Origin of the sequence: Photobacterium sp. NCIMB 13483 (assembly GCF_003025475.1) — a bacterium.
In the GTDB taxonomy this organism is placed as follows: Bacteria; Pseudomonadota; Gammaproteobacteria; order Enterobacterales; family Vibrionaceae; genus Photobacterium; species Photobacterium piscicola.
In genome coordinates, this window is record NZ_PYLV01000010.1 from 1 (window position 1) to 57,671 (window position 57,671).

A 57,671-nucleotide genomic window follows, 5' to 3' on the forward strand; every position below is an offset into this window, starting at 1 on the left:
CTAAATTAGCAGCATCGTGCTTGAATGCGACTGAATAAGTTGTTCGAGCTTTTTTCATTATGTACACCATTTTGATATTAAGAGTATTTTATCCTATTTAGGTGTACAAGTTCATTAAGCCACAACATAGCATGGACAAAAGGGTTTGTGCCGTTAAACAGATAACTTTTTGTGGTGAGGGCAACGTCAGTTGTCCTACTAACATAAAAGCATATTGGATCAGTTGAAGTTGTTTCTTCTCATGTCCTCGTAATAAACCATAATCACGAACTCGCCTTAATCTTTTCGGTATTGTAATGAACGACAACCCAACCCCATCATTCCCTACAGTGAATGCCCGCGAGGGCGATAGGGAATCTACTTACAGTATTTGTTTAATGTGCCATGACATACTACTGTATTATTGAATGAAACAAGATGAGTAATGAAAGTTTAATTGGATTCAGTTCAGATATTTTATTTTTAATATCTATTTAGGCGTTAAAAATCATGTAGAAATGTAGATCGATGTAAAATTAGCTATTAGTCTAATTTCAAATACTATATTGAAGAAATAAACATGAATAAGTCAATCCCGATATTAACGCCTCTACGTGGTATTGCTGCTATCTGTGTGGCTTTTTTTCACGCTAGACTAGTTATCTTTCCACAATGGAAAGATACGTTAATTGAATATACTCATTTTTTAGAAAACAGTTACTTATGGGTTGATTTATTCTTCATCCTAAGTGGTTTCGTTATCATGCACGTTTATCAAAATACTTTTTTCAAAGGGATTAATTTCTATAATTGGAGCAAGTTTATAGGACTGCGTTTTTCTCGAATTTATCCTCTGTTCCTTGTTACATTATTGGTTTTAGTAGCTTGGGAGACCTTTAAATATATGGCAAATATTGGCTTCTATGGCGGAGCATTATTTGATGGTTGGGGGATGTCTGGTATTCCTGCTTTCCATGGGCCATTTAATCGTGGTGACGCTCTCATACCAAATATCATGATGCTACAAGGTGTTCTTGAAAAAGATCTTTCATGGAATATTTCATCATGGTCATTAAGTGTTGAATGGTTAAGTTATATGGTATTTCCTTTTCTTGTGCCTGTTTTGATGCAAAAGAAGGTTTCTTTAGCGATCCCCGTTTTATTTATCATATCTTTAGTTGCTATTAATTCTCACCATGGATCACTTGATATTACTGGTGGTGTACTAGCATATCTTAGAGCTTTATCAAGCTTTGCATTAGGTACTTGGATGTGCACCATTACCTTGTCGGAAAAAACGAAAGAACGTATTAATAGTGATATGTTACTGTTAGTAATCTTCTTAATGTGTATATATGCATTACATTTACCAGCACTACCCTTTAATGATGTGTTCATTATTATAGTATTTGCCTTACTTGTTTTTATCTCGGCGCAACAACAACAACGTAATTCCGTCATTTTTAAATTATTTGAGAACAAAGTTACTCAATTTTTAGGTGATATATCTTATTCACTTTATCTCTGGCATGCCGTTATTTTGCTCGTTGGTATTGAAATTATAAACCTCCTTTTACCGCAACAATTGGTATTGTGGCATCTCCAAATAAGCTGGATACCAGCCATAGTTGGTGGTTTTTTTTATATGGCAGTTGTTTTGGTAATATCAACATTTAGCTATTATTATTTAGAAAAACCAGCAATGAGGGGTTTACGTCAATTTTTTCAGCGTTCAGAGATGATAACTCAATAAATATTATTTGGGCTGATTACCGTCGGATGCCCACGAGGGCGATAGGGAATCTACTCACAGCGCATTGGGTTTTTAACGTAAATATATAGCAGTTCTATATTCTTTGTTGTTTTGGTTACTCTAAATATATTTTTGAGTAACATCACAAAACAGAACTGTGTTTATATACAGTATTTAATGTGTGATTATGATGACTGGATCTCTATTTTTCTCTATCCATTAACTAACGGTATTTTACTATGTCAGATTCAAAAGCAAGTTGCCTTTGTGGTGCGGTAAAAATTGTTGCAGCAGACGTTAATCCTAAGTTTTCAGTGTGCCATTGCCAATCATGCCGAACATGGGGTGGTGCGCCATTTTTTGCTGTTCAATGTGGTACTCAAGTAACCTTTGAAGGTGAAGAGAACATCAAAATATATCCCTCATCAGCTTGGGCTTCGCGCGGTTTTTGCACTGAATGTGGCACTCATTTATTCTATAAAGTAAAAGCCAGCGGTGAATATAATATGCCTGTCGGTCTGTTCCCTGATATAAAAGGGCTAACAATGGATATGCAGTATTTCAGCGATGCTCGCCCTAGTTATTATTGCTTTACTAATCAAACCAAAGAAATGACAACCGCTGAAATCATGGCGTACTTTGCCGATAAAATGTAATTGAGGTGGAGTGGAGCTAACTTGTTTATGGCCCTGACCTTGCTAAAGATTCGACGCATTCAGTTAGCTCTTGTTTATAAATAAAATGGTTGCAGATAAATGGCTGGGGCAGCCAATGCGTCTATTTAATTTATAGGAAAATTTTCAATCCATTCGAGTAATAAAAGTTTGCTCGTCATTCACAAAAGCCACAAAACCGCCGTGATAAATAAATACTCGACCACGTCCCTCAACTAGACAGGCAAGTTGTGGGTCTAAATCCGCTTCGTTATTCTGGCTTTGAAATGTTCCTGTGTCGGTGATTACACCGCTGAGTGTAGGCAAATATCCATAACTACGCTTGGCTTGATCAATCAGGCTTAATTCGCTGGTGGTAGAGAAGCAACCGGGGATCGCACCAGCTTCTTCGATAAATAAAGTTTTCAGTTCTTCAAAAGCTGTAATCACTAGCCAGTCGATATCGTTAACGTGATGGATAAACATAGAGTTTCTCGGTAATTTTGATACGGAGATTCTATCATTATCAGAGGTTGAATGTAGTAGGGACTTAGTTGAAAAACAAAGGATAGCCATAACCTTGCACATCAACCATGAGCTACTATATTAAAATATCTTTGATTTTGAAATAGGCTAGGGGGAGCTGGTGGCTATTCCCTGGGTGTTTATCAGTCGTTAATTCTGATGATAATAATGCCATAAAAATAGTGAGCCAACACTTCGCCACGGTGCCCAATGCGTTACCATCTCACGAGCTTCTTTTGGGGTTGGTTTTGATGCTAATCCTTTTAGTTTTTGCAAACCTAAAAGGATACCTAAGTCATCGGCAGGAAAAATATCATGTCGGTCTAAAGCAAACATTAAGTAGATCTCTGCGCTCCAGCGACCAAGGCCTCGCATGTTAATGATGGTTTTGATTGCACGTTCATCATCAAGGTGCTGCAATCCATCTATATCAAAATTGCCTTCTACTGCTGCGGTTGCAATACCTTGTGTATATTCAATTTTTCGGTGTGATAAGCCTGCATCTCTTAATGATTGCGTTGAAATTTGAATAAATTGTTCTGGAGTGCAAGCTGGCATTAACGCTAATACTCGATCAGTGATTGTGATCGCCACTTTAGTCGATAATTGTTGACTAATAATAGTAAAAAGGAAAGCTTCAAACCCTTGAGGGTAAGTGCGACCATCAGGCAAACCATATTGCTTAACGGCTTGTGCTATATCTTGATCGATAAGGCTTAATGCTTCTATTCCTTGGTGTATTAATTTCTTATCCATAATCGTTAATCTCAATCTAGAAATATAAATATTCAAAGGTTATCGTCCAAATTATGATGATTAGATGTTGTTGATGCAACTCATCGTTGATATATCTCTATGTGGATAAGGATAAAGCATATAACAAGGAGTAAACATGCATATGGAAACACAGCGCCTTATTCTTCGGCAATGGAAGCCGAATGACTATCGTGTTTATGCTCAGTTGAACGCAGATCCTCAAGTAATGCGCTATTTCCCTGCAATATTGTCCAATAATGAAAGCGATGCACAAGCTTCTAGAATAGAAGAACTTATAGCACAACGTGGATGGGGATTTTGGGCGGTGGAACTAAAATCAACCGGGAAGTTTATTGGGTTTGTGGGGCTACATAGTCAAGATGAAACTAGTGGCATTCCTAATGCTCCCTTTATCGAAATAGGTTGGCGATTATCAGCTGAATATTGGGGATTAGGTTATGCGTCTGAAGCGGCAACAAAAGCATTACAGTTTGCTTTTGAGGTTCTTAAAGCCCCGTCAGTTTTTGCTTTCACTGCTTTGCAGAATCAGCCGTTCGCAACGGGTTATGGCTAAAATCGGAATGAAAAATACACGGCAGGATTTTAATCATCCTAAATTGGATCAAGGACATCGGTTAGAGCGACACTGCTTATATACAATTACTCAGCAACAGTGGCTAGCGATTGTTAATCAGCCCGATTAATGAAACTTACACTGTGTTGTGGTAATGAGCGTCGTGATAACAAAGGAAAGAGCCCATGATTTTATACCAATCAACCCGTGATTTATCAGCGTCAGCGCAGATCACATATAACAATATGCGTACCTATTATGAGCATTATGCTGTTAATTGGGAGCAACCAACAATAGTAGAGCAAATCGCCGGGTTAGAAAATTGGGACATAGTGTGTGATGGTGAAGTGGTAGGTGCTATTCGATTAGCTGTTGGTGACGACGAATGCTATTTACGCGATCTTCAAGTTAGCGCTCAATATCAAAATCAAGGTATTGGTGCTCAAGCTATTACGGAGTCTGTTCGATTAGCACGTGAATATGGTGTAAATCAGTTGAGGTTAAGAGTGTTTAAAATCAGTCCTGCTTATCACTTATATACTCGATGTGGTTTTACCATTGCGAGCGAAGATGACCGCTTTTTTAATATGATTCAGAATATTACGTAATAGTCGACGGTATAATAGTTGTTAATCAGCTGTACATCATACAAATGTTAGTATTATAAAATGTGAGGGATTGAAGTGTTAATCCTCAAGCCGACTAAACTTAATACGAAAGTTCTTATCCTGAGGTTGTTATGAAAGTAATGTTATTGTTGATGTTGTCTATTTTATCTTTTCAAGCATCAGCACAAGAGGCTTATGTTTGTAAAAATGGTACAGCAGAGCGCACTGTTGAAGTCGTTTATAGTCAACCGGGTAACAAAGTACCTTGTGATGTGCAATATATAAAATCGAGCGGTAGCCAAGTGTTATGGAGTGCAAACCATGAGGTCGGTTATTGTGAAAGTAAAGCTCAAGCATTTGCCACCAAACTAGGTACGCTAGGTTGGACTTGCTCTAAAGTAAACAATGTTGCAGCAGAGCAGCCATTAACTGAATAAGGCTGTGAAATTGCTTAAACGGATTAAAATGCTAACCTTTTAATCCGTTTAGTTTTTTAGGTTTATTATTGTTGTTGGTTGTTGATATAACGCCGTTCTTAATCCATAGGTTTTCCCTATTAGCTTAATCAGTAAAAACAGCTTTTGTTTTGAGAATGATAAGGATAGATTAAATAGCAATAGTTTAGAATTAGATTCGGAAATTCATTATGACAACCATGACAACTCGCTGCCCACATTGTAAAGTATTGAACCGTTTACCCCTTGATCGTGTAAACGATGAAGCGACATGTGGAACTTGTAAAGAAAAATTACTTGATGGTATGCCAATTGAAGGTACTGCTGATAACTTTGCAAACCTAATTAATGGTGATAAACCTGTTGTTGTCGATTTTTGGGCCCCTTGGTGTAGTCCATGCGTAGGTTTTGCTCCTGTATTTGCTGATGTGGCGAATGAACGTAGTGGTGCTGCTCGTTTCGTTAAAATCGATACAGAAGCGCAACAAGCATTGGCTGGCCAATACCGCATTCGTAGTATTCCAACCATTATGGTGTTTAAAGGCGGTAAAATGGTCGACATGCTCAATGGTGCCATGCCTAAAACTGCATTTGATCAATGGCTAAACACCGCATTAACTAAATAATTACCAATGGCAGTATTTGCTGGTGGTATTTTTAATTCTTAAAGCCTAGTTATATCAAAGTAACTGGGCTTTTTTGTGCGCATTTTTTAAGGAAAAGGTTAAGGAAAGCAGTATTTAGCATATTATTTGTGCTAATTATGTATAAATGTAAAAAAACACTATACTAAATTTTTAATGTGACCAAGATCTCTATATACTCTCGCCTCGGCCAGAACAATTACGTTCAGCCACCTTATTACAAGCTGTCACTAGGATATGTGAACGACCCACGGAGTTGGACCGGCGTTAACTATAGCTTGTTAATTTAGGTGACTTGTATGTTGTACCATTGGACGAACACCCCTTTAGTTATTTACGCATATTGGCGTAATATCCATCTTTTGTTGATCCTTCAGCAAATGTTTTTCCGATGCCACAACACAATCAATACCTACATTATTCGCAACACAATAGGACGAAATAATGCAGTTGTTAATTAGTTTGGCCGGTATTGTCGTACTGGTTTTATTCGCAATTTTACTTTCAGATAACCGCAAAGCTATCAACTGGCGCACTGTGCTGGGTGCTTTAGTATTACAAGCGGGTTTTGCTGCATTGGTATTGTATGTGCCTCTTGGTCAAAAAATGCTTGGCGCTATGAGCCATGGTATTGCTGGCCTATTGAGCTTTGCTGATGTTGGTATTCAGTTTGTTTTCGGTGATTTGTCTAATATTGAAAAAAGCGGTTTTGTGTTTGCGATCCGTGTATTGCCATTGGTGATCTTTATTAGTGCCTTAATTTCACTGTTGTACTACTTCGGTATTATGCAATGGGTAATTAAAGTGTTGGGTGGCGGTATTCAAAAACTATTGGGTACTAGCCGTGCGGAATCATTAGTCGCGACGGGTAATATCTTTTTATCGCAGGGTGAATCACCATTATTGGTACGTCCATTCTTAGCTAAAATGACCCGCTCTGAACTTTTCGTTGTAATGACATGTGGCATGGCATCTGTTGCGGGTTCAGTTTTAGGTGGTTATGCAGGCTTAGGTGTTGATCTTAAATTTTTGATTGCAGCTAGCTTTATGGCCGCACCTGGTGGTTTGTTAATGGCTAAGATTTTAGTGCCTGAACAACAAGTACCAGAAGAACAAGTTGAAATCGAGATGGCGACCAGTGAGCACAGTAATGCGATTGATGCATTGGCTGCGGGCGCAATGAATGGTATGAAAGTCTCAGTTGCAATTGGTACGATGCTAATTGCGTTTGTGAGTGTGATTGCAATGGCGAATGCTGGCCTTGAGCAAGTGGGTTATGGTCTTGCGAGTTTAACGTCTGCAATTGGTATGGATACCGCATCACAATGGTTTGCAACTACGCCACTGAGCATGCAACTTATTCTGGGTTATATCTTTTCACCATTAGCGTTTGTTATTGGCGTGCCAACTCATGAAATGATGGCTGCGGGTACCTTCATTGGTGAAAAACTGATTCTTAATGAATTTGTTGCCTTTATGGATTTTGCATCGGTAAAAGAAACATTATCACAACATACTCAAGTTATTATTACCTTTGCATTATGTGGCTTTGCTAATATTGGCTCTATTGCGATTCAGATCGGTTCTATTGGTGTTATGGCACCAGAGCGTCGTAGTGATGTTGCTAAATTGGGCTTTAAAGCAGTAATGGCGGCAACGTTAGCAAACTTAATGAGTGCTACGCTAGCGGGTATTTTCGTTACGTTATAATCGAGATGTAACAAGTTAATCAAGCTAGAAATAGCGTAAGAACAAAGCCGTAGCAATGGTTGTTGCTACGGCTTTGTTGTATTTATTGATGGGGGTTTTCAGTCGCTACTTATCAAATTGCTTGATTAAGACTGAGGTATCAGCGCGATTAAATCCACGCTGTTGTAGCTTTTCATATTCGCTATCAACTTGTTTTGCTAATGGTAATGCCACGTTAAGTTTTTCTGCCGCATCAAAGCAGATAGCGAGATCTTTACGCATCCAATCAATAGCAAAGCCAAAATCAAACGAATCAGCCGCCATGGTTTGCGCTCGATTTTCTAATTGCCATGAGCCAGCAGCACCGTGCTTTAATACTTCGGTCATGGTGTGAATATCAAGCCCTGCTGCTTTCGCAAGTGTTACCGCTTCGGATAAGCCCTGTAATACACCTGCGATACATAACTGATTAGCCATTTTTGTTATTTGGCCATAACCTGTTTCGCCCATTAATGTTGTTGCTTTTGCATATTGTGAAATAGCATGTTTGGCTTTATTAAATACTGCTTCATTGCCGCCAACCATAACGGTTAAACAACCATTAATCGCACCAGCTTCACCGCCTGAGACGGGAGCATCTAAAAAGTCACAGCCAATAGCATGTGCGGCATCAGCAATTTCACGCGCCACATCGGCTGATGCCGTGGTATGGTCGACCAAAATAGCTCCCGGCTTTGCGGTGACTAAAATTCCCTGTTGACCTTTATAAATTTCACGGACGTCATCATCATTGCCTACACAAGTGAAAATAATGTCAGCATTTGTTACCGCGTCACAAGGTGTGAGGGCAATAGTGCCATTATATTCTTGAGTCCAAGCGTCGGCTTTTGCTTGAGTTCGATTATAAACAGTTACATGGTAACCCGCTTTGGCAAGGTGGCCGGCCATCGAATAGCCCATAGTTCCAAGCCCTAAAAAAGCAACGTTTGCTGTCATCGTTAATACTTCCTTGATTTTAATTGTGAGCAGTTTGTAACATCATAACAGACTGCATTATTGCGTAAATAGCTATACCTTGTATGTGTTTTATGTAAATAAGTGAGGTTTATCAATAGGATTAATTATTTGAAATTAATCGCTTGTAACAATTTGTGTTGGCAATTATCATAACACTCACTTTTATTTTATGGATTGGTTTAGTCAAACCTAATGTTGACAGGTGTGTTACGTATAATGTTATTGGTGTTATGTCTAGGAGCAAGTTCATTTGCTTCGGCATCGACACATACAAACATTATGCATTTCACCTCGACCAGTCCTGTATATACGGATGTTCTTGAAGCACCAGTACTTAACCTAAAGGTGGTTAATGCTACAAAGGTGACGATAGAGACTGCGAGTTATATTGATCGTGCTCTGCATCATGAGACGAATCAAACGCCGACACAAAAACATCCAACGGATCGCTATGTAAGTAATAATGGTTTACCCGTTTCTTTTTATAACACGCGATTAGTATGGAATTTTCCATCACCAACCAATCTTAAATTGCCACCTCATAGTGGTAAGCATCATCGTGTTGAAGTGATTAATTTACAAAATATGATTAATACTTCGACACGATCGTTGAATAGTTTTTATCATAGTGCTGATGAAATTGCGCCGACATTTGAATTAGCCTTTGAATTCCCCTTACTCCCTATACCTATGCTTGCCATTGGGTATGCCGAGCCCCTCAGCCCACAAAGTGATTGGATTTTAAATATAAAACCCTCATCATCACGCGTATCTGGCTGGAAAGACTCAAATTTACTCTATTCACATTACGGACATTCGTTCGTTACCGCATAAGACATTACGGGCACTTATGTCATTTATGGCATGGTGTGCTTTACTTAGTGATGTTGCTTTCATCGACACATAAAACGTTTTATTAATTTATGTATTAAATCTATCAATAGCTATTATTAATACTCAATATTATCGGCTGTGAATATGGTAATAACGGGTTGCTTTCTCAAATTCCATGAGAAAAGTTAATAATAATTATTGATGTGTTATCGGTCGCAACAATATGATTTGTTGCTAGAGATATGGCTTAAAATAATGAGAAAAAAGAATAATAAACAGATTCTGAATCATTACTCAGCATGGAAATATGTTGTGTTAATTGTGACGGTCTCGATTATGTTGCTTAGTGCTATTCCAACATGGTATGGCGAAAATGCAGCAGTACAAATCAGTGCGAAAGGCGGCGCAATGCCAACACCTTTTGAGATTCAACGTGTTCTAAAAGAAAAAGGCATTGAAGCCAAAACTATTGAACAGCAGCCAACTCGTACGATTGTGGTGGTTAATTCAACCAAAGAACAAACTAATACTAAAGAAGCGTTAAACAGCATTATTCATAATGAAGACCGCTTAACGTTAGCATTAGAACCTGCGGCACCAAAATGGCTATTAGGCCTAGGTTTTGAGCCTATTAAGTTAGGTCTTGATTTACGTGGTGGTGTTCAGTTCTTACTTGATGTCGATATGAAAGAAGTTTACAAGCAGCATGCACAGCAGCTGACTGACGATCTTCGTAGTGATTTCCGTAAGCAAGATATTCGTGCTGCACGTTCAGAAATGACCACTAACAACCAAGTTATTGTGCGTCTGCCAACTGAAGAAGCGAATGATAAGATTCGCACATACCTTCGTACCCAATACCCACAATGGCAAGCGAAGAATGGCGAAGGCAATAATTTAGTATTGTCTATGCGTGAAGATGAGCAAACTAACCTGCGTAACCTAACCGTACAGCAGAACTTGCAAACGATGCGTGGCCGTATTGAGCAGCTTGGTATTACTGAAGCGTCTGTACAGCGTCAAGGTGAAAACCGTATTCGTATCGAGCTTCCTGGTGTTCAAGATCCAGCTGCTGCGAAAAATGTTATCGGTGCAACGGCAAGTTTGGCTTTCTATGCTGTTAAGCAAGAGGGCACTGGTAGCACCATGATCATTGACGACAAAGATGGCCGTCCTGTACGTGTTAGCCGTAAGCCTGTATTAACGGGTGATCACATTATCGATGCTCGTGCGAGTATGGGTGAGATGGGTACGCCTGAGGTTAATATTACCTTAGACAGTGCTGGTGGCAGCATGATGTCAGACTTCTCTCGTAATAACGTAGGTCAGCCAATGGCGACTTCGTTTAGCGAATATACTCGTAACGCGAAAGGTCAAACAGTACAAACCAACAAGATCATCAGTGTTGCAACCATTCAAACTCAGTTAGGTAGTCGTTTCCGTATTACGGGTGCGGGTTCACTAGCTGATGCACAACAATTAGCATTACTACTACGTGCAGGTTCATTAACTGCGCCAGTAACTATCGTTGAAGAGCGCACAATTGGTCCAACATTGGGTGCTGAAAATATTAAAAATGGTTTCGCAGCGTTAGCGCTAGGTTTAGGTGTGACATTAGTCTTTATGGCATTGTGGTACCGTCGTCTAGGTTGGGTTGCAAATATTGCGTTGATCACGAACATGATCATGCTATTCGGTTTACTTGCTTTGATTCCTGGTGCGGTATTAACCTTACCGGGTATTGCTGGTCTGGTATTAACCGTGGGTATGGCGGTGGATACCAACGTGCTTATTTTTGAACGTATTCGCGATATGGTTCGAGATGGGCGCAGTTTTGCTCAAGCGATTGATCGTGGTTTCAGTAGTGCATTTGGTACTATTTTCGATGCCAACTTTACAACAATGATCACCGCAGTGGTTCTTTACTCTATTGGTAATGGTCCAATTCAAGGCTTTGCATTGACGTTAGGTCTAGGTCTTCTAACCAGTATGTTCACTGGTATATTTACTTCCCGCGCCATTATTAACTTGGTTTGGGGTCGTGATTCTCGTCGAGATGTAAGGGTTTAACGCAATGAAAAATTGGATTATTACAAACTTAACTAAATTGCGTTATATGACAGGTATTGTGTCAATTGCGCTAATGGTTATCTCGATCAGTTTCATCTGTATTCGTGGTTTAAACTGGGGTCTTGATTTTACTGGCGGTGTTGTTAGTGAAGTACAGATGAACAGCCAAATCACCAGCAGTGAAATTGAACCACTGATGGATGCGGGCTTTAAGCAAGATGTTGTAGTAATAGCCGCTGATGAACCTGGCCGTTGGATTCTACGTTATGCTGTTCCACCAAAAGGTGTAACGTACCCAGACATCACGCAAGTACTTGATCCGCTACATGCACAAGTACAAGTCTTAAATACCAGTATTGTTGGCCCGCAAGTGGGTGCTGAAATGGCATCTCAAGGTGGTTTAGCATTACTTGTAACAATGCTTTGTATTCTAGGTTATCTAAGCTACCGTTTTGAATGGCGTCTTGCTGCGGGTGCATTACTTGCCCTAATGCACGATGTTATTTTAGCTGTTGGTTTCTTTGCTATGACGCAAATGGAATTTAACTTAACCGTACTAGCCGCTATCTTAGCTATCTTGGGTTATTCATTGAATGACTCGATTGTTATTGCCGACCGTATTCGTGAACTTCTGATTGCGAAACCAAAGCAAGACATTGAAGCAACCAACAACGAAGCGATTATTGCAACGTTCTCACGTACGATGGTGACATCAGGTACAACGTTGATGACGATCAGCTCATTATGGTTATTGGGTGGTGCGTCGCTACAGGGCTTCTCAATTGCGATGTTTATTGGTGTGTTAACCGGTACATGGTCATCAATTTCAGTAGGTACATTACTTCCTGAATTTGTAGGTTTAAAACCTGAACACTACCTACCAAAACCTGAGTCACAAGATCCTTAATCGTTAACGATATTTTATTAACGATAAGTAATAAGCCAGCCGCCAGCAGTAATGTTGGCGGTTTTTTTTGCATTAGCTCAAAGAGATGGGTTTATTTTCAGTGATAAATATAATTTATTGCTACACTGAGAAGAGTTAAATAAGCATGGTAAAGGAGATAACATGCAACCTAAAATAATAGCTATTTGTAGCATGGCACTATTCGTTGTTGGCTGTACACATACTGATGACGGTGAAATGCGATTTTTACCCGACGAATATATAAGTGACGTTAAGTACAACAGCATTTATCACTATGGCTATAATCAAGGCTGTGAGTCGGCTCTTGCTAAGGCAAACGTTGCTGGATATAGCCACATTCAAGACATGACGTTAGAGAATAGATCGAAGCAGTTTACTGATGGCTGGCAGCAGGGATATTCTGCTTGTGAAGCAGGAAAAGAAATCATGCTATATAATTTATCGAAAACACAGTAAAGCTTTCGATGCACGTCACTTTTTTATAAATTAAGATTTGTTTTATAACTAAATAATGTTTATTATAACCAACAAGAAGCATATGTATTGTTGGTTTTAATTACGTTTAGTAATTAGACATTTCATAATGAAAGAAATTAAAAAAACAGACCATATGATCTGTTTTTATTATAAATGCAAACTAGCCTAAGTTTTCATTATTATTTTAATTGTTTATGCTGCAAGAGACGTTACTTTTTGATTATTAAACCCAATATGAGTCACAATATTAATTTCTGGCAATAATAAATAGTTGTCTAAATTATTATTGTTTAATTCAACGACAATTTGTAAATGGTATTCAGTAATCTCCTTAAGGTATGAATAACAATTTATAGTATTACTACACTTTAATTGTTTATAGCATCCTTCTTTTTCGTATACCCAAGCATTATATGTGCACTTATCACGTTCTATTTGTGCGATAAATTCCGCAATATTTTTCATACTTAATCCCTTAATGAACCAATCTATGCTATAGACATTATTAGTATGCAGTAAAGTAACCAAACTAAAACTACATATTGATAGTTAATATAGATAATGTGATGTAGATAAGTGTTTTGAAGTAATAATGATGCTTGCAAACAACTTCTATTAAAATAATTTAAGATTAAATGAATATAATCTTAGGTATACTTATTAATGTTTTTAAGTATTTTATAAAATTCAAAATAATATAATTTATAGGATTGAAATGGCAGAGTTACAAACACGTTGTTATTGGGCAAATCATTCAAATATAGAAAGCCAATATCATGATGAAGAATGGGGGAAAGTGCATAAAGATGACCGCTATTTATTTGAGTTTTTAACATTGGAAGGCGCTCAGGCTGGGCTTAATTGGTATACTATTTTAAAAAAACGCGCGAGTTATAATGAAGCTTTTGAGAATTATGATATTGATAAGCTTGCTGCCTATAGCGATCAAGAAATTGAATCACGCATAACGACAATCGTTGAGAGTTATGATGTTGTTCGGCACCGCAGTAAGTTACGCTCGGTGTTTACAAATGCACGTGCTGCACAAGCCTTACAACGTCAGTACGGCAATTTAGCAACGCCACTCTGGCAGTTTGTTCATAATGAGCCTCAAATCAACCAGTGGTTATCACAAGATCAGGTTCCCACGACGACCGCAACCTCACAGGCACTGAGTCAATTTCTAAAGCAGCATGGATTTAAATTTATTGGCAATATAACTTGTTATGCTTTTATGCAAGCGGTGGGAATGGTGAATGATCATACAATTGATTGTCATTGTTATCATGGTATTTCAAATGACACAATAAAGTCGCTATAAATATAAAAAAGATCACATTTAATGGGCTAAATTCGTTATCATAATCGAATCCATTCTTCCTTTTTTATGGGGCGTTATGTCTACAACGGCAGTGAAGTTAATTCAGAAAGTTACCTGGGTCGGATCTATTGCAAACATTGCTTTAGCATTTATAAAAATTACGATAGGTAAACTTACTGGCAGTCAGGCACTTATTGCCGATGGTGTACACAGTTTCTCTGATTTAGTAACAGATACGGCAATTTTGATTGGCTCTCGTTACTGGACGGCACCAGCAGATAAAGAACACCCTTATGGTCATGGTCGGTTTGAAACGTTAACTAATATTTTTATAGGTGTTATTTTAGCGCTTGTGGGACTTGGTATTGGCTGGGATTCCTTGCATTCAATAAATACTGAGTCACATTTACAGCCAGGAATATTAGCATTTAGTGCGGCTGTAGTGTCTATTGTTGTCAAAGAAGTACTGTATCGTTGGACTGTTATTCAAGCTAAAAAAATTAATAGTCGCGCTCTATATGCAAATGCTTGGCACCATCGTTCAGATGCATTGAGTTCATTGCCTGTTGCGATTGCTGTTATTGCTAATTACTTTTTCCCAACATTTCATTATTTAGATCAAATTGCGGCATTAATCGTTACAGCAATGATATTAAAAGCCTCGTTTGATATATTATGGCCTGCAATTTTAGAGTTGACTGAAGCTAAAGCAGATTCTGATATTGAAAAACAAATTCAAGCATATGCAGCTGAAGACAAAGATATTAAAGAAGTTCATGAGATAAGAAGTCGTCGTACAGGTAGTATTATTTTGTTAGATTTTCATTTACTGGTTGATCCTGAAATGACCGTTGATCGTGCACATAATATTACTGAGAACTTTAAAACACATTTATTAAATGAATTAGATGAAGTTGCCGATATTATTATTCATATTGAGCCATACAATTGTCAGGAGAGAAAGCTAAATCCGTGTTGTGATGATTGTGATCAGTTGAAGAAATAAAATCAGTAACAAGACCGTGATTAAAGCGGTCTTGTTATTATTTTTCATGATAATAATTATATTAATTAATGGTATTTTGTAGCCAATAAGCAATATCCATTAATACGTCATTATATTGTGGATATTCTATAGCAAGGTTATCTATGGCCGTATTTATTGCTGTCGCATTATAAGGTAAATTAAGCAATCGTTGTTCTAGCAACTCCAATGGCATAAGCTCTAAACTGTCGGTGAAGAGTTTCACTTCTGTAATCACACCTTTATTTACATCAAGGTGCAATTCGATACCACCCCAAGTAAAACGTTCATCAATAGTGTGTGTGAATTGGGGCGTATTACCAAAATTCCAATCCCAGCGACTAAATTTCGCGAAGGTTTCAGTAAAGCCCGTTAATTCTGGCACGGCTTGTGGTGAAATATGTTCAATTTTAGCCTGTTCATGATAGTAATCACAAAAGGTCTCAATAATAGCGTCACAAACCATTTGATGATCAATATTTGCGACAATTTGGTTGAGATTAGTGACTCGTGAACGAACGGAAGTGATCCCTTTTGCTGCTAGTTTCTTTTTATCGGGATTGAGGTAATTTGCTAGTCGAGTTAGATCAGCACTGAGCAGTAAGGTACCATGGTGAAAGCCTCTATCCATCGTCTCACGGTAGGCTGAACCTGAAAACTTACGTTCGCCTTCAGTATCCTCAACAACTAAATCATTACGGCCTGTGGCTTTACCGTGTATACCTAGTTTTTTTAATGCGGTCAGTACAATGTCGGTTGAAATCGTTTTATTGTAATCGGGTTTACCAGCCATAAAAGTGAAGTTGGTATTACCAAGATCATGAAAAACAGCACCACCACCACTTTGACGACGAGCTAGCGTAATGCCATCTTGTTCCATTTTTAGAGTGTTACATTCTTTCCATGGATTTTGTGCTCGGCCAATCACAACGGTATTGTCATTACGCCATAAGAATAAGACTTGTTGATGGGGAGACATTGTACGGAAAATAGCATCTTCAACAGCAAGGTTGAACCATGGATTGGTTGAGTCTGAAATCAGCACTCTAATTTTTGAAGACATCACGCATACCTAACTAAATGTGGATGTCATGAATTTACCTTGTCATTTGAAAGAGGTAAAGCAGTCAATACAGAATAGGAAATTTTGTTGGCGAGGAATGTAAAAAAAACCAAATCACACTCATAAACTGGAACAAATGTGATTTGGTAAAATGATTTTAATTATGGTATGTCTAGAGAATCTTGTTGTTTTCTAGATTATGTAATGAGGATAGCATCACATTTTTGATATGCAAATACCGATAATTGCAAGGTAAGGTTACTATTTGTTGTGGCTTAACACTATAACTGTAACGGATAGGTGAGTTTTAATGGTGAATTTTGTAACGAGATGTGGAGTGAGGGTTGGGCGCGGTGTAAAAAAGAGTCGTCAGTAAGAGCATGGACAGATTACCATGCTACCTCTAATCTATTGGTACTATAAAAATATTATTAGGACTAGATTAGTTACTGATTGTTCGTTGTTTGTTCTGTTGGTGTCGATTGACTTGCTTGGTTAAAAACATCATAAGTGATGAAATAGCCAATCAATAAAATGAGGGGAATAAATTTTATCCACTTGTTCATGATGATACCCAGCCAAAAAATGTTCGGCTACCATACCAGTCTTCTTCTGTAGGTAAATAACCATTAATGAAAAGTTAGGTTTTAAGTTGTAAGCCTATGTAGCTCAGAATAGCTAAGGTTATGAAAGTGGTGTTTTTTTGCTTTTGTTCTTGAATAAATCGTAAATAAAGAAAAAGCCGACATCGCGGCTTTTTCAAATAAATGTTATGTATTAGCCTTAAAAACTAAAAATAAAGACGCATAACGGATTCTGCAACACAAGCAGGGCGACGGCAGCCTTCGATTTCAACAGTAATTTCTTGCACTATTTCTAAGCCACGTTTTATCGGTGTTACAGATTGAATTTTTGTTCTAGCACGAATATTTACGCCAGATTTAACGGGATAAGGGAATCGAACTTGGTTTAAGCCATAATTCACGGTCATTTTTGCAGATGGAAATTTTGGACTAGCAGGATCAACACTGTCTGTTAATACAGAGAGGAGTGAAAGCGTTAAAAAACCATGAGCAATGGTTGTTTTAAAAGGAGATTCTGCTGCTGCTTTTTCTGGATCTGTGTGAATCCATTGATGATCGTCTGTGACATTGGCAAAATTATTAATACGTAATTGATCAACGGTCAACCATTCGCCAACATGAATCTCTTCACCCAATGATGCAGTGAGTTCATTCATGACTTTGGTTGCTTCCGGATGCATTTCAATCTCAATGGGATCAGATACCGTTTCACCATTAGATATTGACACGAGGTTATGATCTTTTACCCAAGTTGCAAAGTGACTGCTGTTGGCTTTATTGAGAAATTCGATCCAGTAATCGCGAATTGATGGTGATAGCCAGTCTTTAAATTCAAACTGGTGATGTGATAACACTTCACGCTTACGTTTGATAAAATCGACTACTTTTACTTTCATAGAGCATAACCTTAGTTTGAAATGCCACGCTTTGGTTTGGGGCTGGGCATTGTAGCTATTATTTACAGTAGTACAACTGGTAATTGCTATAATAAATATTTATAAGACTCATCGGATGAGTTAATTTTAGGGATGTTGATGCTATTACGCAATAATTAAATGGCGTTTTTTTCGATTTTTATAAAACACTGAGCAGAATTACACCGATTCCAGTCCGACCTTAGTTTTGAGCATGATAAACCATGGGTCTTAACTGAGGCTGAAATTAATTAAATAGGCACAAGCTATAATAATAATACATGTCTTATATTCGTCATGGAGGAAGTGAATGATGGCGCATGAAGCTAATTTTGATGGGTTAGTCGGACCGACGCATAATTATAGTGGTTTATCGACAGGTAATATTGCATCTTTGACCAATAGTCATCAAGTTTCAAATCCTAAAATGGCGGCTTTACAAGGTTTAAAAAAAATGCGATTTCTCGCTAATTTAGGCTTGATACAGGGGGTGATAGCACCTCAGATGCGACCAGATATAAAGATGTTACGTCGATTAGGCTTTAGTGGCAGTGATCGTAGAGTATTACAACAAGCGGCACAACATGCACCTAAGCTATTAACCAGTTGTTATTCGGCATCAAGTATGTGGGCCGCTAATGCAGCAACAGTATCGCCGTCAGCAGATACGCAAGATCAACGTATACATTTTACGCCCGCAAATCTAGCGAGTCATTTTCATCGGTCCATTGAACCGCAAACAACGGCACGTATTTTAGCTGCGATGTTCAATGACGATAATCATTTTTGCCATCATTCACCATTACCAACCTCGGCACAATTAGGTGATGAAGGTGCTGCTAACCACACTCGTTTCTGTGCTCAACATCAAGATCAAGGTGTAGAAATGTTTGTTTTTGGGCGTTATGGCTTTGATCATAGCCAACTATCCCCATCTTGTTATCCAGCAAGACAAACTTATGAAGCCAGTGCTGCTATTGCACGATTACATCAGCTAGATCCTCAGCAAGTTATTATGGTTCAACAAAATCCATTATTGATAGATCAAGGTGTATTTCATAATGATGTTATTGCGGTTGGAAATCAGCAAACCTTATTTTGTCATCAATATGCTTTTTTAAATCAAGCGGATGTCTATTTACAACTTCAACAAAAAATGGGTGGCAAATTAACAATTATTGAAGTACCAGATAATAAGGTGAGTGTGAATGATGCGATAAGTAGTTACTTGTTTAATTCGCAATTAGTTACTTTACCTAATGGTGATATTAGTTTGATTTTACCGCAGCAATGTCGAGATAACCCTCATGTATGGCAGTATATTCAACAGTTATTACAAGTAAAACAAGGAATTAATCGGGTTGATTTATTTGATTTGAATCAGAGTATGCAAAATGGTGGTGGGCCTGCGTGTTTACGGCTAAGAGTCGTATTAACGGAAGCCGAACATCAAGCAATGAACCCTGCGGTCTTATTAACTGATAGCTTGTTTAGACGTTTACAACAATGGATCGATTTACATTATCGGGATCGTTTAGTTGAAAATGACTTCACCGATCCTGCATTATTGTTAGCATCGCAAACGGCATTAGATGAATTGACCCATATTTTAAAATTGGGTTCGGTGTATGATTTTCAACGAGTATAAAAGCCGCAGCGTCATTTAGATGCTGCGGCTTATAAATAGAGCTAACACATCATTTTTTATTAAAAATAGTTGAGGCGAAATTTTTAAGATTATTGATATCCATTAAATCATCAATACTATTAATTTCTCCTGTGGGTTGAACAAGTAAAGTATGGTCAATATCACCACCAGGGCTGGCTTGATCTATCATAGTCGGCAATGCATCTTGTAGGCCAATAATGAGATCTGGCTCTTCCATATGCAGTTGTGAGGCTAATGTAGTCAGCTTTTGTGCACCAAAGAGGGTGGTAATATTGGCAGCTGAAAGAGTAGCATTCATATCGTTACTTAGCCAAGAGTTAGCGATATGGGATAAATTTGATTGATGAAGGGTTTTGATAAAAGCTTGAAGATCAACGTGTTGACCTTGTTCATTCCCTCCTAGTAAAGATGATAATGCAGCGAAAATACTGTTTTCATCGGTAGATTGAGTATTTGCACGTGATTGATTAAAAAATTGTGCCCCAAGACGAATAATTTCTACCATATTCATAATTAAGATCCTTTGCTCGATAAGATTATTATGCGGTTACTAAAAATCGTGATATATAAATGCCACGCACAAGATCTAATAAGCTCATATGATGTTCCTTATTAAATGTATTAATTACAGCTATTAATAAGCATGTTATTAATAATAATACAAAAATAAGATTAAATATTCAGCATTTTATGACATTTTAATGTAAAAATAAGCCATGTTGTGATGATAAGCATTCCTGCTTAAATGTGATCAGGGTGACAAAATTATTTTGGAAATAATGACCACAATGTGCAGCAATGCTTGACCTGTTTTAGAGCAAACAGAGATAATGGCGTTCATTAATCAATGAGTGGAAGAGTCACTCGTCGTAACGAATAATTGATGGAGTTTCAATGGCAAAGCTAAGCCTACAAGAGCAAATGCTAAAAGCAGGTCTTATCGATAAGAAAAAGCTAAAAAAAGCCGGTAAGACAACAAAGAAATCACGCACACAAGCGAAAGAAGCAAAGGCTGCTGTTGAGGAAAACCGTGTATCTCAATTAGAGAAAGACAAAGCACTCAATCGTCAGCGAGATGAAGATGCGCAACAGAAAGCATTTTTAGCACAAGTTAAGCAACTAATCGAAATGAACCGTTTAGATCGTAATAACGGTGATATTGGTTATAACTTTACCGATGGTACGACGGTGAAGAAAATTTATGTTGATACTCTAATACAAAAGCAGCTTGTTAATGGCCGCCTTGCGATTGCCCGTTATCTTGATGGCTATGAAGTTATTCCTGCCGCTGTTGCCGATAAGATTGCATTACGTGACCAAGAATCAATTGTGCTTAATAATGTGGTTGATGACAGTATTGTCGATGAAGATGACCCATATGCAGATTTTGTTATTCCAGATGATTTGATGTGGTAAAACTGTAATTTGAAAAAAGCCTCTTTTGAGGCTTTTTTTATATTCAAAATATTTGGCGGAGAGACGTTTTAGGTATTACTGTTTTAATATGATGCATAATTAGTACGAATATACTCAAATAAAAGTAATCGTTTGCTCACTAAATGTTGCCTCAAGGCTGTTGTAATTGAAGCCAATAGAGCATATTTTAATGAGAGTATTTATCATTTACATTGCTTAAACGATGATAATGATAAATAGATATACGATGATAGTGTCTGTAAACACCCTCATGGTCAGTCATTATCATTGCATTGTTATGATGATAAACGTACTAGGATAACAATAATGAATAATGAAATAACACGTTGGCTGCAACGTGACTCTGACCCTAAATCACGTCAAGAATTACAACAATTAGTTGCAGATAATGCGACAGAAGAATTAGCCGATCGCTTCAATGGTCGTTTAGAGTTTGGTACTGCAGGTTTACGAGGTGTTGTTGGTGCAGGCCCTAATCGCATGAATCGATTAGTTATTCAAGAAACAGCGACAGGTCTTGGTCAATATTTACTTCGTACTGATAGCAACGCTGCTCATAAAGGGGTAGTGATTGGTTATGATGGGCGCCCTGATTCACGCCAATTTGCTCACGATACGGCAGCAGTATTAGTTGCACAAGGCATTAAGGTTTATCTTACTATCAAAGTAGCGGCAACCCCAATTGTGGCTTTTGGCGTTAAGCATTTACACACCGCCGCCGCTGTTGTGGTGACTGCTAGTCATAATCCACCAGCTTATAATGGCTTTAAAGTGTATTGGAATAACGGCGCACAAATTATTCCACCTCATGATGCCGGTATTGCTGCTGAAATAGATAAAGCTACCCAATCTGATTTACATCTCATGGATTTAGCAGAGGCGGAAGCAAAAGGGTTATTAGTGTGGCTTGATGATGCTTATTATCAAGATTATCGACAAGCTATAAACGCAACACCACTATTAAATAATCATCATAATCCACAAGCGATAAACTTAGCTTATACGGCTATGCATGGTGTTGGCGCTGAGATGGCTGAAACCTTATTAGCAGATGCTGGTTTTACTCATGTTTATAGTGTTGCAGCTCAGCGAGAGCCCGACGGCGCTTTCCCGACGGTTAAATTTCCAAATCCAGAAGAGCCTGGCGCTATGGATCTTGTTATTGCAGAAGCCAAACAGCATGGTGCTATCTTAGCATGTGCAAATGATCCAGATGCTGATCGTTTCGCCGTTGCTGCTCGCCGTACTGATGGTGAATATCAGATGCTAACAGGGGATCAAGTAGGTACATTATTTGGTTATTATTTACTTAACCATGTTCAACCATCTGCGAGCCTAGTTGGTAATACGATTGTTTCGTCAACCTTATTAGGTAAAATAGCCACGGCGCTTGGAGCACAATATTACCAAACACTAACGGGCTTTAAATGGCTAACCAATGTTGCAATGGAGCGTCAAACTGACACTCATCAATTCTTATTTGCTTACGAAGAAGCCTTAGGTTATACCATTGGCTCAACAGTATGGGATAAAGATGGCTTATCTGCATTAGTCGCATTTGCACAATTAACAGCGGAATTAACTGCAAAAGGGCAAACGGTTTGGGATCAATTAGAAGCTATTTATCGTGAATACGGTTTATATATTAATGCTCAACGGAGTATTGCTCTTGATCCAACCGCGGCTCCAATTGGTGATTCATTACGCGCTATGCCACCACAAGCGATTGCAGGATTAGCAATTCATAGTACGGAAGATTTTAAAACATCATTACGTACATTTGCAGATGGTTCTGTAGAAGCAATTAATTTACCGATCAGTGATGTATTGATTTATCATTTAGAAGATGGTGCACGTGTTGTTGTGCGTCCTTCTGGCACTGAGCCTAAATTGAAATGTTACTATGAAGTGGTTGAACCAATGAGCCAAGAAGAAACATTTGAACATGCTCAATTACGCGCACAAGAAACAATGGATCGATTAATTGCTCAACATCAAGCATCGTTGTAATTCAGCTGTCACAATGTGGTAAAGCTGAACTCTGGTCGATTTTCAGTGTATAATCGCATGAGTTTTAATTTGTTTTAGATAACCAAGGGTTTACCATGCACGATCTTAATATATCGTTACCTGATGATTATGAAAAAGAGCCAGAATTGCCGATTCCATCGATTGATGATCAAAAGAAAATTGTGGCAGAGCTTAAGCGTTTAGAAGAAGCGGGTGAATTAACGCCTGAAATCTTACACGCATTCATGACAGGTGAACGTTTACCTGAATAAGATCATGTGATCTTGGCGTAATAAAAAGCCTCTTACTGCCTCAATCATTAATGAAGAGCAGTAAGAGGCTTTTTTATGGCAGCTTAATGTAGAATTTAAAAGCGCGCTGTGATAACCCCAATTATCATTACGCGCTTGTAAATTAATTGTTTGTTACTGAATCTAAACGGTAATCAACAATATTAAACTTACGTGCAACGATAGGTAATCGTGCCATTATTGTTGTCATAACTAAAATCAATAATGTTGGTAATAACCAACTAGCATGCGCTTGGTATAGTGGTAATGCTTCGTTAAAGAATTGGTTAAGATCTGCTGGCATTTTGCCTAAAATACTAATGGCATCAACAGAGCCAAAGATCATTGCAGTGACTAATACCGAAGTATGCGTCAACGTTGAAACATTCACGGCTGATGCTGTTAATGATGCTAAAACTAAGGCTATGGCAATCGGACATAGAACCAAGATAGCAGGTAAGCTGACTTTCAAAATATCATTAAGACCGAAGTTAGCAATAATACCGGTTAATACCACTATAATTGTTGCAGTAAACCCAAACGAAGCCTTGAAGGTTTGCTGATAATATTCAGCACAAGCAGTGGTTAAACCAACGGTAGTGGTTAAACATGCCATGATAATGATCGCAGCTAATATCCATTGGCCATAGGCGCCAAACTCACCTGCAACATAACGGGTTAAGATCACACTGCCGTTCATACCGTGGGTTGCAATTGAGGTTGATGTTGCACCAACATACCCCATCGCAATATAACAACCACCCATAAGAACAAAATAGATCATCGCAACTTTAAACGAGATATTTGCAATACCTTTTTGTGAAACAACACCTTTTTCTTTAATCGCCTGAATGATAACCCAGCCAAAACCAACGGCTGCGATAGCATCCATAGTCATGTAACCTTGGATTAAACCACTGGTAACAGCGCTATGTTGATAATCCCCATAAGGTGCAGCTGGTACGCCTAGTGGTGAAAAGAATGCGGCAAGTCCTAAACCCGCTAAAAGTAAAATCAGTGCTGGTGTCATTACTTTACCAATGTAACTGACTAAGTTGCCGGGCTTAAACGCTAAAATTAAGGTTAAAGCTGAAAAGACGATAGAGAACGCAACGAGATGATCGGCTTTGAAAAAAGGTTTTAATCCCATTTCATAAGCAACGGTCACGGCACGTGGCATACCAAATGCTGGGCCAATTGCAGTAAACAAGAGTACCCAAAATGTTGTTCCTAACCATTTAGGTAATGCTTTAGTCAGGTTTTTAGTACTACCAATGCGGCCAAGTACGATAATAGTAAAAGCGGGTAAACCCACCGCGGTGACTAAGAAGCCGCTCATAGCTGACGTTAGTGATGTACCTGCATCTAAGCCCATCGCCGGAGGGAAGATTAGATTACCAGCGCCTAGAAAAAGGGCGAAGGTCATGAGACCGATAGCGAGTAAGTCTTGTGTTTTCAAATGTTATACCTGCATTGTAGTAAATATTGAACAGTAACTAATAGCTTAAAAGTATTATATTGCTGTTACTTCGTTAATAAGGGGTCCGCAGGTTTGCTGAAAGAAGATATGAAGAGTTGAAACTATCTCCCATCAGCATGGCTGACGGAAGCTTGCCCGCCAGCCTAGCGAATAATCACTAGGATAAAAGCGGAAATAATTCGTGATGTTTTTTTTATCGTTATAGAAGCAACACCAACCCAAGCGTTAGCCGCTATCGTTGATGTTAAGTATCTTTGTTTTCTATATTCAAATCGTATTGAATGCATAAGTTAACAACTTCTATTAATAAATAAGTGAATTACGGGTTAAAAATATAAAGAAAACTTAGTGTTGTAAATAACTTTCTTTAATTTTTTTTTGATTATGATTATACTATAATGATAAAATTCTTTCTTATCATATGGTTATGTTGTTGCTGGGTTATTTTTTTTGGGAATGATATCGATTGCTTTTATTGTTAGTTATCGTTGTTTTTAATTTAATATATAAATGCTAGGGCTAGTAATTTACTAGCCCTCTTAATGATAATTTGTGGTTACAGTTTAGTTTATTGCAACCTTATTAGGACTTTTGCACTCGCGTGAACATAATTTACTGATAAGAATAGTGATGGCAACAGGGGCGAGCCAAGAAGCATGTGAGCTAAATAACGGTAACCAATGTTCAGCAAATGATACGATGTTAGCTGGTAGCTTACCTAAAATATTTAACGCATCAATGCTGCCAAATAATGTTGCAACAATAACGACGATTGTTTGGCTAATCGAGATTTGACGCTGTTCTGGTGTTGAATGATTACCAATAAAGAAAGTAGAAATAATCAACGAAATTGCAATTGGGCATAAAATTAAGATCGCCGGTAGACTTACTTGAATAATGGTTTCTAAACCTACGTTAGAGATAATGGCAGTGAGTACCATTATCACCGTGGCACTAAGTTTAAATGTTATACCGTAGGTGTTTTTATAATATTCACCATTAGCATTAGTTAAACCAACAGTCGTCGTTAAACATGCCATTAGAGTGATTGTTGCTAATAATAGTTGACCTAATGTTCCAAACTCACCAGCAGCATAACGGGTAAGAATTTCGCCACCATTGGTTGCTTGCGGTGCAATATCAGAAGAGGTTGCGCCTAAATATCCCATTGCAAGATAGCAAAGTGACATAAGAAATGCGTAAATAAGGGCGATGCGAAGAGTGTAGTAAGAAATGGCTTTGTCGCATTTCACTCCTGTATTACGAATTGTTTGAATGATAACCCAACCAAAAGCAACCGCAGCGATAGCATCTAATGTCATGTAACCCTGAATAAGTCCATTCACAGTAGGAGCTTGACGGTAAGTTTCAGTGGCGGCTGTCGGTGAGCCTAATGGATTTATTACTGCTGAAATGGCCAGTAGTGCTAGCATTGCAATCAGTGCAGGGGTCATTACCTTACCAATATAATCAACAAGTTTACCAGGCTTGAGAGCTAGTGCTAATGTAAGAGCACAAAAAACAGCAGAGAAAACCATTAATCCATTACCAGAATAAAACGGTTTTATTCCCATTTCATAGGCAACGGTCACAGCACGAGGCAATACAAAAGCAGGCCCAAGTGTTGTTAATACTAAAAACCAAAACGAGCGATCCATCCATTTGGGTAATGCCGCCGTTAATTTGTCAGCAGAAGATAAACGACCAAGAACGACAAGTGTTAATGCGGGTAAACCAACAGCAGTTAGTAGAAACCCAGCAATAGCAATGAGCCAGTTTTCACCCGCTTGCTGTGCCATAAGGGGAGGGAATATTAAGTTACCAGCACCGAGAAATAATGCAAAGGTCATAAAACCGATGGCTGCAAGTTCTTTTCTTTTCAAATGACATACCTTAATTCAAATAAAACAATCTGAGTCAGTATGCTGGAAGAGATAATTTAGAAGTGAAATTCATATCCGCCAGCGTTACTGACGAATAAGTTAACCGTCAGCGTCAGAGAATGACGACGACGACAGAGTTTAGCGCACAAGCAATCTGTAAGGTTGCTGTGGTTGTAGCATCCTGATTGTTGTTAATGTTCTGAGACATAGCTTATACGCTCTAAATAAAATGAGGTTTAAACTTAATCGGTATTGGCACACTTGTAAAGCGTGATGAGAAAATAAACGGTACTTTTTTTACCTTCACTGACCAGATGCCATATAAACAACTGAATTACTGTCATTATGAAATAGCATCTGGTCACTTATAAAGGTGGATCTTTATTGTTGGTTTAATAGCAGTACTTGTAATTCAGCAAGTGAAGATACGGTGTAGGTTGGGTAAATACCTTCTGGTTGTGATTTTTGTTCACTATTAAGCCAACAAGTATCCATTCCGGCGTTGATTCCACCTAAAATATCTGATTGCGGGTTATCACCAACCATTAGAATATTTTGACGTTGCGTCATGTTCATTTTCTGACAAGCATAATCAAAAATTTGAATATCAGGTTTTGCGACACCTACTTGTTCTGAGATAACTAGCACATCAAAAAAATCTTTAAACTCGGTGCGTTGTAATCGAATTTCTTGTAATGCAGTAAAACCGTTGGTGATAATACCCAATTTCGCATGTGGCTTTAATGCCTCTAGAAGTGACTTGGCTCCGGTTAATGGTGTACAAATATCAGCCATTGCCATTAAGAAATCATGATTAAGCTGTTCTGTTGATAGAGAAAGGGTTGCTGCCCATGATTTAAAACGAATATTTTGCAATTCCGTTGCTGATATTTTTCCGTTTTGATAATCAACCCATAATGGGCGGTTAATGGTTTCATAATGTTCAAAATCAGCGTGAGTGAACGTGACATTATGGCGAGAAAACATCAGTTGAAGGCCGTGAAATGCATCAAAGTGAAACAAAGTTTCATCAGCATCAAATAAAATCCATTGGTACTTCATTAAATGTCACTCTCTATATTTATTGAATAAAAAATGTGCGTCATTAACGCTTATTGAACAGGCTGTAGTTTACTTGAAACATGAAACTATAAGCCAGTAAATCGCTATTAATAAGTCTATAAATGATGATGAATAAGTTTGATCTATGATTTTTTTCTATTGATATGAAATTTTTATTGAACTCAATAGTGTGATATATGTCTATTTGTACCATAATCACATCATCTCTTTAAGAGTGAAGAATTAGCCAATTGAGGAAAGAAAATGGGCATTATATCTTGGATTATTTTAGGTTTAATTGCTGGTGCATTAGCGAAATGGTTAATGCCAGGTGAAGATGGTGGCGGTTGGATTGTAACAATGGCACTGGGTATTGGTGGTGCTTTTGTGGGTGGTTTTGTTGGTCAGTTTATCGGACTTGGTCACGCAACAGGCGTAAATATTGGTAGTATCATTACTGCCACATTGGGCGCTTTCATTCTATTATTTGTTTATAATCGATTTATTCGTTAATAATCAATATATTGTTGCAATTATTAATTAAAAAATAAGCGGGTCGTTTCGTACGATTCGCTTTTTTTATGCTTCATATTTCCCTGCTGACGAATATTGTCCTAGAAGCCCCTTTTTTATTTGTAGAATGATATTTTTATATAAATATTATCTCTGTTTGCTTTTGTATTTTTAGCTTTAAAACGCGATTTTATTTGAATCTTGTGGCTAAAAATAGATGTTATTTCACTTGTTTGTTGCATAAATGTTAGCTATTGAGCCTAAAGATATGATTTTTTTTCGCTAAACTAAAAAAGATCGATCACACTGTGTTCTGGTTATTAATGAGAAATATCATTACTGATCGTTATAAAAACAGTTGAAATTATAAAAACTGAAATGGCAATTAGCTATTAATCATAACGTGGAGCACAAAATGGAAAATGGATTTAATAAAACCAAAGTTGCGAGCATTATTGCGGGTTTCTTATTGGCAAGCACTGCGGCTCAAGTGCAGGCTGCCCCTAGTCATAATAAAAACGTGATTGGTTATTTAACGCAATGGGAAGCATGGAAAGGCACTAATGCTGGTTTTTCAGTAAAAGGTGAAGCGACCCATTTAAACGTAGATATGGATATCTATTCTATTCTTAACTTCTCATTTTTTGGGGTCGCTAAAGACGGAACTTTACACAGTGGTGATTTACGTAATAAGCAAATTTATAAGCCAGGTAGTGTCCAAGAGCCGGGACCATTATTACATCCTGATGTGTATTCCAGCTGGGATTTCCATATTTTGTGGGGTGAGTTGGAATATATTCATCAATACCCTGTTGATGAACCATGGGATGCGGAGAATTTAGCAAAAGTTAAAGCACAAGGTTTTGTTAAAAGTGGCCAAGGGTGGCTTCATACTCCAACGGGTATTGAAGGTAATATGCCTATTCCTCTAAAAAAAGAAGGTGGCGCACCAGGTTTGATTGATCTTGCTAATCAGAAAGGTGTTAAGGTTATGGCATCACTCGGTGGTTGGAGTATGTCTAAGCACTTCCCTGAAATGGCTGCCGATCCTGTTAAAAAAGCCCGTTTCCTGAAAGATCTTGATAAGTTAATGGCATTAGGTTTCCACGGTATTGATATTGATTGGGAATATCCAGGGTTTGGCGGAATGAACTTTGCAGGCGATCCTACTGATTTTGCTAATTTTGAACAGCTAATGGAAGATATTCGTAAACGTATTGGTCCTGATAAATTATTGACTGCCGCATTCTCAGCATCTACCGCTAAACTTGAAGGTTTTAATTGGCCTCGTTTGGTTAAATCAATGGATTATTTTAACATGATGACGTATGACCTTAACGGAGCATGGTCAAATGTTACTGGTCATAATGCGCCATTGTATCCATATCCAGAAGAAGAATATGCAGGATTAGATTTAGAAACTCTCCGTATTTGGATGGCAGAGCAAGGCATTCCATCAGAAAAAATTAATTTTGGTGCTGCGTTTTATGGTCGTGGCGTTCAGACCACAGAAGCTGAAGCTTATTTAGGCGCACCAACGGATAAGCGTATTTATAATATGTCTGTTGATGGTCCATTACTCAGTGCCGTTGATGTTGATAACTGGAAAGAATTTGAAGGTTCACCAAACTATAATTATATAGTTAAAACGTCAGGCTGGGAGCATAAGTGGGATGCAAATGCCGAAGTCCCTTATGCTGTGAAAGGTAAATATTTCTTAAGTTATGATGATGTTCCATCTATTAAGAAAAAAGCACAGTACATTGTAGATAATGACCTAGGTGGCGTAATTGTATGGCAAGTGCACGGTGATATTCAATGTGAAGGCACATTTATTAATCATGGAACTAAGTTAAAAGAATGTACGAAGCTTAGTTCTCCATTAGCTGAAGCTATCGATGATGTTTTTAGTGCCAATACCACACCTAATGCAGCGCCTGAATTAATCGTACCGAGTGCGCAAGCCGTAATGTCTGGCGAGACTATCAGCTTTAGTGTGTCAGCAACCGATACCGATGGTGATCGTCTAAGCTTTAGCTCGACAGAAGCGCAAGTGACTGATAACGGAGATGGTACTGCAACTGTGACTTATACGGCACCAAATACTGCGACTGATATCGTGACATCGGTAGTGGTTAAAGTGACCGATGGCCGTAAGAGTGCAACGCAATCTGTCGTTGTTAATGTGAAGGGGTCTGGTGTTGTTGAAAACACAGCGCCTGAATTAACGGCACCAGCAACGGTTGATGTTAAAAGTGGTCAGAGTGTCGTTATAACAGTAACCGCGACTGATGCTGACGGTGATACGCTTACTTATTCAGCATCAACCGGACAACTAGCTGTTACTGAAACTGGTGCAAAAATTACTGTTACTGCGCCAACTGTAACAACAGATACGACCGTTAATGTTGTGATTACGGTTTCTGATGGTGAAGCATCGACCCAACAAACGGTGGTTGTTAATGTGGCAGCGGATGGTGGTGCTGTTGGTGATACGTGGAATACCGACACTATTTATAACAGTGGTGATACCGTAGTCTATAACGGTGTTACTTATACTGCTCAATGGTGGACGAAAGGCGAAACCCCTGGAACATCCTCTGTATGGGTAGAAGAGGATACTGGCGAAGTTGGTGGGTGGTCAGCATCTAAAACGTATAGTGGTGGTGATGAAGTTATCTTTGAAGATAATAATTACCGCGCCAAATGGTGGACAAAAGGTGACAACCCCGGCAATGCAAATGGCCCTTGGGAGCGCATTTAACCCTATTTGTTAATGTAAATAAGAGATAATAAAAAACCCCGCATAGTTATTTATCATTATAATAACTAGCAGGGTTTTTCTTTATTTTATTGCTTGTATTACAAGCCGATGATTAGTGACATTGCTGTTGAAACAATTAACGCCCCAATCATCGGAATTGCGGTGCGCTTAACGAGTTCAAATGGTGACACATCAGCGACTCCGGCTACTGCGACAATTGCACCAGTGATAGGTGACATTGAACGAGCAATACCTGAAGCTAATTGCATTGGCATCAACATAACAACCGCGTTAATACCAACCTTATTTGCGATGTCAGGTACCATCGCTGCAAATGAGAAGAATGGTGCATTACCTGAACCCATTAAGATAGCGGCAAAAGTAATAATAATAACCATCAAAATAATCATTATTGCAGGAGACAATGAAGCATTAATCGCGAAATTAATTACAGTATCTAGTAATCCAATCACTTTCATACCATGTGCAAACACTTGACCGGCAATAACTAATGTTACAACGCGTGCAAATTGTTTACCCATGCTGTCGAAATAAACCAAGATATCTTTAAAGATAGGTTTTGCACCGTGACGAATACTTTCACACACCATTGCGACTGCAATTGAAATAAACATTGCAGTTACCACATCTATTTTTACTGATGCAATCGCCATTGGGCTAAAGATCATAATTAATGCTAACGGAATAATTGGCAGTAATGCATACCATGCTGGTGGCGCAACGTGATCATCTTGTGTTTGAAGTTCTACTTCATCAGTAGCTATTGCGCGACGATCAAACCATTGTTGAACAAAGAAATGCAGCGTTGCAATAGTTATCATTGTGGCAATGGCAACAGGTAGTTGGTAGGTAATAAAATATTCTGTTACCGGAATATCAGCAGTACGCGCCGCTAAATTTACGTTCCCTGAGGCTGGACCTAAATCTAAACAAGCGGCGGTTGCAATAACGGCAACGGCAGACATTTTGCTCACGCCAAGGCGCACTAAAATAGGGTATAGAGTAACCATTAACAATAAGCCAAGGCCTGATGCACTTGGAATAAAAATATTAAGGATCTGGCCCATGATATAACCTAGAGCCATAACAAGATAAGGTGCTTTGAAGTAGCCTAATGGTTTAATGGCAATATTGACCAAAGCACGTGAAGCGCCAATATGATCCATATATTTAGCAAAACCGCCCACTGCCATGATAATAAGACCCAGTGTTCCCACTGTTTTGGCTGTGGTATTTTTTAGGAATGTAAAAATATCAAGCCATTGATTACCGCTTGAAATGTTTTCAGGTAGTGGTGTGCCAGTACTAAAAAGAATAGCCGCAGCCATCATTATAATACCGCCAAGCAGTAATGTTGTTTGTGGGTTGTACTTCTTGTAAATCAGTAAGCCTACAAGGAATATAACAATAAGGCTAAATAGTGTAACCATCATTTATCTCCATATTGGAAAGCATCCATTTAATATGGCGAAGAATAATAGAAGATTGAAAACGTTTTCACGATGGGAATTAATTCAAATCAGAAGCGAATTAATGTAATTATGATTGCGGTCAAATAAATAACATTATCAATACCAAGTGCATAAAATGAACAATACAAAAAATTATATTAATATTAACAATAATTAAACATTAAATAGTGAGTGACTAAATTTAGTCCTAACTTTCGTTATTCTTAGAAGGGATTTAAGATAAAGAGTTGGTGTTGTTGGTTATAATTACACGGTATATTTATGGTTGTATGTTATTTTATTTTTTACATTTAATATTCTATTTAGTGTGCTTTATTATGCCATTATCGTCTTTGGCAGCTAGTACACCCTCGGCAAGCTTGTCTCGTTGTTTTGTCTAATTGTGAACGTTGTACTCGGCAATAAGCATTTTTTAATGCTCTACGTGCTGCAAACCAGTCTTTGGGTTTTTCTAATATTAAATAGCCGTTAAATCGCTTAATTAATTGGGTACGGTTAGCATGAATAAATTGACTATCATAACCGATATCAAAGTAATCAAGTGCTTGTTCGATTGTAGAAAAGCTTTTGATGGTTGTTAGGATATTGGGTTTATTCATGTGGTGATGGGTTCTATTTAGGAGAGATAAACATAAGATAGCAATATTTTGTATGCTTGGTGTGGCATTTATTTTATACGCATTGCAGCAAAGAGTCATAAATAATGATCAAGCAAGTCATGGCGGATTACTACCGCCATGACTTTATTCTAATTGTACCTTATGCCGCTTGTGGTTGAAGGTAACCTAACCATGCGGTTTGGTAAAGTTGATGCGATTGTTGACGAAGTTGATTAATTTGCGCTATTTCAAACTCAGATAATGGGCGTTGTTGCTGCTGTGCTAAACGTTCGATATGTTGAATTTTTTCATATAGGTCGTGCTCTGGGCCATTTTTAATAGTTGAGATTTCATCTAAGTGAAGCTGAACTTCAGTAATAATTTGACTATGGGGTAAGCGAACTAGCACGTTTAAGTCACGGTAACCTGATGGGGTTGGGTTCTTAAAACGGTTCTTTACACTAACAATGGTTACTTCTTTTGCCAGTAGTTCATAAGCTTGTACTAGTGCTGGAATATTCTGAGCAACAATAGAGCCACGCGCAATATCGGTGATCTTAGCTGTTTCACCTTGCAATTCAGTTGCAATTTTTTGTTGTGAACGCTGTGCTGATTTAATCTGCGGAATAATAATATTAGTTGTTGATGCAAGGCTGATACTTTGTAGTAGAATTTGTAATTCTACTTGTGCGTCAGTTGATGCTAAATAAAGTGCATCAAAATCATTAAAAGGCTGGCGTAGATTATCACCTCGCCATGATTGAATGCTGTATAAGCCACTCAAGTCACGCTGGAAAGCTTTACGGCTCGCTTGTGTCTGGCGTGTTTGTGATTGGTCATGGGTATTAAAAGCGGGAGCGATCGCTGGTGCTGCCACAACCGTGCGGCTGAGCATACAAAAAAGAACAAAACTTGTACGTAAAACAGATTTTATGTTCATTAAACAACTCCTAAAAATATTGCAAAGGCAATATCAAAACATACAAAAACGGGTATAGCTAAAAAGAGGTATGTTAGTTGTAATGCGTGTCTGTTTACATGTTAGTAACTTTACCTTGAACAGAAGTTGAATACTGTGCTGATATTCATATTTTTGAATTATTTATTACAGTTTATTTACATTATTCATAATCATAGCGGGTTATTAGCAATCACACGGGTATTTTGTATATATCATGCGATTTTTGTCATAAATGATGTTATCAAATAGAGGTAAAATACGGCATAGTAACAAGATAACGATTAATCTTTGGTGTAATGCACCAAGTAGGTAAGTCGATTTTACCTAGTTATCATTTGGTTTGTATTCAATAACTGTTGTACTTATATGGCGTATTTTTTAAGGGAAAAAAATGCAGGAAAATTTATTAATTGGTTTCGTTGTTATTTGGCTAGGTTTAACAGTAGGAAGTGTGATGTTATTCCAGCGCGGTAATGATGTAGCGAAAAAGCGCCGTTTATGGCCAATTTATACCGTGTTTAGTAATGTTGTGATTGGTGGCTTTATTATTTTTATGCAACCACCTACAGCATGGATGATTTCGATATTGATCCTGCTAGTACCTGTAACTTTACTTACTATCCGTTCAACAAAGTTTTGTGACGGTTGTGGTCAGGCAAGCCGTTCTCCCTTTTTTATGAAACCACCACAAACATGTAGTCATTGTAAAAAGCCATTATAAATTATATGACATCACCATAAAAACCACTGTAATAATATTAGCAGTGGTTTTTTATACGTCTTTTTTAAGGCTTAAGGGAAAGCACTCAAAATGAATACCGGTGGGACCTGAGATCATAAATTGACGAATATTCTGATGGTTATTCTTTTGTGGGTGTTTAATGACATCATCACGATAAAATGCACCAAAACAGGCTAACGTTTCAGATTTAGACAGTTGATGTAAATGTGCAAATGCAAATATTTTACATGATCCTTCATTTGTTCCTGCAAGATTAGTTATAGCATCATTGGTAGAACCATTGATAAATTGAGTTGGCTGGTAATGATAATTATCATTGATAGTGTTTATAACGTCTTGAAAATTAACTTTATTTGGTGTGTTTCTGATTTTTTCAATGAGCGAGTCCATAATATTCCATTGGTGGGTAAATGTATAAAAAGAAGGCTAGCATCATGCTAGCCTTAATAGAAAAATTGCAGTTAGCGATGCTTATTCGCTAATGTTTTTAATTCGTAATCCAGTTCGTCTGGGTAGATAACCAGACCTTCTTGTTCTGGAATAGGGAAGACAACAAGGGCAAGTTCATCATCTTCTAAGCCGTGAGTCCAACGGCTATGCCATTTATTTAATGAAATAGCTTCTGCTTTACATGTTTCCCATTCCCCTGTTGCCCATGCTTCTGCAAATTCTTTATTTGGCCAAACAGGAACACAATCTTCATCATCAGTATTGAGCATAACGCATCCATGCTCATCGATAAGAATCCAGATTTCACGGTTAGCAACAACTTCTTTCACTAAGTGTTTGTAACGTTTTTCTGCATCAAAACTTTGAATTGTTTCAATCATTGCAGCATCTAGTGGGGTAGACATACTGTCGTCCTATTTTTTCACATTATTATTTTAAGTAAGGATAAAACAAAAGAGGAGTAACGTCTTGTGTTATCCTTGCTTTTTCTGCATTTGTAGGGTGTTAGCTTATTTGGTTAATGCCTAAATTGTTATATTTTCATGAGTGTTTAAATGTACAAATAAAACAATAAAGTACATTATATTCTGTTTTTGTTTTTTATTAAGATAAAAAAATCATATGAATAATTTTCCCATATATTTTCATTAATTGGATGAAATATAACAACTATATTAGTGTTTATATTATTAACAACTCAAACTTAGTATATTTTTATTGTCATTCTTAAGGTTGATACAATGCAAAATACACTGATCTTACCTATATTTTTTAATATAAATTGATCATGGTTATTTTCTAAAAAGGTGACTCTAATGGTAGCTATAAATGATAAAAAAAAGAGTAATGGACGTCTTGTTGCCATGGGGTGTACTTATGAACCTTGGATTGCACTATTAGAACAAGCCGGATGGAAAACACATTGTTGCTATGACCTACGAACAGCTGATGCGATATTAGAAGAATATAGCCCGTGTGTATGTATAGTTGATTTAAGTAATAATGACTTTAGTTTAAACAGTATTTCTCAACGAGCAAATAAAACCAAGCATGTGAAGTGGATCGCGATTATAAAGAAAGAGCAATTAAAGATTGATTCTATTTGCCAGTTTATAAATAATTTCTGTGTCGACTTCTTCTCTACACCGATACCGTCAAGCCAGTTATTAGATACTGCTGGGCATCAATTGGGAATGTTAGAAATTGAATCAACATCTTGGGTTGATACTAATCATCAATGTGAAGTAGGGCTATATGGTGAATCTAAATCGATTAAGCACTTGAGAGATATGGTAAAACGTGTTTCGATGACCGACGTTAATGTTTTGCTCAGTGGTGAACAAGGGGTTGGAAAAGAACTCATAGCAAAAACAATCCATAAGTTAAGTAAACGGCGCAATGATGATTTGACGATTATAAATTGCTCTTCATTATCTGATAGTGATCAACGAATGTGTTTTTTAGATCCTCAGCAAAATATGGATGATAGTGGAATAATTAAGAGTGGTACTGTTTTATTAAATAGCGTAGAAGAATTGTCTACGTCATTACAGTTGAAATTACTTAATTATTTTCAACAGCCAGAAAATGAAAAATTAAATGATCAAGGGTGTTTTGATGTGCGTGTTATTACATCATCAAGTGTTGATTTAGAGCAAGCTGTAAAAAATAATACATTTAATAAAGAATTGTATTATCGATTGAATGTATTTCATGTCGCTGTCCCTACATTGAGAGAGCGTGGTGCAGATATTATTTTATTAGCTGAATATTATTTACAAAAATTTTCTAAAGAATATAGCACTAGAGCTATGCATTATAGTGAAGAAGCTAAGCAGTTATTATTGCGGTATAACTGGCCTGGTAATGTTCGTGAACTAATTAATCAAGTAAAACGGGTTTCATTATTAAATGACAGTAATGAAGTAAATCTTGAACATTTTGATTTACCTAAAAAAATAAACACTAAGCAGAGTTTACGAACCATAAAAGATGAAGCAGAAAAAGATGTTCTAGTGACCATGCTTGAAACTCATAAAGGGCAAGTGGCATCTGCTGCAAAAGATTTGGGGGTATCACGAGCCACAATGTATCGTCTTCTTAATAAGCATAATATTATTCCTGATGTACGTTATTATAATAGTGGTTATGCTGCTGAGTAGTTAATTGTCCTCTATTGGTGTAATCGATAACTCAAATAATAACGGACAATGATCACTGAGCGTAAATTGTGAAAGCTGCTGTTTATTATATTGGATTTGATGCTGGCTAAGCGCATTGATATTCGTTGTTGCAATAAGATGATCGATCAATTTACGATAAGTACGATAGCGAGTTTTTTTGGTTGTTAATTTGATTGTACAATTAGCGTTAATAGATGCTGATAATAAATTAACCACAGCCGCATTACCTGTGATTTTATTGATAAATTGTCGGTTATCGGTGATCTGATGATTAATATCGCCAACAATAATAAACGGTTTTGATAGGCGTTGTTGAGTTTTAATCCATTGTTTAATTAAAATCAATTGTTGTGTGAGAGTCTTACATGCTTTGCTTTTTTGTTGGGTGAGTTGTTTTTCAGTAAAACAACCAGATTTCAGATGAAGGTTGAGTAGTATAACTGGTTGTTGATTAATCGTTATTTGAATGACACTGCCATAACGTAATTTGTTTCTAAATGGCATCGTTACACCCATAGCTATAGCTGGTGAACTTAATTGTGATAAATCAGCAATATCATCGACAATAATATTTCGTCTGATGGCAAACCCCGTATATTGATTGTTTTTTTTGAAGCTGTCTTGAGGATTGTTAATTCGTTCTGAAAGATAGATTTTATATTGCTGTTTATCAATAACACGATATAAAGCATCGGCACTATCAACTTCCTGGAAAGCAAGAATGTCAGGAGAATAAGTCGTAAATAATTGCTGTAATGCATTATAATCACCCGCCGATCGTGTAATGGGGGAGGTTGGCTTGAGTGATAGCCACTGCATATTCCAACTCATTATACTAAATGGTTGTGCGTAACTTTTATTTATACTAATAGAAAATATGAAGAATAATAATGTTGCAAGAAAAAAATAAGGCATAGTCATTATTGTCGTTATGATGATTTAATAGTGACAATGCCTTAAACCTTTTCACAAATGTATTGCTGGCTATTTGTTAGTACAAAAATGCCGTTACTATCATATTTTCGTGTAATCATGCCACCACATATTTCATTTTTTTGTGCTGCAATACTGATTACGGCCGGCCTCTTTCGCATTATAAAGATGATTATCCGCTTCATTAATGAATTGATTAGGTCGTTGGTTCATTTCCCATGTAGCAATGCCTTGGCTGACAGTAACATAATCATTAATATCAGAAGATGGATGTATGATTGCCAATGTTGCTAAATTTTGTTTAATGCGTTCAGCTACACGACGTGCGCCGTTTATATCTGTATTTGGCAACAACACTACAAACTCCTCACCCCCATAGCGCGATACTGTATCGTTATTTCTTAGTAAGCTGCGGCTGATTGTTGTTGCTACTGATTTTAAGCAGGCATCACCGTTAACGTGTCCTTGTGTGTCATTGAAGCGTTTAAAATAATCCACATCAATTAAAATAATTGAAAGTGGAATACGATGATGCTTTGCATTGATTATTTGCTTATCAATCGTAAAGTCAAAAAAACGCCGATTGTTAATTTGGGTTAATTGGTCTGTAAACGATAATTGCGCAAGTTGTTTCAGTAAGCGTTGATTTTCGTGTTCTTGTTCAATACGGGTCGTAAACCACTTAAAGAGTAATTGTCGGCCTGATTCAATAATAATGATCGTAATAGCGAGTTTAGTAAACGCAAAAAGTAGATCAAACCTAGGATCCGCAATACTATACCAAGTTGTAAATACAAGGATTGGTAGTGTGGCGAGATAAACAGCCATGCGATAGGTATAAAAACTGAGCAGTACCACCAGAAATAATAAGTTGCCGACGATTTCAACAATAACATAGGCATGACCTAAGTTATTTAGGTTGATAATCGCTCCTCCCCACGTTGTTCCAAACAGTAACGCATAAATAGATGAAATTATTTTATAATGTTTAAGCGTTTTATTTTGTACAAAAAAAACCAACCCGAAGACAAAAAGTAGGCCTTGAATCCCAAAATTCACCGTTGTTAATAGTAAATTACTATTTTCTTTGTTAAAAAAATCAACCCAAATAACGATGGTTATTAACATTAATGTGATTAAAGAAATTTTAGATGCCCAGATAAAACCAAGACGTAGATTTTTATATATAGTGTCGTCAATGCGTGTATCTAGTGATGAGAAATACATTCAGTTAGATCCATAGTTGTTGTGCATGAGATAGTCTCAAGAATTGCTCGAAAGGCAAGTGATTTTTTTTTAATTTTTAGTAAATGTGATAATAAATTTATTGACAATGAGCTTTCTAAATAGGGTTACATTCAAATTTTTGTGACGAGTCATAACCATCGTTCAGAAGACAAACTGCTCGTTAATAAAATTGATCTTGATCAATGTTTCTTTGCGCTAGATCGCGCCTAATACCCTACATCTTGTTGCTGAACACAAATAGAGCACTATATTTTGTGGTTACGTGACACTGTAATTTTCTGTGATTTTAGGAGCATTGTGTGAATCCTGTAGTAATAAAGCGTGATGGTTGCCGTGTGTCTTTCGATGTTTTACGCATTAAAGAAGCTGTTATTGGGGCAGCAAATTCCATCAGCGATTCAGAGTGTCATACAATGGATGAAGCCTATGCTACATCAGTCGCTGACGCGGTATTAAAGCAGTTCTCTGGTACTGATAACGTTGATATTCATGCTATTCAAGAGGCAGTAGAAACGCAACTTATGGCAGGTCCACACAAGGTTGTTGCTCGTGCTTATATCGAATATCGCCATGATCGAGATATCTCTCGTGAGAAGAAAAGTCGTTTAAATAACGAGATCCGTGGCTTAATCGAGCAAAGTAATGCTTCTTTGTTAAATGAAAATGCCAACAAAGACAGTAAAGTTATTCCAACCCAGCGTGATTTACTTGCAGGCATTGTTGCTAAGCATTATGCAACTCAACATTTGTTACCTCGTGATATTGTCAAAGCACATGAAAATGGTGAAATTCACTATCACGATTTAGACTACTCACCATTTTTCCCAATGTTTAACTGTATGCTAATTGATCTTAATGGCATGTTGAGTGATGGCTTTAAGATGGGTAATGCTGAGATTGATACTCCTAAGTCAATTTCTACAGCAACAGCAGTTACAGCACAAATCATTGCTCAAGTTGCGAGCCATATTTATGGTGGCACAACAATAAATCGTATTGATGAAGTGTTGGCACCTTATGTAACGGTAAGTTACAGTAAGCATTTAGAAGTCGCAACAGAGTGGGGTATTGCTGATCCTATTGCTTTTGCACAAGCACGTATTGAAAAAGAATGTTATGACGCATTCCAATCATTAGAATATGAAGTAAACACATTACATACTGCGAATGGTCAAACTCCTTTTGTAACTTTTGGCTTTGGTTTAGGCACATCGTGGGAATCGCGTTTAATTCAACAATCTATTCTTAAAAACCGTATTGCAGGTTTAGGTAAAAATCATAAAACAGCCGTATTCCCTAAGCTTGTTTTTGCGATTAAAGATGGTCTTAACCATAAACCTGATGATGCTAACTACGATATTAAGCAATTGGCATTAGAGTGCGCATCTAAGCGCATGTACCCTGATATTCTAAACTATGACAAATTAGTTGAAGTAACCGGTTCGTTTAAAACACCAATGGGTTGTCGTAGCTTCCTTGGCCCTTATGAAGAAAATGGTGAACTTATTCATGAAGGTCGAAATAACCTTGGTGTAGTAAGTATCAACTTGCCACGAATTGCATTAGAAGCACAAGGTGATGAAGCGCGTTTCTTTGAGATTCTAGATGAGCGTCTAGCATTGTCTCGTCGTGCATTAGACACGCGTATTACGCGTTTAAATGGCGTAAAAGCCCGTGTTGCTCCTATCCTTTATATGGAAGGTGCATGTGGTGTGCGTTTAAAAGAAGATGATGATGTCTCTGAAATCTTTAAAAATGGCCGTGCATCTATTTCATTAGGTTACATTGGTATTCATGAGACCGTGAATGCATTGTATGGTAATGCAACGCACGTTTATGACAGTGAAATGCTGCGTGAAAAAGCAGTTGCCATTGTACAACGTCTACGTGATGCAACAGATGCTTGGAAAGAAGAATCTGGTTATGGCTTCAGTCTTTATAGTACACCGAGTGAAAACCTATGTAGCCGCTTCTGTGCTATTGATACCAAAGAGTTTGGTGTTGTTGGTGGCGTAACGGATCGCGGTTTTTATACCAACAGTTTCCACTTAGATGTTGAGAAAAAAGTGAATCCGTATGACAAGATTGACTTTGAAATGGCATACCCAGATATCGCAAATGGTGGTTTTATTTGTTATGGCGAATACCCAAATATTCAACATAACCTTGAAGCATTAGAAAACGTATGGGATTACAGCTATACCCGCGTTCCATATTACGGTACCAATACACCGATTGACGAGTGTTATGACTGTGGTTTTACCGGTGAGTTTGACTGTACGAGCAAAGGCTTTACATGTCCTAAATGTGGTAACCATGAGCCTTCACGTGTATCAGTAACTCGCCGTGTATGTGGTTACTTAGGCAGTCCAGATGCACGTCCGTTTAACTTCGGTAAACAAGAAGAAGTTAAGCGTCGCGTTAAGCATATGTAATAGCGATAAGTAGACTGAAGTTAAACATAAAAAGTGCTTTAGGGCACTTTTTATGTTTTAGGTATTGATAGTATGTTGTGAGATGTACTGAGATTAACCGAGATATAAAATGAACTACCATAATTATTACCCTGTTGATATTGTTAATGGCCCAGGTACGCGAGTGACTTTATTTGTTTCTGGCTGTGTTCATCAGTGCAAAGGTTGTTATAACCAAAGCACATGGCGTGTTGATGCTGGACATCCATTTACGCAGGCAATGGAAGATCAAGTAATTAATGATCTTAACGACACACGCATTAAACGTCGTGGGTTATCGTTATCTGGTGGTGATCCGTTACATCCGCACAATGTAGCTGCAGTACTAAAATTGGTACAACGTGTACGTCGTGAATGCAGTGATAAAGATATTTGGTTATGGACAGGGTATTTGTTATCAGAATTGACACCAGAACAGCTGCAAATTACAGCTTTAATCGATGTTATGGTTGATGGTAAATATGAACAAGAACAACGAAATCCTTCCTTGGTATGGAAAGGCAGTGAAAATCAGATTATTCATTATTTCAACATTGATAATTAAATAGTGCTGATTAATTAAACAATAACTGTCATGGTAAGTGGTTTTTTGTTTTTATTTTGTTGTAATAATGTTTATTTTTGTTTGTTTTCTGAACTTATCCACCGTTTCTGTGTATAACTATGGGAAAAGATATTTAATAGTGGCAGTATTTTGATCAAGGTTAAATAAAGTCAAAAAGCAACCTTGAATTTTTTATTTTTGATGACTGAACCTTGATTTTGAGACGAAAATTATTGGCTCTTGATAAAAAAAGCATTATATTTAACTAATTGAATATAATGCTTTTAAAGCAGAAAATATAATGCCAATCTTTACAAGAATGTCGCAGTTATCTGTTAATAAATATCTTGTCGCAGTTTCAAATGTTTTTTTAATGGCGTTACCATTGGTATTGATATCGACTTTTTGTGAGTTGATAGCGTTATTCTGTGAATATTTTAATTTTAATGATTTTGGACAAACGGTTCATTATGTCGGTCAAACGACAAGGGTCATGATTCCTATTTTGGTTAACTTTTACCTTGCTACTTATTTGTCAGCAGTAAAACGTATACCAAAAGGTATTGTGATTGCTACATCATTAACGGTATTTTTTATTGTTTCTTATCAATGGGATTTAATATCGCCATTAATTCCTCTTCCTAATAGTTTTCCTATATCATTACTGACAGCGTATATTTCTTGTGAAGTCATTGCTAAATTAAGAAAAATAAGATTATTTAAAGGAAAGACAGATCAGTCATTTATTGATATATCGATGAGTATGTTGGCTGGTTCCATTGTTACAATATCGATAGCATTATCGATAAGTTTTTTATTTAAAAAAATATGTGAACAATTATCTTCATTAATTCCTTGGTCATTTATTCCACGATTGGATCCTACCTCTTTTATCGATGGCCTTATTTATGAAATGTTGCGAGGCTTATTTTGGGCAATAGGTGTTAATGGGCATCATATTCTGCATTCCTATAAAACAGAGTTGTATAATATTACCTTAGTAAATATTACTGAATGGCATAATTTTGGTATTGAACTTAATATATTAAGCACTAATTTTTATGACTTTTTTACAGGTATTGGTGGTAGCGGTAATATGCTGAGCTTGGTTCTCTGTATGTTATTTTTTGCGAAAAGCAAAGGCTATAAATTACTAGCAAAAGCAGCATTAATACTTTGTTTATTTAATGTCAACGAACCTATTCTCTATGGTATCCCGGTTATTTTTAACCCGATAATGATCATTCCGTTCTTATTAGTTCCAACGGTGAGTTTTATTCTTGCATATGGTGCGATTTATATGGATATCGTACCGCCATTAAGTGAAATACATAGTTGGTTAATGCCACCTTTTATTAGCGGTTATATGGCTACAGGAGGTGCAATTTCAGGTGCTGTATTACAATTACTAATAGTGCTTATTGGCATTATGATCTATTTGCCATTCTTTAAGCTAATGGATAAACGTAGTTTAGGTATTGGTGTCTCTGATATATTTTCAAATCGATTATTTACCAGTGATGAAATAGAATCTAAAACACGATTAACCAGTTTTATTCCATCGTTACATGATAATCTTCGTGCGCAAAAGAAAATTGAAAAATTACAGGATGATGGTGAATTTATTCTTTATTATCAACCTCAGGTCGATATTACAAATAATAGTATTGTTGGTTGTGAAGCTTTACTTCGCTTTAGGGATCATCAAGGTAAAATATTACCACCAACATTTATTTCCAATTTTAATCAGTTGGGATTAATGCCTGAATTAGATTTATGGGTATTAGATAATGCCATAAAAGCCGCTGAAAAATTTATCATTATTAATCCTAAATTTAAATTATCGATTAACATTTCACCTGATACGGTACTGTTGAAAAATTTTGTGAGTATTATAAAAGAACGGATTGGTAATAGTTCACTATCTTTTCATCATGTTGAATTAGAGTTTACAGAAGAGCTTTTAATTTTAGATGAAGAAAAAGTAACTAAGATAATAGCAGAGTTACAATATATTGGTATTTCGGTGGCGTTAGATGATTTTGGTACTGGATATTCTTCGTTAGCTTATTTATCTCGTTTCGAATTTAATAAAGTTAAAATAGATCGCTCGTTAGTATTGAATCTTGATAGTCTGCGAGGCCGAGAATTATTTAAAATTGCGGTACAACTTGGAAAAATTACGCAAGCAGATATTGTTGTGGAAGGGGTCGAAAAACAAGTAGAATTAGAATTTATAGCTTCACTTGGTGTACGTTATATTCAAGGTTTTTATTTTTATCAACCAATGGCTGAAGATGATTTATTTCAACATGATTTATTAATACCACGACAGTGTGAAGTTGTTGATAATTAAGACACAGTAAAGTAAATCGTTATAGTAAATACGGTTCTACTTCCATATTGAGGCCTTATACGGTAAATTCGCTATCCTTTCATGCTCTATTGGGGACGTTATGTCACGTACTATTGTTTATACCTACAAAGAAGAAGAGAAGCGACTAATTTTCTCTTTTGATATACACCGTAACATTCATGAAGCGGTAGCTGCTGCTGAAGGTATTGATTTAACGACATTTCTAAAAATGGAGCAACAAGTTGAAGCTGTATCTACGTGCAGTAAAGCTGGACGTGAATATCGAGATAGTTATTTCCGCAAGTTAGGCTTTGGTAAAATTGCTCTTGCGAAGAAAGAAAATCGCGGTGTTGGTGAAAAATAAACCAATAATAAAAAAGCTGACATTATGTCAGCTTTTTTATTGCCATCTATTTATGCCTAATAATATTAATCCAACTCGTTATATTTTTTAGCTGAACCATAGCACTTATTGATAGGGTATTTAGCTGCATTTTGTTGGATCTTTTCTTGGCACGCTTGAAGTACATTAATATCACATTTGTCAGCTAGTCGTAGTAAATACATCATTACATCAGCGATTTCTTCACTGGCATGTTGTTTTTTTTCTGGTGATAGTTGTTGGCTTTGTTCTGGTGTTAACCACTGAAATATTTCTATTAATTCGCCTACCTCACCACTTAATGCCATCACGAGGTTTTTAGGTGTATGAAATTGATCCCAGTTACGCTGTTGAGCAAATTCAGTAAGTGCGTGTTGTAAATCTGTAAGCTCATTAAATGGCGCTTTAACTGGGGGAGTCGCTGTTGGCATGTTTAGTTCCTAAATAGTGGCCGAAAAGCAATACAATAGCCTAACGATAATAAATATGACGTTAGGCTATCAATTCATTAATGGCTGGTTAGAATGACTTTTTTACGACGAAACATAGCGGGCAGAGCTTCGACTGTACAAAAGATTAACCCTAACCAAATTAAACCAAAACTGATGGCTTTCGTTTGATCAAATACTTCACCAAATAAGAATACTGCCAATAAAAATTGTAAGCTTGGCTCAATATATTGCATTAAACCAACCATCGTTAGACTGGTACGATTGAGTGCTAAAGCAAAAAATATTAATGGTGCAACGGTCACTGGTGCAGCACCTGCATACAGTAAAAAGGTAGTTGTACCTGATGTTAGTGCAACACTGTCACCACTAAAATATAGCCAGATCATATAAATAAGAGCAAAAGGAGTCAGTATTGCAGCTTCAATTGTTACCGACGTTAGTGCATCATATTTAATGTATTTTTTGGTTAATCCATAGATGGCAAAAAAGCTACCCATGATTAATGATAGCCAAGGTAATCGACCGTATTCCCACACCTGATAACCGATGCCTAAAATTGCTAAGATGACGGCAATGACTTGCGCTTTAGTTAGCCTTTCTTTTAAGAAAAACATTGCTAATGCAATCGCAAATAATGGGTTAATGAAATAACCTAAACTGGCAGCCAATACATCATCATGAGTAATGGCCCATGTAAATGCATACCAAGAAACACTCATTATTACGCCAGCAAAACCACACATGGCTAATGATTTTTTATCCGCCACAATATCTTTAATTGCAGGAATAGGCTGTCGAAGCAATATCATAACGATTAGCATTACAGGTACGGAGAAAATAAGCCTTAATGCAAGTAATTCATTAGTATTTGCTTGAGGTAGATATTGGTAATAAAGCGGTAATATTCCCCAAAGAATAAATGAAAATGCCGCAAGCATATTACCTGCACGACGTGATTGCATGTTTACACCTAAGATTAAAAAGTAGTTGTTGCCTCAACATCATTGCAATATTGAGAAGTTATTATGGTGAACGATCAAAATGGCACTCAAGCTTAAGAAACCATCTTAGTGCAGAGTGTTCACTTTCGCTGACATTTTGTCACTGAATTTTTATAAGTCAATATACGCTGTGAAGAAAAGGCATTTATCGAGATCATTGATTTGTTGCTAATATTACTCAAACAACAATAGCTAAATAATAATGCTGATAAGGCGTTTTTTTGATAAAATATCTAGGTAGGGTAAAGGTTGATATATTTAACTGATAAAGCCATATTATAGCATTTTAATTGAGAGTAAATGATGACTAAATTAACTGCAGATATCCAAGCAAATAAAGCTTTGTTCGTAACAGAAACACAAGCAACACGTGTTGTTTGGAGCCTTCGTAACGAAGAGGGTGATTGGTTATCTGTTGCATCTTCTGAATTTGAAGACTCTGAAGTGATGCCTTTTTGGTCAAATGAAGCAGATGCGAAAGTACAATGTGCTGATGAATGGGCAGAGTTTCAACCAAGTGAACTACCATTAGACATTTTTCTTGAAGATTGGATGATCACACTAGTAGAAGATGGTGTGTTAGTTGGTTTGAACTGGAATGAATCACTTGAAGGTATTGAATTAGAGCCTTCAGAAGTAGCTAAGCTTTACCTATAAGTTTATAAAACACTAGCCCTGTGAATAATACTGGAATAATATCCTGATATTCATAGGGTTTTTTTTACGCTATTGATAATTAAGCTAATTACATAAACCTGTGAATTGTATCTTATTTTCTTGAGATGAGATTTAAAGACCTCGCATTTAATATTAAAAGATTTACAGTAGTGATTGATGATATTTCATCATTTTATCTCTTCTATTGTATTAGTTTTAGCTTGCACCATGGTGTAAGCTTTTTTTTGCGTTTAATTTAATTGTATTTGATTTTTATATTATATTAATCACATCATGATTGTGCTCCATCCGCTCATTACCTTATATTAATGATATATATCTTTTTAATTATCTATACATGTATGGCTATATTCTTGAATAGTATAATTCTTCATGTATTATTATATAGATTAGATAATAATATATAGAACAATTGAATCAATACCACAGTTATTAGTTATGCTTTACGTTAGTATGACGAATGTAACTCTAATATTTAGTAGATTGTATCGAATATATTTATCTCCACTGAAGGATTGCAGGATAAGTCGTGAAGAACGGATTGATTACAAAAAAAACGATATTAATTTTATTGGCTTTATTGTCAGCGGTAGGGTGTTCATCGTCACCATCGAATGAGACAACGACCACAACAGCATTAACACCAGTACCAAAGCAGGAAATAGCACATACATTACCTGCTAATAACGGTATGTTTGATGGCGTTTATCATAATTGGAAAGGTACACCATATCGTTATGGTGGCTCGTCGAAAAAGGGAATAGATTGTTCTGCTTTCGTTCAAGTTGGTTATTCCAGTGTTTACCAGAAGTCGTTGCCACGAACAACGTTAGAATTAGTTAAAAAGGGTAAACAAGTTAAGCGTCATAATGCAAAAGAAGGTGATTTAGTCTTTTTTAGGACTGGGCGTAATTCACGTCATGTGGGAATTTATTTAGGTAATTTAGAATTCTTACATGCATCACAATCAAAAGGCGTTATTATTTCTCGCTTAGACAACCCATATTGGCGACGCCATTTCTGGCAAATTCGTCGCTTAGATAAATATTAAAAACTAACCCAGCAACGCATCATTCTTTGTGATCGAAAGAATAATTACGTCGCTGGGTTTTTTATTATTTCATCTCAACCCATGCTAAACGGGCAAATAATCCTGGCGGTGTTACTAATCCTGCCGTTGTACTTTGAATCTTACCATTCTTAATCATTAAAATTGTCGGTGCTCGTGAGAGTTTCCACTGACGAGTTAATGCTCTGTTGTTATCGTTCACAACAGCAAAGTTATAGCCTTTCGTATGCAAGTAAGCATGTAAACGACGATCATCACCAGACTGCATAGCAATGGTTACGATCTTAAGGTTTGCCCATTGTTGGTTATTTAGCCAGTTAATAACAGGAGAAACGACCTTACAACTGCCACACCATGTTGCCCAGATATATACCAGTACTGTTTGATTATAACTGTCTTTAAATATATCAACTTTCTGATTATTAATCGTAGTATAAGTAGGTTGCGATGTTGATATCTGCATTTTATCTAAATTACGATTGCGCCACGCTTCTAATGCACTACCCGCAATCATAGCTAGAATGATAAGTATAATAATACTTTGAATCCATCGTCGTTTTGTATGACGAGGCTTTTTATTAGTATCTGATGACATTATTTTCCTGCTTCTTTTAATGCACTAAGAACACTTTCACTTGATAAAATAACGGGTAACTCAATACCTTTAGGGGCATTAGGGCCATAGACAATATTAAAAGGCACACCAAAACGACCGTGAGATTGGAGGAATCCAGTTACGTAATCTGACGGTTTAGTCCAATCACCACGCATTAGAACAATATTTTTATTATCCAGTGCTGAATAGACGGGTTCTTGTAAAATCACTCCGATTTTATTGGCCTTACAAGTAATACACCATTGTGCAGTCACATCGACAAAAACAGTTTTACCTTGTGCAACTTCGGTCGCTATTTTCGCTGTATCTAGTGGGATCCAGTGATGATCATCCGGTAGCGGTGTTGACCATTTATTCGCGGTGAGGCTACCTGTAAATAAACTTGCACCCGCACCAAGCAACATTACAGCCAAGGTTATAATAACAGTTTTGCGTCCTTTTTTACGGCCTAGTAGCCATAAGATAATGACTAAGATAACAGCACCTAATCCCCATACGGCTGAGGCATTAAAGAAGCTGGTCATTAAACTTAGTAACCATACTGATGTTGCTAGCATCATTAAGCCAAATAACGTTTTAACACGATCCATCCATGCGCCAGGTTTGGGCATTAATGTTGCTAATTGTGGGAAAAGGGCGATTAATAACCATGGTGCAGCCATACCAATTGCCAGTGCGGTAAAAATAGCAAAAAGGGTAATTAAATCGGCTCCTAAGGCAAACGCAACTGCGGTACCTAAGAATGGTGCGCTACAAGGGGTTGCAAGTAATGTCGCAAACATACCTTGGATAAAGTGACCTAAATGAGAACTATCCCCTTTAGTCGCTAGCCATGTGTTGGTATTACTTGAGAGACGAATTTCAAATAAGCCCAACATATTGGCACCAAATAGCACCGTAATTGCGATCATTGCGCCAATAAACCATGGGCTTTGGAATTGAATACCCCATCCTAGCGCTTGGCCTGATAATTTCATTACCGTTAAAAATACAGCTAATAACCAGAATGAAACAATGATACCAGCAGCTGAGGCTAAAAACTGAGTTCTAATTTGACGACGGGCAAGTCCTTGAGCTGAAATAACACTACTTAACTTCATTCCTAATACTGGTAACACACACGGCATAATATTAAGAATCAGACCACCAAGTAAGGCTAAGCCAATTACTTTTAGAATATTGCCATTAGTTGAAGGAATATTCACGGGAAGATCTGTTGCTGTTGCTGTCATTTCAACCGCAATATCATGATCACCTATTGTGACATGAAGTGGTTGTCCTACGAGCTTAGGTGTACCAAACCAACTGGTGACAGGTAACGTTGCATATAGCGTATCACCTTTGATGGTTGTTGTTGGCTTGAGAAATGACGTATCTTTTACTGCTTGTGTATCACCGTCAATAATGACATCAGGCTGCTGCCAACCGGTGCTGTTTGTTGCCACTACGGTGACTTTTTTTTCTGCTTTATTATAAGAAACCGCTTTTAAGGTTACTGCTGGTGATGTTTTCGGAACCTGACTTTCGCCCTTATTGTACAAAAACATGGCTTCTGTAGAGGGTAATAATTTACTTGGGATAAAATCAAATGAAAGTTCGTAATCGGTTAAAACACAAATACTTGTACATGATGACATGGTTAATTTACCAGAAAGGAACACTGGTTTCGTCATGTCTTTAACATGGATAGAAAGCGGGAAAATAACATCATGTTTATAGCCAAGGGTTTCAACACCTAAAAACTCATAACGCTTAGGTAAAGGCCACTGCCAGTCGACATGACTAATATTCGATGAGGTTTCCCAATTGATACTAGGTGCAACGCCACCTTCACCTGGTGAGCGCCAATATGTTTTCCAATCAGTATCAAGTTTAATTTCAAGCAAACCTTGAACAGTATGTTTGGCGGGATCTTGCTGTCCTGTTAGCATCAGTCTAACTTCAACAGGGGGGTGCTGTGGATTAGTTACCCAACCCGTACTGTGTTGTGGCGTTGCTGCTGCTATTGATGAAAAGGTAATGCCAAACAAGGTTGTGAGTAAGGCAATGGTTAAATAGAAATATTGGTATAACTTTTTCAATCTAGAGCTCCAAATAAACAACGCATAATGATGATTTTTGCAGTATTTAACGCTGTTCTGTCTGTGATTTTTTGTGTTGAACTAAAGTGTTGTCTGCGTAAAAGTGATGAGCCTTTGGTAACGTTATACATAAGACCGACAAGAAGCAGACTTTATTTCATTAAAAATAAATACGGCCCCATTGTCGGTAATTTATGCCATCAGAACAAGTCAGGAGAGGGGGAAAGTCGACGGTTCGTATTATTTTTAAGTTATAACATATAACGCTGTTATACTTTTCTGAACAGTAGCTTGATACGGGTACTAAATGTGACTTTATTGTGGTTTTTTCCCAAGTAGTATGACTGCATTAATTGGCATCGAAGTACTTCTTGTGTGGTATTAAGCGGTGCAGAGGAGATAGTTTCTGTATTTTGTAACAGAAGCTGAGCTTGAGTTTCGGCTTGCTCATTGCTGTAACTGTAATCAATGCTAGATGCTCCTTGTACCATTAGCCATAAATGCGTTAGTGCCAGAAGATAGTCTTGCTCTTGATGAGTAAAATATGCGGCATAATCAGTACCAACAGTAGCATTAAAAACCGCTTTCATTTTTGTTGCAGCTGTCTGTTGATAGATCCATTGCTGTTGAGCTTGTTGTTGGTGTAGGGTCATAAACCCAAGCAATAAATTGATTGTTGTGCTGTCAGGACGTTGTTGGCAAACATGATCAAAATGTGTTGATGATGTGCTAATAAATTGATCCAATTGTTTTTTTATTGCCGAATCCACAGGCAAATCAGCCATGCCAAGTAATAATAATTGCTGTTCTAATGCTGACATGTTTATAAGTTCTTATTGAGGAATGATGAAAGAGTAGCATGTTCAGAGTTTACGGTAGAAGGATTAAATAAGGTTGAGTATCAGTTAACTTTTATTGGAAATAAAATAATCAAAATTGACTTTTTGTATACTGTTTTTTTATTGGTATTGTATAAGGTCTGACGACAGTAGAGTAATCATGATGTGTTAGTGGTATCTACAAGAATAAAAAAGGGATTATCCAAATCTATCACGTTGAAACTTATTGCTTAATGACATTAATAAAAAATCTTATATGCCCAATTTGTGGTAATATAAAACACGATGATACTAAAAAACAATCATCTTACGGTGATTTTACCACCGTTATTGGCACTGATTCAGGTCAATTCAGTGCTCAGTTAGTTAATGATTTCCTTGTTTATAGATGACAGTCTAAATAATGTACTGACGGTTGTTTATAATTAGATCTTATTGATATCAGTTATATTTATTACATTTTTGAATGTCTAAATTAGCTGGTTAGGAAGTTGGGTTATTGTAATGATTAATAAAGAAACAATTGTGAATAAAAATAATAAATTTATTGTTGGTTGGCGTGAAATCGCCGCTTTACCTGATCTTGGTGTCGATGATATTCATGTCAAAATTGATACAGGAGCACGTAGCTCTTGTCTCCATACTTTCAAAATTGAAGAGTTTACTCAAGATGATGAGCTATGGGTGAAATTTTGGCTGCACCCTATTCACAATAACACGGATATTGAACAGGTTTGTATGGCAAAGGTTGCTGACAAACGTGTTGTAAGAAACTCTGGTGGCGATGAACAATTGCGCTACTTTATTGTTTCAACTATTGATTTTAATGGTCAACAATGGCCAATCGAAATATCGTTAACAAGTCGTGACAATATGGCATTTCGTATGTTACTTGGACGAACATCTATGCATGGTCGTATTATTGTTGATCCAGAAGCCTCTTACCTTATTCAAAGCAAGGAAAAGTAATAGTAATGAAAATCGGTATCTTATCTCGTAATCAGTCATTGTATTCAACGTCTCGCCTTATTGAAGCGGCAGAGCTGCGTGGCCATGAAATCAAGGTGATTGATGCACTTCGTTGCTATATGAACATTAATTCTCAAAAACCCTCTATTCACTTCAAAGGTGAAGATTTAGTGGATTTTGATGCCGTTATTCCACGTATCGGTGCATCAGTGACGTTTTACGGTACAGCAGTATTACGCCAATTTGAAATGATGGGTGTTTATACAGTTAACGAATCTGTTGCGATTAGTCGTTCTCGCGATAAATTGCGTTCAATGCAGTTATTATCACGTAAATGTATTGGTATGCCTGTGACAGGTTTTGCAAGTAAGCCTGATGATGTTAAAGACCTACTTGATATGGTCGGTGGTGCACCGGTAGTGATTAAGCTACTTGAAGGTACACAAGGCATTGGTGTTGTATTAGCTGAAACACGTAAAGCGGCTGAAAGTGTTATTGAAGCATTCATGGGCTTAAAAGCAAATATCATGGTGCAGGAATACATTAAAGAAGCGGGCGGTGCTGATATCCGTTGTTTCGTTATCGGTGATAAAGTGATCGCTGCCATGAAACGCCAAGGTGCTGAAGGTGAATTCCGTTCTAACTTGCACCGTGGCGGCAGTGCTGCATTAGTTAAAATTACTCCTGAAGAGCGTAAGACGGCGGTTGCTGCTGCAAAAATCATGGGATTAAGTGTTGCTGGTGTTGACTTACTACGTTCAGAACGTGGTCCATTAGTGATGGAAGTTAACTCATCACCAGGCCTTGAAGGTATCGAGAAAGCAACAGGTAAAGATATTGCCGGTATGATTATCGAATATATTGAAAAACATGCATCTAAAAAAACAGCACTACGTAGCAAAGGCTAAGTAAGTACTGTTTTGTATATTTTAGGCCCTTCATGATGGTATTCATGAAGGGCTTTTTTTTATAAGTGCTTTTCTATTGGTAACGCGCCAGCCAGCCACGCTCCTATCTTCAGCATTGAACTGCTATCTGGCTCAGAATCGAATTGTTTACCAGTAATATCATCCGTCCAAATAATGTCGTTATTGTTATCTAATGATAAACGATAAGCACTTTTTTCTAGAAGTTGATCTAAATCAGCATAAAATATATCAGAGAAGGCTTGAGAGTCGACAATGACACCTAGCTCGGTATTTAGATACGCTGATCGAGGATCAAAATTGAACGATCCAACAAAGACTTTTTTACGATCAATAATAAATGTTTTAGCATGCAAGCTTGAGCGAGAGTTACCTAACCATGAGTGCTTTTTCTTAATATTAGGATCGGTTTTGATTTCATATAATTTGATCCCACTCTCAAGCATTTCTTTACGGTATTTAGCATACCAACCATGCACGGCAAATACATCATTTGACGCTAATGAATTAGTTACGATGGTAATATTTAAGCCACGTTTAGCCGCATTGACGAGTGCTTTTACTCCCGCTTCTGTTGGTACAAAATACGGAGAGATAAGTAAAAAATCAGTTTTTGCTTGGCTAATCATGGTTGATAAATGATGCAGCAATAAATCATCTTGGCTATTTTTTACTTTATAAGGCGTATCATAAACAAGTTCAGCGTCGGCCCAATAAAATGGCAATGTTTGGTTAGATAATTTTTTTGCCATTGGGTGTTGTTTTAATGAACGTGCATAATCAGAGGTTAAATACTGCTTTTGTGCTTTTTTCCATTGCTGCAATTGGTCTGCGGTTGGCAAGTGCGCATCAGTGACTAACATTTCAATTGGTGTTGCAGGTTTACTGTTCCAATATTCGTCAAATTGACGTGAAACCTGAGGAATAATTTTTCCCATCATTAATAAATCAAAGTCACCAAATTCAACATTATTATTAGCAGAGAAGTATTCATCACCAATATTTCGTCCACCCGTTATGGCAAAGACACCATCGGCAATGATTGCTTTATTATGCATACGTCGATTTAAACGATCAAAATCAGTTAAAAAACTTAATGGTTTAAAACTACGATTACCAAAAGTATTAAATAAACGAACTTCAACATTAGGATGTGCTGATAAATTGGCTAAGAATTGATCATCACGGTTTTGCATATCATCTAAAAGTAAACGTACACGTACTCCACGTTCTGCGGCTTGGTATAAGTACCATGTGAGTAAATGACTCGTGGCGTCATCGCGGTAGATATAATATTGCACATCCACTGTTTTTTGAGCACTTTCAATAATAGCTAATCGAGCAAGTAGCGCTGCTTGGCCATCACCAAGAGGGTAAAAGGCCGTTTTATTTGGATTTGCTTGAATATAAGGTAATGTTTTTTTTAATAAAGTGGTGTTGTAGTTGTCAACGTTACTGTAAGTCGCTGTTTTTGTCGTTGATAATGGCTGTGCACAACCGATGAGGGTTAAGGTGCTGATAGCAATAAATGAGCGAGTAAAAAATTGCTTGAAACGAAGAAAAGTGATCATTAGAAAACATGTTTCTGAAAAAAGTGAAGCGATTTTACCTGTAATTATGGTGAAGTGCTTTAGATAAATCGTAATTTGTAAAATTTTCTAAATTAAAAATAGTAATTCTTAGTTATGCGTGAATTATATGTCAGTGTTGACACTTTTAGGGTATAAAAAAGTCCAAAACACCGATGGTTGTTTTGGACTTTTATTTTCATCAATATGATTAGAAATATTTAATTAGCGAGTGGTGGTATACCATGCCATTGGTAGTGATTGTTTGGCTTTTTACTTACAATCCCTTGATCAAGCAGTTGATGAAAAATAGCATCAACTTCATCGGTCGTTAGTTTGAGTAATTGGCTCACCGCTCGTTTACTGCAATTAACTTGATTTTTACTTAATGCTTCAATTGCTTGTTCATACATCGTTTTAGGTGGCTCTGGTTCCACTTCTTCTACAATAATCTCATCTGCATCATCAATATCGCTAATGGATGATGTTCCTACCATTGATGGGTCAAAATGCGTTAATAATTGCGGCTGATCTTGAAGATTATAGCCATTAACTGACATAAGCTGTTGACGTTTAAATTGGTAACGGAAGCGATTTTCTTCACCAATCAACCCAACAAAAAAAGCAGCAAAAAAATCAAGCAATACTGATAGGAAAATAACTAATCCCAGTTGTGCAGCTTGGTTACTCACATTGAAGGTAGTTGCAAGGCTATCAATTAATCCAAGCACTGAACCTTGGCCTACAATTGGTGTTGTATCACGTTCAATCGCTATTTGTTGTTGCTGTTTGCGTAATGCTTCATTTTCTTTTTGAATACGGGTAACACCAGAAGCAATACGTTCCATTTGGATGTATTTTTCTGCGGCGACATTATTAAGATCAATTTGTTTTTCAATGGCTTGAATTTGCATATTAAATGCATTGATCTTACTTTGTTGAACATTGGCCTCGCTGTGTGCTTTATTGGTGGCACTGTTTATTCCACCGACTGAGCCGCCGATAGAAATTGCCGCTAATACAGCATAAAAAGTAAATGCAGTGAAGGTACCACTGTAGTTGCGTCGTGCTTTACGCTCTCCGACTTCGTACCATGCAAAAAATTTCCCCAATTCAAAAATGACAGCTAAGCCACCAAAAAGAAACTTCATTAAGGGATCGTCATCAATAGATAAAAACAACAACAGTGAAAACACGATTGAAGCAAGAATAGCGGCACCTGTGAAGCTATAAACACTCCACATTGCGAAAATCCCTTTAGGGAAACGTACTGGTATATTTTGGTTGAAATGCATAAAAATATCTAAGTAAGGAGCATTTGTTCAGCTGGTCGCACTATAGCGACAAGCATATAAAAGAGCTCTAGGATACAGTAAAATGCTTGTTAACCCCTTATAAAATCGAGTAATTAAAAAGCCATTGATGTTATTTTGTTCATTATTGCCATTGTTGTTTGAATAACAATCCAAAAGTGTGAATGTAAAAATAATTATTAATAACTTCTAACATATAATTAATTATGACAGCGAATTTCAGTGCGTTAAATTAACCTGATATATACCAATATGCTTAAATTGAGTAGCAATATAAATATACTAGTGTGAGGCTATGTTTGATATAAATGAGAAGAACTGACTATTTTATGACTACACTTAACACATGACTATTTTTATAGGGTATCGGTAATGTTTTTTGTCAGTCAACATCAACGCCTTAACCCGCAACAAAATATTAATGATATCGCTTTTTTTGAGCAAGCATTACCCAATAAAATGTTGCTGCACTCAACTTTTATTTATGTGGAAGAAGGGTATTTCCAATGTGTGTGGGAAGCGGAAAATAGTGATATGTTATTACAATATATTAATACGGCCGTCGGCGATGAATGCCAAATTGAGTGTTATAATGTCGATCCTTTTACGGCAATTTAATAATTTTTTCGTAGTATTGTTACCGTGCTGTTTTATTAGTGTTTGAATGATGATTGTTTTTTGTTTTCATTAATGGTTTTAGTGTCTTTTGTGTGATTACGATCACTTTCATTGTGTATAAATAGTGACACTCAGCGCAAAAAAATATTCTATTAATAATATTATCTATACCATAAATAAATATTAACAATATAACTTAT

53 protein-coding genes and 1 pseudogene are annotated in these 57,671 nt (G+C 37.0%); 30 read left to right on the top strand and 24 right to left on the bottom strand.

The genetic code is table 11. From position 1 onward, the window contains the following. Positions 1-559: 559 nt before the first annotated feature. Entirely contained in the window at positions 560-1,732 is a 1,173-nt protein-coding gene (locus C9I86_RS09780; protein ID WP_107276244.1) for an acyltransferase, read from the top strand. 239 nt (positions 1,733-1,971) lie between these two features. Then, positions 1,972-2,388 carry a GFA family protein gene (locus C9I86_RS09785; protein WP_107276245.1) on the top strand — a complete coding sequence of 139 codons (417 nt, stop codon included), beginning with the start codon at positions 1,972-1,974 and terminating at the stop codon, positions 2,386-2,388. A gap of 144 nt (positions 2,389-2,532) precedes the next feature. Here the strand turns inward: C9I86_RS09785 and C9I86_RS09790 are convergent, their stop codons facing one another. Both C9I86_RS09790 and C9I86_RS09795 read right to left on the bottom strand, forming a co-directional pair. Then, positions 2,533-2,871 (bottom strand): cytosolic protein, encoded by a 339-nt coding sequence (locus C9I86_RS09790; protein WP_107276246.1) that lies wholly within the window; start codon positions 2,869-2,871, stop codon positions 2,533-2,535. 189 nt (positions 2,872-3,060) lie between these two features. Beyond that, positions 3,061-3,666, bottom strand: coding sequence for a DNA-3-methyladenine glycosylase (locus C9I86_RS09795; protein ID WP_107276247.1), 606 nt, complete (start codon positions 3,664-3,666; stop codon positions 3,061-3,063). A 136-nt stretch (positions 3,667-3,802) separates the two neighbouring features. On the opposite strand from C9I86_RS09795, the pseudogene C9I86_RS09800 reads away from it, so the two are divergent. The 5 genes and pseudogenes from C9I86_RS09800 (at position 3,803) to C9I86_RS09820 (ending at position 7,657) form a co-directional block, all read left to right on the top strand. Next, positions 3,803-4,370 (top strand): annotated as a pseudogene (locus C9I86_RS09800) (GNAT family N-acetyltransferase). A 55-nt stretch (positions 4,371-4,425) separates the two neighbouring features. Beyond that, entirely contained in the window at positions 4,426-4,848 is a 423-nt protein-coding gene (locus C9I86_RS09805) for a GNAT family N-acetyltransferase (RefSeq protein ID WP_107276248.1), read from the top strand. Positions 4,849-4,979: 131 nt separating this feature from the next. Then, a complete protein-coding gene (locus tag C9I86_RS09810) occupies positions 4,980-5,285 on the top strand; it encodes a hypothetical protein (protein ID WP_080155678.1) in 306 nt (101 codons plus the stop codon). A gap of 209 nt (positions 5,286-5,494) precedes the next feature. Continuing rightward, positions 5,495-5,929 carry a thioredoxin TrxC gene (gene trxC / locus C9I86_RS09815; protein ID WP_107276249.1) on the top strand — a complete coding sequence of 145 codons (435 nt, stop codon included), beginning with the start codon at positions 5,495-5,497 and terminating at the stop codon, positions 5,927-5,929. Between the two features lie 462 nt (positions 5,930-6,391). Beyond that, on the top strand, positions 6,392-7,657 hold the full coding sequence (locus C9I86_RS09820; RefSeq protein ID WP_080155680.1) for a NupC/NupG family nucleoside CNT transporter: 1,266 nt from the start codon (positions 6,392-6,394) through the stop codon (positions 7,655-7,657). Positions 7,658-7,762: 105 nt separating this feature from the next. Here C9I86_RS09820 and C9I86_RS09825 read toward each other — a convergent pair whose 3' ends face one another. Beyond that, entirely contained in the window at positions 7,763-8,632 is an 870-nt protein-coding gene (locus C9I86_RS09825; protein ID WP_080155681.1) for an NAD(P)-dependent oxidoreductase, read from the bottom strand. Positions 8,633-8,869: 237 nt separating this feature from the next. On the opposite strand from C9I86_RS09825, the gene C9I86_RS09830 reads away from it, so the two are divergent. From C9I86_RS09830 to C9I86_RS09845, 4 genes are all read left to right on the top strand, one after another. After that, the gene (locus tag C9I86_RS09830; RefSeq protein ID WP_144396132.1) at positions 8,870-9,487 is read left to right on the top strand and encodes a hypothetical protein; all 618 of its coding nucleotides are present in this window, start codon (positions 8,870-8,872) and stop codon (positions 9,485-9,487) included. A gap of 255 nt (positions 9,488-9,742) precedes the next feature. After that, entirely contained in the window at positions 9,743-11,557 is a 1,815-nt protein-coding gene (gene secD, locus C9I86_RS09835; RefSeq protein ID WP_080155683.1) for a protein translocase subunit SecD, read from the top strand. A 4-nt stretch (positions 11,558-11,561) separates the two neighbouring features. Beyond that, positions 11,562-12,464, top strand: a complete 903-nt coding sequence (gene secF / locus C9I86_RS09840) for a protein translocase subunit SecF (RefSeq protein ID WP_080155684.1) — start codon at positions 11,562-11,564, stop codon at positions 12,462-12,464. Positions 12,465-12,626: 162 nt separating this feature from the next. Beyond that, positions 12,627-12,941: a hypothetical protein gene (locus C9I86_RS09845; protein ID WP_080155685.1), complete on the top strand. Its 315-nt coding sequence runs from the start codon at positions 12,627-12,629 to the stop codon at positions 12,939-12,941. Positions 12,942-13,154: 213 nt separating this feature from the next. Here the strand turns inward: C9I86_RS09845 and C9I86_RS09850 are convergent, their stop codons facing one another. Beyond that, positions 13,155-13,427: a hypothetical protein gene (locus C9I86_RS09850; RefSeq protein ID WP_107276250.1), complete on the bottom strand. Its 273-nt coding sequence runs from the start codon at positions 13,425-13,427 to the stop codon at positions 13,155-13,157. A 250-nt stretch (positions 13,428-13,677) separates the two neighbouring features. On the opposite strand from C9I86_RS09850, the gene C9I86_RS09855 reads away from it, so the two are divergent. Both C9I86_RS09855 and C9I86_RS09860 read left to right on the top strand, forming a co-directional pair. Continuing rightward, entirely contained in the window at positions 13,678-14,283 is a 606-nt protein-coding gene (locus tag C9I86_RS09855) for a DNA-3-methyladenine glycosylase I (RefSeq protein ID WP_080155687.1), read from the top strand. A 76-nt stretch (positions 14,284-14,359) separates the two neighbouring features. Further along, positions 14,360-15,289 carry a cation diffusion facilitator family transporter gene (locus tag C9I86_RS09860; protein WP_107276251.1) on the top strand — a complete coding sequence of 310 codons (930 nt, stop codon included), beginning with the start codon at positions 14,360-14,362 and terminating at the stop codon, positions 15,287-15,289. Positions 15,290-15,350: 61 nt separating this feature from the next. Here C9I86_RS09860 and C9I86_RS09865 read toward each other — a convergent pair whose 3' ends face one another. After that, positions 15,351-16,370, bottom strand: a complete 1,020-nt coding sequence (locus tag C9I86_RS09865; RefSeq protein ID WP_107276252.1) for a lipoate--protein ligase — start codon at positions 16,368-16,370, stop codon at positions 15,351-15,353. A 790-nt stretch (positions 16,371-17,160) separates the two neighbouring features. Then, positions 17,161-17,850 (bottom strand): MaoC family dehydratase, encoded by a 690-nt coding sequence (locus C9I86_RS09870; protein WP_080155690.1) that lies wholly within the window; start codon positions 17,848-17,850, stop codon positions 17,161-17,163. A gap of 328 nt (positions 17,851-18,178) precedes the next feature. Between C9I86_RS09870 and astB the strand changes: the two genes are divergently transcribed. After that, positions 18,179-19,516: an N-succinylarginine dihydrolase gene (gene astB / locus C9I86_RS09875; protein WP_080155691.1), complete on the top strand. Its 1,338-nt coding sequence runs from the start codon at positions 18,179-18,181 to the stop codon at positions 19,514-19,516. 49 nt (positions 19,517-19,565) lie between these two features. On the opposite strand, the gene C9I86_RS09880 is transcribed toward astB, so the two are convergent. Continuing rightward, on the bottom strand, positions 19,566-20,048 hold the full coding sequence (locus C9I86_RS09880) for a YidB family protein (protein ID WP_080155692.1): 483 nt from the start codon (positions 20,046-20,048) through the stop codon (positions 19,566-19,568). A gap of 383 nt (positions 20,049-20,431) precedes the next feature. Here C9I86_RS09880 and C9I86_RS09885 point away from each other — a divergent pair, with 383 nt between their 5' ends. The 3 genes from C9I86_RS09885 (at position 20,432) to C9I86_RS09895 (ending at position 23,256) form a co-directional block, all read left to right on the top strand. Then, entirely contained in the window at positions 20,432-20,953 is a 522-nt protein-coding gene (locus tag C9I86_RS09885; protein ID WP_080155693.1) for a DUF2058 domain-containing protein, read from the top strand. 327 nt (positions 20,954-21,280) lie between these two features. After that, positions 21,281-22,984 carry a phospho-sugar mutase gene (locus C9I86_RS09890; protein ID WP_107276253.1) on the top strand — a complete coding sequence of 568 codons (1,704 nt, stop codon included), beginning with the start codon at positions 21,281-21,283 and terminating at the stop codon, positions 22,982-22,984. Positions 22,985-23,079: 95 nt separating this feature from the next. Continuing rightward, on the top strand, positions 23,080-23,256 hold the full coding sequence (locus C9I86_RS09895) for an ATPase (protein WP_080155695.1): 177 nt from the start codon (positions 23,080-23,082) through the stop codon (positions 23,254-23,256). A gap of 142 nt (positions 23,257-23,398) precedes the next feature. Here the strand turns inward: C9I86_RS09895 and brnQ (C9I86_RS09900) are convergent, their stop codons facing one another. The 3 genes from brnQ (C9I86_RS09900) to yjjG form a co-directional block, all read right to left on the bottom strand. Continuing rightward, complete coding sequence (brnQ, locus tag C9I86_RS09900; protein WP_107276254.1) at positions 23,399-24,733, bottom strand: branched-chain amino acid transport system II carrier protein; 1,335 nt, start codon at positions 24,731-24,733, stop codon at positions 23,399-23,401. 584 nt (positions 24,734-25,317) lie between these two features. Then, a complete protein-coding gene (brnQ, locus tag C9I86_RS09905; protein WP_107276255.1) occupies positions 25,318-26,637 on the bottom strand; it encodes a branched-chain amino acid transport system II carrier protein in 1,320 nt (439 codons plus the stop codon). Positions 26,638-27,018: 381 nt separating this feature from the next. Then, complete coding sequence (gene yjjG / locus C9I86_RS09910) at positions 27,019-27,699, bottom strand: pyrimidine 5'-nucleotidase (RefSeq protein ID WP_080155698.1); 681 nt, start codon at positions 27,697-27,699, stop codon at positions 27,019-27,021. A gap of 264 nt (positions 27,700-27,963) precedes the next feature. On the opposite strand from yjjG, the gene C9I86_RS09915 reads away from it, so the two are divergent. Both C9I86_RS09915 and C9I86_RS09920 read left to right on the top strand, forming a co-directional pair. Next, the gene (locus tag C9I86_RS09915) at positions 27,964-28,212 is read left to right on the top strand and encodes a GlsB/YeaQ/YmgE family stress response membrane protein (RefSeq protein ID WP_080155699.1); all 249 of its coding nucleotides are present in this window, start codon (positions 27,964-27,966) and stop codon (positions 28,210-28,212) included. A 415-nt stretch (positions 28,213-28,627) separates the two neighbouring features. After that, positions 28,628-30,976, top strand: a complete 2,349-nt coding sequence (locus C9I86_RS09920) for a glycosyl hydrolase family 18 protein (RefSeq protein ID WP_107276256.1) — start codon at positions 28,628-28,630, stop codon at positions 30,974-30,976. Between the two features lie 98 nt (positions 30,977-31,074). Here C9I86_RS09920 and dcuC read toward each other — a convergent pair whose 3' ends face one another. The 3 genes from dcuC to C9I86_RS09935 form a co-directional block, all read right to left on the bottom strand. Beyond that, positions 31,075-32,430: a C4-dicarboxylate transporter DcuC gene (dcuC, locus tag C9I86_RS09925; RefSeq protein WP_235865757.1), complete on the bottom strand. Its 1,356-nt coding sequence runs from the start codon at positions 32,428-32,430 to the stop codon at positions 31,075-31,077. 362 nt (positions 32,431-32,792) lie between these two features. Beyond that, the gene (locus C9I86_RS09930) at positions 32,793-33,068 is read right to left on the bottom strand and encodes a nitrogenase-stabilizing/protective protein NifW (protein WP_080155702.1); all 276 of its coding nucleotides are present in this window, start codon (positions 33,066-33,068) and stop codon (positions 32,793-32,795) included. Positions 33,069-33,228: 160 nt separating this feature from the next. After that, positions 33,229-34,008: a RelA/SpoT domain-containing protein gene (locus tag C9I86_RS09935; RefSeq protein WP_107276257.1), complete on the bottom strand. Its 780-nt coding sequence runs from the start codon at positions 34,006-34,008 to the stop codon at positions 33,229-33,231. 412 nt (positions 34,009-34,420) lie between these two features. Between C9I86_RS09935 and C9I86_RS09940 the strand changes: the two genes are divergently transcribed. After that, positions 34,421-34,750 (top strand): hypothetical protein, encoded by a 330-nt coding sequence (locus tag C9I86_RS09940; RefSeq protein WP_080155704.1) that lies wholly within the window; start codon positions 34,421-34,423, stop codon positions 34,748-34,750. Positions 34,751-34,801: 51 nt separating this feature from the next. Here C9I86_RS09940 and C9I86_RS09945 read toward each other — a convergent pair whose 3' ends face one another. Together C9I86_RS09945 and C9I86_RS09950 are read right to left on the bottom strand one after the other, a co-directional pair. Then, on the bottom strand, positions 34,802-35,161 hold the full coding sequence (locus C9I86_RS09945) for a HopJ type III effector protein (protein WP_107276258.1): 360 nt from the start codon (positions 35,159-35,161) through the stop codon (positions 34,802-34,804). 71 nt (positions 35,162-35,232) lie between these two features. Next, complete coding sequence (locus tag C9I86_RS09950) at positions 35,233-35,625, bottom strand: DUF2750 domain-containing protein (protein WP_080155706.1); 393 nt, start codon at positions 35,623-35,625, stop codon at positions 35,233-35,235. Between the two features lie 411 nt (positions 35,626-36,036). Between C9I86_RS09950 and C9I86_RS09955 the strand changes: the two genes are divergently transcribed. Then, positions 36,037-37,383 (top strand): sigma-54 dependent transcriptional regulator, encoded by a 1,347-nt coding sequence (locus tag C9I86_RS09955; protein WP_107276259.1) that lies wholly within the window; start codon positions 36,037-36,039, stop codon positions 37,381-37,383. On the opposite strand, the gene C9I86_RS09960 is transcribed toward C9I86_RS09955, so the two are convergent. Beyond that, the gene (locus C9I86_RS09960; RefSeq protein WP_158258936.1) at positions 37,384-38,223 is read right to left on the bottom strand and encodes an endonuclease/exonuclease/phosphatase family protein; all 840 of its coding nucleotides are present in this window, start codon (positions 38,221-38,223) and stop codon (positions 37,384-37,386) included. It abuts the gene before it with no gap. 228 nt (positions 38,224-38,451) lie between these two features. Beyond that, positions 38,452-39,564 (bottom strand): GGDEF domain-containing protein, encoded by a 1,113-nt coding sequence (locus C9I86_RS09965; protein WP_107276261.1) that lies wholly within the window; start codon positions 39,562-39,564, stop codon positions 38,452-38,454. A gap of 320 nt (positions 39,565-39,884) precedes the next feature. Here C9I86_RS09965 and nrdD point away from each other — a divergent pair, with 320 nt between their 5' ends. From nrdD to C9I86_RS09985, 4 genes are all read left to right on the top strand, one after another. Then, positions 39,885-42,020, top strand: coding sequence for an anaerobic ribonucleoside-triphosphate reductase (gene nrdD, locus C9I86_RS09970; RefSeq protein WP_080155710.1), 2,136 nt, complete (start codon positions 39,885-39,887; stop codon positions 42,018-42,020). Positions 42,021-42,129: 109 nt separating this feature from the next. Next, positions 42,130-42,603: an anaerobic ribonucleoside-triphosphate reductase-activating protein gene (gene nrdG, locus C9I86_RS09975; protein ID WP_080155711.1), complete on the top strand. Its 474-nt coding sequence runs from the start codon at positions 42,130-42,132 to the stop codon at positions 42,601-42,603. Between the two features lie 301 nt (positions 42,604-42,904). Beyond that, positions 42,905-44,959, top strand: coding sequence for an EAL domain-containing protein (locus C9I86_RS09980; protein ID WP_107276262.1), 2,055 nt, complete (start codon positions 42,905-42,907; stop codon positions 44,957-44,959). A gap of 100 nt (positions 44,960-45,059) precedes the next feature. Beyond that, positions 45,060-45,323, top strand: a complete 264-nt coding sequence (locus tag C9I86_RS09985; RefSeq protein ID WP_036791038.1) for a DUF2960 family protein — start codon at positions 45,060-45,062, stop codon at positions 45,321-45,323. A gap of 65 nt (positions 45,324-45,388) precedes the next feature. Here the strand turns inward: C9I86_RS09985 and C9I86_RS09990 are convergent, their stop codons facing one another. Next, complete coding sequence (locus tag C9I86_RS09990) at positions 45,389-45,772, bottom strand: nucleotide pyrophosphohydrolase (RefSeq protein WP_107276263.1); 384 nt, start codon at positions 45,770-45,772, stop codon at positions 45,389-45,391. Positions 45,773-45,849: 77 nt separating this feature from the next. Beyond that, positions 45,850-46,755 carry an EamA family transporter RarD gene (rarD, locus tag C9I86_RS09995; protein ID WP_080155714.1) on the bottom strand — a complete coding sequence of 302 codons (906 nt, stop codon included), beginning with the start codon at positions 46,753-46,755 and terminating at the stop codon, positions 45,850-45,852. A 342-nt stretch (positions 46,756-47,097) separates the two neighbouring features. Between rarD and C9I86_RS10000 the strand changes: the two genes are divergently transcribed. Together C9I86_RS10000 and C9I86_RS10005 are read left to right on the top strand one after the other, a co-directional pair. Then, a complete protein-coding gene (locus tag C9I86_RS10000; protein ID WP_080156522.1) occupies positions 47,098-47,451 on the top strand; it encodes a DUF2750 domain-containing protein in 354 nt (117 codons plus the stop codon). Positions 47,452-48,163: 712 nt separating this feature from the next. Further along, the gene (locus C9I86_RS10005) at positions 48,164-48,523 is read left to right on the top strand and encodes an NlpC/P60 family protein (RefSeq protein ID WP_080156523.1); all 360 of its coding nucleotides are present in this window, start codon (positions 48,164-48,166) and stop codon (positions 48,521-48,523) included. A gap of 64 nt (positions 48,524-48,587) precedes the next feature. Here the strand turns inward: C9I86_RS10005 and C9I86_RS10010 are convergent, their stop codons facing one another. From C9I86_RS10010 to C9I86_RS10020, 3 genes are all read right to left on the bottom strand, one after another. Then, the gene (locus C9I86_RS10010; protein WP_080155715.1) at positions 48,588-49,136 is read right to left on the bottom strand and encodes a thioredoxin domain-containing protein; all 549 of its coding nucleotides are present in this window, start codon (positions 49,134-49,136) and stop codon (positions 48,588-48,590) included. Continuing rightward, complete coding sequence (locus C9I86_RS10015) at positions 49,136-51,238, bottom strand: protein-disulfide reductase DsbD (protein ID WP_107276264.1); 2,103 nt, start codon at positions 51,236-51,238, stop codon at positions 49,136-49,138. Before C9I86_RS10015 ends, C9I86_RS10010 begins: the two co-directional genes overlap by 1 nt. 269 nt (positions 51,239-51,507) lie before the next feature. Beyond that, positions 51,508-52,059: a hypothetical protein gene (locus C9I86_RS10020; protein ID WP_080155717.1), complete on the bottom strand. Its 552-nt coding sequence runs from the start codon at positions 52,057-52,059 to the stop codon at positions 51,508-51,510. 522 nt (positions 52,060-52,581) lie between these two features. Between C9I86_RS10020 and C9I86_RS10025 the strand changes: the two genes are divergently transcribed. After that, positions 52,582-53,046: an ATP-dependent zinc protease gene (locus tag C9I86_RS10025; protein ID WP_080155718.1), complete on the top strand. Its 465-nt coding sequence runs from the start codon at positions 52,582-52,584 to the stop codon at positions 53,044-53,046. Positions 53,047-53,051: 5 nt separating this feature from the next. Continuing rightward, on the top strand, positions 53,052-53,954 hold the full coding sequence (gene rimK, locus C9I86_RS10030) for a 30S ribosomal protein S6--L-glutamate ligase (RefSeq protein WP_080155719.1): 903 nt from the start codon (positions 53,052-53,054) through the stop codon (positions 53,952-53,954). Between the two features lie 59 nt (positions 53,955-54,013). Here rimK and C9I86_RS10035 read toward each other — a convergent pair whose 3' ends face one another. Then, positions 54,014-55,543 carry a phospholipase D family protein gene (locus C9I86_RS10035; RefSeq protein ID WP_107276265.1) on the bottom strand — a complete coding sequence of 510 codons (1,530 nt, stop codon included), beginning with the start codon at positions 55,541-55,543 and terminating at the stop codon, positions 54,014-54,016. A gap of 218 nt (positions 55,544-55,761) precedes the next feature. After that, on the bottom strand, positions 55,762-56,835 hold the full coding sequence (locus C9I86_RS10040; RefSeq protein WP_080155721.1) for a Preprotein translocase subunit SecY: 1,074 nt from the start codon (positions 56,833-56,835) through the stop codon (positions 55,762-55,764). Positions 56,836-57,225: 390 nt separating this feature from the next. On the opposite strand from C9I86_RS10040, the gene C9I86_RS10045 reads away from it, so the two are divergent. Next, positions 57,226-57,471: a hypothetical protein gene (locus tag C9I86_RS10045; protein WP_080155722.1), complete on the top strand. Its 246-nt coding sequence runs from the start codon at positions 57,226-57,228 to the stop codon at positions 57,469-57,471. Positions 57,472-57,671: the final 200 nt, after the last annotated feature.

Coding starts and splice junctions, on each gene's coding strand:
- rimK (WP_080155719.1), top strand. CDS start 53,052: ATGAAAATCGGTATCTTATCTCGTAATCAGTCATTGTATTCAACGTCT.
- C9I86_RS10020 (WP_080155717.1), bottom strand. CDS start 52,059: ATGTCAGCATTAGAACAGCAATTATTATTACTTGGCATGGCTGATTTG.
- C9I86_RS09830 (WP_144396132.1), top strand. CDS start 8,870: ATGTTATTGGTGTTATGTCTAGGAGCAAGTTCATTTGCTTCGGCATCG.
- C9I86_RS09860 (WP_107276251.1), top strand. CDS start 14,360: ATGTCTACAACGGCAGTGAAGTTAATTCAGAAAGTTACCTGGGTCGGA.
- dcuC (WP_235865757.1), bottom strand. CDS start 32,430: ATGATGGTTACACTATTTAGCCTTATTGTTATATTCCTTGTAGGCTTA.
- C9I86_RS09915 (WP_080155699.1), top strand. CDS start 27,964: ATGGGCATTATATCTTGGATTATTTTAGGTTTAATTGCTGGTGCATTA.
- C9I86_RS09965 (WP_107276261.1), bottom strand. CDS start 39,564: ATGTATTTCTCATCACTAGATACACGCATTGACGACACTATATATAAA.
- C9I86_RS09805 (WP_107276248.1), top strand. CDS start 4,426: ATGATTTTATACCAATCAACCCGTGATTTATCAGCGTCAGCGCAGATC.
- C9I86_RS10025 (WP_080155718.1), top strand. CDS start 52,582: ATGATTAATAAAGAAACAATTGTGAATAAAAATAATAAATTTATTGTT.
- C9I86_RS09870 (WP_080155690.1), bottom strand. CDS start 17,850: ATGAAAGTAAAAGTAGTCGATTTTATCAAACGTAAGCGTGAAGTGTTA.
- C9I86_RS09780 (WP_107276244.1), top strand. CDS start 560: ATGAATAAGTCAATCCCGATATTAACGCCTCTACGTGGTATTGCTGCT.
- C9I86_RS09960 (WP_158258936.1), bottom strand. CDS start 38,223: ATGCAGTGGCTATCACTCAAGCCAACCTCCCCCATTACACGATCGGCG.
- C9I86_RS09935 (WP_107276257.1), bottom strand. CDS start 34,008: ATGAACATAAAATCTGTTTTACGTACAAGTTTTGTTCTTTTTTGTATG.
- C9I86_RS09850 (WP_107276250.1), bottom strand. CDS start 13,427: ATGAAAAATATTGCGGAATTTATCGCACAAATAGAACGTGATAAGTGC.
- C9I86_RS10035 (WP_107276265.1), bottom strand. CDS start 55,543: ATGATCACTTTTCTTCGTTTCAAGCAATTTTTTACTCGCTCATTTATT.
- C9I86_RS09920 (WP_107276256.1), top strand. CDS start 28,628: ATGGAAAATGGATTTAATAAAACCAAAGTTGCGAGCATTATTGCGGGT.
- C9I86_RS10005 (WP_080156523.1), top strand. CDS start 48,164: ATGTTTGATGGCGTTTATCATAATTGGAAAGGTACACCATATCGTTAT.
- C9I86_RS10040 (WP_080155721.1), bottom strand. CDS start 56,835: ATGCATTTCAACCAAAATATACCAGTACGTTTCCCTAAAGGGATTTTC.
- C9I86_RS09820 (WP_080155680.1), top strand. CDS start 6,392: ATGCAGTTGTTAATTAGTTTGGCCGGTATTGTCGTACTGGTTTTATTC.
- secF (WP_080155684.1), top strand. CDS start 11,562: ATGAAAAATTGGATTATTACAAACTTAACTAAATTGCGTTATATGACA.
- C9I86_RS09950 (WP_080155706.1), bottom strand. CDS start 35,625: ATGTCTACCCCACTAGATGCTGCAATGATTGAAACAATTCAAAGTTTT.
- C9I86_RS09985 (WP_036791038.1), top strand. CDS start 45,060: ATGTCACGTACTATTGTTTATACCTACAAAGAAGAAGAGAAGCGACTA.
- secD (WP_080155683.1), top strand. CDS start 9,743: ATGAGAAAAAAGAATAATAAACAGATTCTGAATCATTACTCAGCATGG.
- astB (WP_080155691.1), top strand. CDS start 18,179: ATGATGGCGCATGAAGCTAATTTTGATGGGTTAGTCGGACCGACGCAT.
- C9I86_RS09890 (WP_107276253.1), top strand. CDS start 21,281: ATGAATAATGAAATAACACGTTGGCTGCAACGTGACTCTGACCCTAAA.
- C9I86_RS09785 (WP_107276245.1), top strand. CDS start 1,972: ATGTCAGATTCAAAAGCAAGTTGCCTTTGTGGTGCGGTAAAAATTGTT.
- C9I86_RS09945 (WP_107276258.1), bottom strand. CDS start 35,161: ATGGACTCGCTCATTGAAAAAATCAGAAACACACCAAATAAAGTTAAT.
- C9I86_RS09895 (WP_080155695.1), top strand. CDS start 23,080: ATGCACGATCTTAATATATCGTTACCTGATGATTATGAAAAAGAGCCA.
- C9I86_RS09990 (WP_107276263.1), bottom strand. CDS start 45,772: ATGCCAACAGCGACTCCCCCAGTTAAAGCGCCATTTAATGAGCTTACA.
- C9I86_RS09880 (WP_080155692.1), bottom strand. CDS start 20,048: ATGAATATGGTAGAAATTATTCGTCTTGGGGCACAATTTTTTAATCAA.
- C9I86_RS09940 (WP_080155704.1), top strand. CDS start 34,421: ATGCAGGAAAATTTATTAATTGGTTTCGTTGTTATTTGGCTAGGTTTA.
- C9I86_RS09845 (WP_080155685.1), top strand. CDS start 12,627: ATGCAACCTAAAATAATAGCTATTTGTAGCATGGCACTATTCGTTGTT.
- C9I86_RS09825 (WP_080155681.1), bottom strand. CDS start 8,632: ATGACAGCAAACGTTGCTTTTTTAGGGCTTGGAACTATGGGCTATTCG.
- C9I86_RS10010 (WP_080155715.1), bottom strand. CDS start 49,136: ATGTCATCAGATACTAATAAAAAGCCTCGTCATACAAAACGACGATGG.
- C9I86_RS09795 (WP_107276247.1), bottom strand. CDS start 3,666: ATGGATAAGAAATTAATACACCAAGGAATAGAAGCATTAAGCCTTATC.
- C9I86_RS09980 (WP_107276262.1), top strand. CDS start 42,905: ATGCCAATCTTTACAAGAATGTCGCAGTTATCTGTTAATAAATATCTT.
- C9I86_RS09930 (WP_080155702.1), bottom strand. CDS start 33,068: ATGAATAAACCCAATATCCTAACAACCATCAAAAGCTTTTCTACAATC.
- C9I86_RS10045 (WP_080155722.1), top strand. CDS start 57,226: ATGTTTTTTGTCAGTCAACATCAACGCCTTAACCCGCAACAAAATATT.
- C9I86_RS09865 (WP_107276252.1), bottom strand. CDS start 16,370: ATGTCTTCAAAAATTAGAGTGCTGATTTCAGACTCAACCAATCCATGG.
- C9I86_RS09885 (WP_080155693.1), top strand. CDS start 20,432: ATGGCAAAGCTAAGCCTACAAGAGCAAATGCTAAAAGCAGGTCTTATC.
- nrdG (WP_080155711.1), top strand. CDS start 42,130: ATGAACTACCATAATTATTACCCTGTTGATATTGTTAATGGCCCAGGT.
- rarD (WP_080155714.1), bottom strand. CDS start 46,755: ATGCAATCACGTCGTGCAGGTAATATGCTTGCGGCATTTTCATTTATT.
- trxC (WP_107276249.1), top strand. CDS start 5,495: ATGACAACCATGACAACTCGCTGCCCACATTGTAAAGTATTGAACCGT.
- C9I86_RS09790 (WP_107276246.1), bottom strand. CDS start 2,871: ATGTTTATCCATCACGTTAACGATATCGACTGGCTAGTGATTACAGCT.
- C9I86_RS09955 (WP_107276259.1), top strand. CDS start 36,037: ATGGTAGCTATAAATGATAAAAAAAAGAGTAATGGACGTCTTGTTGCC.
- C9I86_RS10000 (WP_080156522.1), top strand. CDS start 47,098: ATGACTAAATTAACTGCAGATATCCAAGCAAATAAAGCTTTGTTCGTA.
- yjjG (WP_080155698.1), bottom strand. CDS start 27,699: ATGAAGTACCAATGGATTTTATTTGATGCTGATGAAACTTTGTTTCAC.
- C9I86_RS09810 (WP_080155678.1), top strand. CDS start 4,980: ATGAAAGTAATGTTATTGTTGATGTTGTCTATTTTATCTTTTCAAGCA.
- C9I86_RS09855 (WP_080155687.1), top strand. CDS start 13,678: ATGGCAGAGTTACAAACACGTTGTTATTGGGCAAATCATTCAAATATA.